Genomic DNA, 57,671 nt, shown 5'->3' on the forward strand with positions numbered 1-57,671 from the left:
ACGGTGTCAGGGCCGTCGCCGGCCTCGCTCACCCGCAGGCTCAGGTCGTCGGCGGTGGCGTTGCCCGTGTAGCCGTGGTCGGCGTCGCAGTTGGAGTCGCCGCAGGCGGCGGGCTCCAGGTCGATGCGCGAGACGGCGCCCCAGCCGATGGTGAGGACGACCTCGCGGGGCAGCGTGCCCGGCGTGTACGACTCGGGGTTGGCGACCACACGGCTGACGACGACCGACGAGATCCGGTCGAGCTTCACGGACTCGGTGGACGTCGTGGCGTACGGCGTCGGGGAGCTGGTGTCGGCGGCCTGCTCGTCGGTGTGGCTGACGATGAAGCGGTGCGGGGTCAGGACGAGGACGGTGACGTGGCGCCGGACCTCGTTCGCGTCGAAGGTGGTCTCCTGGTGGACCACGTACGACGCGACGGCCTCGCCGCCGACGGCGGCCTCCACCGCCTCGGCCACGAGGGCCGGGTAGTAGCCGCTGCGCTCGATCGCCGCGCGCAGCCCCTGGGTCGTCGTCCCGCTCTTTGCCATGGACTCCATCCTACGGGGCCGTGGGCCCCCTCCGGCCCCGTCAGTAACGGGGCAGGCTGCGCGGACCGAGGTCGGTCCGGGGCGGCGGAGGGGCCAGCCGGACGGTGGTGCCGAGGACGGAGAGCCCGCGCGGGGCGACCACCACCGGCTCCAGGGAGACCGCGACCACCTCGGGATGGTCGTCGACGAGCCGCGAGACCCGCAGCAGCAGCTCCTCCAGGGCGGGGGTGTCGACGGGTGCGGAGCCGCGCCAGCCGAAGAGCAGCGGCGCGGTCCGCAGGGAACGGACGAGTTCGGCGACGTCCCGGTCGGTGGCGGGGACCAGCCGGTGGGCCGTGTCGCCGAGCAGTTCGGAGGGCGCGCCCGCCAGGCCGAAGGAGAGGACGGCGCCGACGGCGGGGTCGATGGCGGAGCGGACGACGGTGTCGACCCCCCGGGGCACCATCGCCTGGACGACCGGCTGGAGCTCCTCCGGCTTGCCCAGGACCTCGGTGAGTTCGGCGTAGGCGGTGCGGAGCTGCTCCTCGGACGCCAGGTCGAGGCGGACGCCGCCGAGGTCGGGCCGGTGGCGCAGGTGCGGCGCGGTCGTCTTCAGGGCGACGGGGTAGCCGAGGCGCGCGGCGGCCGCGACGGCGGCGTCGGGGGTGGGCGCCGGCAGGGTCGGCCGCACGGCGACGCCGTACCGCGCGAGCAGCTCCCCGGCCTCGTCGGTGCCGAGGGTCACACCCCGGGAGTCGGAGTCGTCGGCGCGCTGGTCGCCGAGCACGCGCGCGATGAGCCCGGCGGCCCCCGCCTCGTCGATGTCCTCGTACTCGGGCACCCGGCCGGGTTCGGCCGCCTGGCGCCGCCACTGTCCGTACCGCACCGCCTCGGCCAGCGCCCGCACGGCGCGCTCGGCGGCGGGATAGGCCGGGATGGCGGCCGGGGCCGGAGGGGCGAGGGGCGTCTCCTCCGCACCGGCGGGCAGGTCCGAACGGGTGGCGGCCCCCGTACCGGAGGGCGTACTCGTGTGAGGTACGTCGCTTCCGGGGCGCGCAGCGGAGGGGCCGGCGGTCGCGGGTCCGGCGGCGGGTCCGGCTGCGGCCTCGGATCGCGTGGCGGCCGAAGGGGTCGCGTCCGGGGTGGTCGCCTCCGGTCGGGCGGCGGCGGGGCTCGCGCCGTCACGGCCGGGCGGGGCCGGGCGGGTGCTCGTGGCGACCGCGAGGGCCTCGGCGAGACCGCCCATCTCGACGTGGACGACGACGACGGGCTTGGTGGGCGCGGACGCCGAGGCCACGGCCTCGCGGAGGGCGGCCGCGAGGACCTCGCCGTCGCCGAACTCGGTGGCGCCGTTCTCGCCGACCCAGGGGATCGCGGTGACGACGACGGCGTCGGACGTCTCGTCGGCGAGCGCCGCCGCCAGGGCGTCGCGGAAGTCCGCCGGCTCCGCCGCCGTCGTCAGGTCGAGCGGGCGCAGCGGCCGCAGCCCCTCGGTCAGGCAGGCGTCGTAGGTGAGGAGGCCGAGCGACTCGGAGTTGCCGAGGATCGCGACGCGGGGCCCGGCGGGCAGCGGCTGGGCGGCGAGGAGGAGTCCGGCGTCGACGAGTTCGGTGACGGTGTCGACGCGGATGACGCCTGCCTGGCGGAGCAGCGCGGAGACCGTGGCGTGCGGGATGCGGGTGACCGGCACCCGGTGGCCGGGCGGGGCGCTGCCGCTGTGCCGGGCGCCCTTGACGACGACGACCGGCTTGACGGCGGCGGTCCGGCGGGCCAGCCGGGTGAACTTGCGGGGGTTGCCGATCGACTCCAGGTAGAGGAGGACGACGTCGGTGCCGGGGTCGTCGTACCAGTGCTGGAGGAAGTCGTTGCCGGAGACGTCGGCGCGGTTGCCGGCCGAGATGAAGGAGGAGAGGCCCGCGCCGCGCCGGTGGAGCCCGGCGAGGAGGGCGATGCCGATGGCGCCGGACTGGGTGAAGAGCCCGATGCGGCCGGCGGCGGGCATCTGCGGGGCGAGCGAGGCGTTGAGCCGGACGTCGGCCGCGGTGTTGATGATCCCGAAGGCGTTGGGGCCGATGATGCGCATCCCGTACGAGCGGGCCTGCCGCACGAGTCGGCGCTGGCGCTCCCGGCCGTCGGCGCCGCTCTCCGCGTATCCGGCGGACAGGACCACGATGCCCCGGACGCCGTGCTCGCCGCAGTCGGCGACGGCCTGCGGGACGCGTTCGGCCGGGACGGCGACGATCGCCAGGTCCACCGGTGCGCCGATGGCGCCGACGGACGGGTGGGCGGGGACCCCGTCGAGCTCGGCGGGGCTGTCGGTGAGCGCGGCGTTCACCGCGTACACGGGTCCGCTGAAGCCGGCCCCGATCAGGTTGCGGAGCACGGTCCGGCCGACGCCGCCGGGGGCCCGGCCGGCGCCGACCACGGCGACGGAGCGGGGGGTGAGGAGCCGCTGCACGGAGCGGGCCTCCGCGCGCTGCTCCCGCGCACGCTGGACGGCGAGGGAGCGGTCGGTGGGTTCGAGGTCGAGGTGGAGCCGGACGGAGCCGTCCTCGAAGCTGCGCTTCTGGGTGTAGCCGGCGTCCGTGAAGACCTTGATCATCTTGTTGTTGGCGGGGAGCACCTCGGCGGCGAAGCGCCGGATGTCCCGCTCGCGCGCCACGGCCGCGATGTGTTCGAGGAGGGCGGAGGCGACGCCGCGCCCCTGGTGGGCGTCCTGGACGAGGAAGGCGACCTCGGCCTCGTCGGCGGGCCGGGAGGCGGGCATCCCGCGGTCGTCGATGCGGTCGTAGCGCACGGTGGCGATGAACTCGCCGCCCACGGTCGCCGCGAGTCCCACCCGGTCCACGAAGTCGTGGTGGGTGAAGCGGTGGACGTCCTTGGCCGACAGGCGCGGGTAGGGGGCGAAGAAGCGGTAGTACTTCGACTCGTCCGAGACCTGCTCGTAGAAGCTGACGAGACGCTCGGCGTCGTCGGCGGTGATGGGTCTGATGCGCGCGGTGCCGCCGTCGCGGAGGACCACGTCCGCTTCCCAGTGGTCGGGGTAGGCGTGCTCCGGCGGGGCCGGTCGATCCGCCGCTTCCGACTGCTCCGACGCGCTCTGCATGGGGTCAGCCTACGGCCGCGACACGACCGCGGCACCGCTCGCGCGGCGGGTGTGCGCCGTGCAAGGTAGGGAGGGCCGAAGGGCGGTCCGATCCGGGCCGAAGGTCGGCGCGAGCACCACGCAGCACATGAGAGACTGGTCTAGACAACCCGCTTGAGACCCGAAGGGCAACACCATGGCTGAGCGCCGCGTCAACGTCGGCTGGGCCGAGGGCCTGCACGCCCGCCCCGCGTCCATCTTCGTCCGTGCCGCCACGGCTTCCGGCGTCCCGGTGACGATCGCCAAGGCCGACGGCTCCCCGGTGAACGCCGCGTCCATGCTCGCCGTGCTCGGCCTGGGCGCGCAGGGCGGCGAGGAGATCGTCCTGTCCTCCGACGCCGACGGCGCCGAGGTCGCGCTGGACCGTCTCGCGAAGCTGGTGGCCGAGGGCCTCGACGAGCTCCCCGAGACCGTCTGATCCGCTTCCCCGTGGAATCCCTTCGGATTCCGCACACGCAAAGCCGTGACTGCCGAAATCGAGGCGGTCACGGCTTTCGCTTTTCCCGGACGATCGATTTCGGGCAGCGCGAACAGCGCCCACCGAATTCCTGTTCTTTGTATACGGCCACTTCGTTAATTCCGGACGCTCGCCGTGTTGACGACATGTTGCGAAACCCTCACACGGTCGCGTCCCGATGTTTTCAGGCGGTGCAGCGACAGGGTGCGCTCCGCGTGGAGCGCGGTCAGCGCGCGGGCCCGCTCGGCGTCGCCGCGCGCCACCGCGTCCACGATCGCGCCGTGTTCGGACCAGACCTCGACCGGCTGGGCGGGCTGGTCCACCACGTACATCCAGGCGATCTTGTGGCGCAGCTGGGTGAGCAGCGCCGTCAGGGCCGGGCTGCCCGACGCCTGCGCGAGCGTCTCGTGGAACCAGCCGCCCAGCGAGCGCAGGTCCTCGCCCTGACCGCGCCTGGCACGCTCCTGCCCCAGCCTGACCAGGCCCCGCAGGACCTTGAGGTGGGCGTCGGTACGGCGCTGGGCGGCCCGCGCCGCCCCCAGGGGCTCCAGCAGCGACCGCATGTCGAGGAGGTCGGCCGCATCCTGCTCCGTCGGTTCGGCGACGTGCGCGCCCGCGTGCCGGCGGGTGAGGACGAAGCCCTCGGACTCCAGGGTGCGCAGGGCCTCGCGGACCGGGACGCGCGAGACCCCGTACCGGCGGGCGAGCTGTTCCTCGGTCAGCCGGCTGCCCCGCTCGTAGACACCGGAGACGATGTCGTCCCGGATCGCCGTGCATACCGACTGCGCGGGAATGCGCATATCCGACCTCCGCCTTGGTCCGCGCGAGACAATTCGAGCGGCGCCTGTTCTGCGCCTGATCTTCGACTCTATTGCAGCGCGCCCGAATTTCCGATGCCCCGAAGGAATCCTTGGCGAACGTCACCGGCTTCGGGACAGCGAAAAGCCCCGGCTCAGTACGAGCCGGGGCTTTTGCGACGCGATGCGCGGGCGGTGCGGGTCAGACCGCGACGCCGCGGGCGCGGAGGTACGCGATCGGGTTGATGTCGGAGCCGTAGTCCGCGCCCGTGCGCGCCTCGAAGTGGAGGTGCGGGCCGGTGGAGTTGCCGGTCGAGCCGGAGACGCCGATCGGCTGGCCGGGCTCGACGGTCTGGCCGACGTGGACCCCGATGGAGGAGAGGTGCCCGTACTGGGTGAACGTGCCGTCGTTCATCCTGATGACGATGTTGTTGCCGTACGCGCCGCCCCAGCCGGCCTCGACGACGGTGCCGGAGCCCACGGAGACGACCTGCGTGCCGTAGGCGGCGTGGAAGTCGACGCCGGAGTGGCTGCCGGAGGACCAGAGCGACCCGCCGGTCTTGTAGCCGGTGGAGATGTACGAGCCGGCGACGGGGAGCTGGAAGGAGGCCAGGCGGCGGCGCTCGGCCTCGCGGGCGGCGCGCTCGCGCTCCAGCCGGATCTCCTTGGCGCGGGCCTCGGCCTTGCGCTTCGCCTCGGCCTTGGCCTTCGCCTTGGCGATGGCCTCGACGGCCTCCCGCTCCTGGGCGGCGGCCTGGGCGTTGATCCGGTCCACGAGGGAGTCCTCGGTGATCACCTGGGTGAGGCCGGTGTCCTCGGGGGAGCGGTTGTCCGTGTCGGCGGCGAGCGCCGGGGAAGCGAGGGTTCCGATGACGCCGGTGGTGGCGAGGGTCGCGACGCCTGCGATGCCCACGCCGCGGCGTGCCATCCGGCTCGGACCACGATGCTTCCCGGTGGCACGGGTGAACGCCATGTAGGGGCTGGTCCTTTCCTTCCTTCTCGCCTACCGGGTTAGCTGACGGGTTCGGAGCAGGAAGGTCTCCTACGGGCCCCTCCGCACGAGACGAAGGCGTCCGATTCACCCCAGGGACTCGATGTGGGTCCCCGGCTCCCCAGGCTCGCGCCTGACGGGGACTCGGCGATGACTGTCCGATGCCGCGGCTGCGGCACGTGCAACTGACGAACAGCCGCACCGACGCTATGCGGATCGTCTTTCAATCACCAACCGGACAGGCTTTTTGTAAGACATGCCACAGGGCATACGATCACCGTTGCCCTCAATACGGACAAAGGGGAGGACCCCGGCGAACAGCTCGCCGGGGTCCTCCCGTTGCCTCACGAGGGCCGGAATCAGCCCGTCACGACGGTCACTTCGCCGATGCCGAGCTCCCGCACCGGCTCCGCGATCTGCGCCGCGTCGCCCACGAGCACCGTCACGAGCCGGTCCACGGGGAAGGCGCTGACGACGGCCGCGGTCGCCTCGACCGTGCCCGTCTCCGACAGCCGCGCGTACAACTGGGCCTGGAAGTCGTCCGGAAGGTGCTGCTCGACCTGGTCGGCGAGCGTCCCGGCGACGGAGGCGGCCGTCTCGTACTTGAGCGGCGCGACGCCCACCAGGTTCTGCACGGCCGTCTCGCGCTCCGCGTCCGTCAGCCCCTCGGCGGCGAGGGTGCGCAGCACCTGCCACAGGTCGGCGAGGGCCGGGCCGGTGTTGGGCGTGTCGACGGAGCCGCTGATGGCCAGCATCGAGGCGCCGTTGCCCCCGGCGTCCGAGCGGAGCACCTGCCCGAAGGCCCGCACGCCGTACGTGTAGCCCTTCTCCTCGCGCAGGACCCGGTCGAGCCGCGAGGTGAGGGTGCCGCCGAGGCAGTACGAGCCGAGGACCTGGGCCGGCCAGACCCGGTCGTGCCGGTCCGGACCGACCCGGCCGATGAGCAGCTGGGTCTGGACGGCGCCGGGACGGTCCACGATGACGACCCGTCCGGTGTCGTCGGCGGTGATCGGCGGCATCGGGAGCGGCTCGGCCGGCTCGCCGGTCCAGGCGCCCAGCGAGTCCGCGAGGACCTTGTCGAGGTCCACGTCCGTCAGGTCGCCGACGACCACCGCGGTGGCCGTGCCGGGCCGCACGTACGCCTCGAAGAAGGCGCGGACGGCGGCGGCGTCGATGGCGGCGACGGTCTCCTCGGTGCCCTGACGCGGCCGGGACATCCGGGACTCGGCCGGGAAGAGCTCCTTGGAGAGCTGCTTGGCGGCGCGGCGGCCCGGGTTGGCCGTCTCGTGCGGGATCTCGTCGAGACGGTTGCGCACCAGGCGCTCGATCTCGGTGTCCAGGAACGCCGGCGCGATCAGGGCCTCGGAGAGCAGCCCCAGGGCCTTGGGCAGCCGGGAGGCGGGCACCTCGAGGGAGACCCGCACACCCGGGTGGTCGGCGTGCGCGTCGAGCGTGGCGCCGCACCGCTCCAGCTCGGCCGCGAACTCCTCCGCGCTGTGCTGGTCGGTGCCCTCCGAGAGCGCCCTGGCCATGATGGTGGCGACACCGTCGAGACCGGCGGGCTCGGCGTCCAGCGGGGCCGGCAGGAAGATCTCCACCGCCACGACCTGCTGGCCGGGGCGGTGACTGGTCAGCAGCGTCAGACCGTTGTCCAGCGTCGTCCGGTCCGGGGCGGGAAAGGCCCAGGGCCTGGCGACACCCGGCGCCGGCTGCGGGTGGAAGTCCATGCTGGTCAAAGACACGGCAGCGTCGGTCACTGGTCCGCTCCCTCTTCCTCGTCGCTGTCGCTCTCGTCGGCGGCCACCGGCTCGTAGACCAGGACCGCGCGGTTGTCGGGGCGCAGCTTGGCCGCGGCGACCGCCTGCACCTCCTCGGCGGTGACGGCCAGGACCCGGTCCACGGCCGTCAGGGCGAGCTGCGGGTCGCCGAACAGCACGGCGAACCGGCACAGTTCGTCGGCGCGGCCCGCCACGGTGCCGAGCCGGTCCAGCCACTCGCGCTCCAACTGGGCCTGCGCGCGCTCCATCTCCTCGGGCGTCGGCCCCTCGGCGGCGAACCGGGCGAGCTCCTCGTCGACGGCCGCCTCGATCTGCGGGACCTCGACGCCTCCGGAGGTCTTCACGTCCAGCCAGCCGAGCGAGGGCGCGCCGGCGAGGCGCAGCAGGCCGAAGCCGGCGGCGACGGCCGTGCGGTCGCGGCGGACCAGCCGGTTGTGCAGGCGGGAGGACTCGCCGCCGCCCAGGACCGTCAGCGCCAGGTCGGCGGCGTCGCACTCGCGCGTACCGTCGTGCGGCAGCCGGTAGGCGGCCATCAGCGCGCGGGCCGGGACCTCCTCCTCGACGACCTCGCGCAGCTGCTCGCCGATGACGTCGGGGAGGGAGCCGTCGCGCGGCGGGCGCTTGCCGTCGTGCTGCGGGATGGAGCCGAAGTACTTCTCGATCCAGGCGAGCGTCTGCGCCGGGTCGATGTCGCCGACGACGGACAGCACCGCGTTGTTCGGGGCGTAGTACGTGCGGAAGAAGTTCCGCGCGTCCTCCAGCGTCGCCGCGTCCAGGTCGGCCATGGAGCCGATCGGCGTGTGGTGGTAGGGGTGACCCTCCGGGTAGGCCAGCGCCGTGAGCTTCTCGAAGGCCGTGCCGTACGGCACGTTGTCGTACCGCTGGCGGCGCTCGTTCTTGACGACGTCCCGCTGGTTCTCCATGGACTCGTCGTCCAGGGCGGCCAGCAGGGAGCCCATGCGGTCGGCCTCCAGCCAGAGCGCGAGCTCCAGCTGGTGGGTGGGCATGGTCTCGAAGTAGTTGGTGCGCTCGAAGCTCGTCGTGCCGTTGAGCGAGCCGCCCGCGCCCTGCACCAGCTCGAAGTGACCGTTCCCGTGGACCTGCTTCGAGCCCTGGAACATCAGGTGCTCGAAGAGGTGGGCGAGGCCCGTGCGGCCCTCGACCTCGTGGCGCGAGCCGACGTCGTACCAGAGGCAGACCGCCGCGACCGGGGTCAGGTGGTCCTCCGACAGCACCACACGCAGGCCGTTCGCCAACCGGTGCTCGGTCGCTGTCAGGCCGCCGGAGCCGGCCTCGGCCGTGGCCGTGTGACCCATGGGCATGTACGTCCCTTCGATCGCGATGTGAAAAAGTCCTGCCACTGTATGCAAGCGCGCCGACACCTGGCGAAGTTCCCGCCCGGTCCTGATGTCCCTCTTCCGGGTCGCGGTCGGCGTTGTCGGTGGCACGGTCCACAATGGTCCGCGTCAGATCAACCTTGTTGGTGAAGGAGCCGCAGCCGCGATGGCCCGCCGCAGCACGAAGACACCGCCGCCGGACGACGCGTTCGAGGAGCGAATCCTCGACATCGACGTCGTCGACGAGATGCAGGGCTCCTTCCTCGAGTACGCGTACTCGGTGATCTACTCGCGCGCGCTCCCGGACGCCCGCGACGGGATGAAGCCCGTCCAGCGCCGGATCGTCTACCAGATGGGCGAGATGGGCCTGCGCCCCGACCGCGGGTTCGTCAAGTGCGCCCGCGTCGTCGGCGAGGTGATGGGCAAGCTGCACCCGCACGGCGACGCGTCCATCTACGACGCCATGGTCCGCATGGCGCAGCCGTTCTCCATGCGGCTCCCGCTGGTCGACGGCCACGGCAACTTCGGTTCCCTGGGCAACGACGACCCGCCGGCCGCCATGCGGTACACCGAGTCGCGGATGGCCCCGGCCGCGCTGCTGATGACCGAGTCCATCGACGAGGACACGGTCGACTTCGCGCCGAACTACGACGGCCAGGAGCAGGAACCGGTCGCGCTCCCCGCCGCCTACCCGAACCTCCTGGTGAACGGCGCCTCCGGCATCGCGGTCGGCATGGCGACCAACATGCCGCCGCACAACCTCGGCGAGGTGATCGCGGCCGCGCGCCACCTGATCCGCCACCCGAGCGCCGACCTCGAGACCCTCATGCGGTTCGTGCCCGGCCCCGACCTGCCCACCGGCGGCCGGATCGTCGGCCTGTCCGGCATCAAGGACGCGTACGAGTCGGGCCGCGGCTCCTTCAAGATCCGCGCCACGGCGACCGTGGAGACGGTGACGGCCCGCCGCAAGGGCATCATCGTGACCGAGCTGCCCTTCACGGTCGGCCCCGAGAAGGTCATCTCCAAGATCAAGGACCTCGTCGGCTCCAAGAAGCTCCAGGGCATCGCGGACGTCAAGGACCTCACCGACCGCAGCCACGGCCTGCGCCTCGTCATCGAGGTCAAGAACGGCTTCGTGCCCGAGGCCGTCCTGGAGCAGCTCTACAAGCTGACGCCGATGGAGGAGTCCTTCGGCATCAACAACGTGGCGCTGGTCGACGGCCAGCCGCTCACCCTCGGCCTCAAGGAGCTCCTGGAGGTCTACCTCGACCACCGCTTCGAGGTCGTCCGGCGCCGCTCCGAGTTCCGCCGGACCAAGAAGAGCGACCGCCTCCACCTGGTGCTCGGCCTGCTCGTCGCGCTGCTCGACATCGACGAGGTCATCCGCCTCATCCGGGAGAGCGACAACTCCGCGCAGGCCAAGGAGCGCCTGATGGAGCGCTTCTCGCTGAGCGAGATCCAGACGCAGTACATCCTGGACACCCCGCTGCGCCGCCTCACCCGGTTCGACCGGATCGAGCTGGAGACCGAGCGCGACCGGCTCACCGGCGAGATCGACGAGCTGACCGGCATCCTCGACTCCGACGCCGAGCTGCGCAAGCTCGTCTCGGCGGAGCTGGCCGCGGTCGCCAAGAAGTTCGCCACCGACCGCCGCACCGTCCTGCTGGAGTCCGCCGGCGCGCCCGTCGCGGCGGTCTCGCTGGAGGTCGCGGACGACCCCTGCCGCGTCCTGCTGTCCTCGACCGGCCTGCTGGCCCGCACGGCGACGGCCGAGCTGCCCCCGGTCGACCCGGAGGCCGCACGCGCCAAGCACGACGTGATCCTGTCCGCGGTGGCGGCCACCCAGCGCGGTGACGTCGGAGCGGTGACGTCGGCCGGCCGGCTGCTGCGGATCGCGGTGATCGACCTGCCGCAGCTCCCGAACACCGCGAGCGCCCCGAACCTGGCGGGCGGTGCGCCGCTCTCCGAGTTCCTGTCCCTGGAGGCCGACGAGACGGTGGTCTGCCTGACCACGCTCGACGAGTCCTCGCCCGGCCTGGCCCTCGGCACGCTCCAGGGCGTGGTGAAGCGCGTGGTGCCGGACTACCCGGCCAACAAGGACGAGCTGGAGGTCATCACCCTCAAGGACGGTGACCGGATCGTCGGCGCGACCGAGCTGCGGACCGGGGAGGAGGACCTGGTCTTCATCACCTCCGACGCCCAGCTGCTGCGCTACCAGGCCGCGCAGGTACGGCCCCAGGGCCGTCCCGCGGGCGGCATGGCGGGCATCAAGCTGACGGCCGGCGCCGAGGTGCTCTCCTTCACCGCGGTCGATCCGGCGGCGGACGCCGTCGTGTTCACCGTCGCGGGCTCCACCGGCACCCTGGACTCCGCGGCGGGCACCTCGGCGAAGCTGACCCCCTTCGACCAGTACCCGCGCAAGGGCCGCGCCACCGGCGGCGTCCGCTGCCAGCGCTTCCTCAAGGGCGAGGACGTCCTGATCTTCGCCTGGGCGGGCACCACCCCGGCACGCGCCGCCCAGAAGACCGGTGCCCCGGTCACCCTCCCCGACCCCGACCCCCGCCGCGACGGCTCGGGAACCCCGCTCCCCCACCCGGTCGACGTGGTGGCGAGCCCGGCCTCCTGACCGGACCGACGACGCAAGGAGACCCCGCGCGACAGGCGCCCCGCCTCGCCGCCCGGGGTCTCCCCCCGTCCGGCCCCAGGCGCCGGCCCCGTCCCCCTCGGACCTCCTGCCCCGGCCATCCCGTCTCACGGGACCGTCGGACGGGCTTCCCGACCGCCGGGTAGCCTCGGCCCGGTGACCGGCCGGGGGCTGCTCCGGCACGTCTGACGCCCGAGTGAAGGACGGCCTCGTTGACGGACGAAGCATTCAGCATCGACAAGCGCCCGCTCCGCGACCTGCTCCGGCAGGTCGCTGAGGGAAGAGCGCAGCTCCCCGAGTTCCAGCGGGGCTGGGTGTGGCCCCATCCGAACATCACCGCGCTGCTCGCGTCCGTGTCGCAGGGGTTCCCGGTCGGCACGGTCATGACGCTGCAGTCCGGCGGGGACGTCAGGTTCAAGCACCGGCCCATCGAGGGCGCGGAGCCGCCCCGGGACACCGAGCCGGAGACCCTCGTCCTCGACGGCCAGCAGCGTCTCACCTCGCTCTTCCAGTCCATCAAGCTGGGCAAGCCGGTGGTGACCCAGGACCTGCGCAAGCACCGGGTGTCCGGCTGGTTCTACGTCGACATGCGCGCGGTCCTGGACGGGCAGACGGACCGCGAGGACGCGATCCGCTTCCTGCCGGAGGACAGGATCGTCAGGAACTTCCGCGGCGAGGTGCTCCAGGACTACTCCAGCCGCGAGAAGGAGTACGAGGCCCGGCTCTTTCCGCTGAGCGCCGTCCTCGACCCCTACGACTGGAGGATGGGCTTCCAGGAGTTCTGGTGGGACCGCGACAAGGAGAGCCTCCGTGACTGGGGACGGTTCGAGGAGGTCTTCGTCAGGAACTTCGACCGCTACCAGGTGCCCGTCATCTCCCTCGGCAAGAACACGGCCCGTCAGGCCGTCTGCCAGGTGTTCGAGAACGTCAACACCGGCGGCGTCTCCCTCACCGTCTTCGAGCTCCTCACCGCCACCTTCGCGGCGGACGAGTTCGACCTTCGGCAGCACTGGGAGAAGGAGGTCAAGGCGTCCTGGCAGGCACCGGAGTACCGCATCATCAGGGACGTGTCGAACACCGACTTCCTCCAGTCGGTGACCCTGCTCGCCACGGCCGCCCGGCGTGACGAAGCCGTGGCACGCGGGGTGGCGGAGGAGCGTCTTCCCCGCATCGGCTGCAAGCGCAAGGACATGCTGGAGCTGCGCCTGGACGAGTACGAGCGCTTCGCGCCACTGGTCGTCCAGGGGTTCAAGCGGGCGGCGAAGTTCCTGCACCAGCAGTTCGTCTTCGACACCAGGTTCCTGCCGTACGGCACCCAGCTCATCCCGCTCGCGGCGATCCTGGCGCTCGCGGGTGAGGACGCGCAGAGCGCCGGGGCCCAGCACAAGCTCGCCCGCTGGTACTGGTGCGGGGTCTTCGGGGAGCTGTACGGCGGCTCGACCGAGACCCGGTTCAGCCACGACCTGCCGGATGTCGTCGGCTGGATCAGGGGCACCCCGGGCGAACCCCGCACGATCGAGGCCGCGGAGTTCGCGCCCAGTCGCCTCCTGACGCTGCGGACCCGTAACAGCGCCGCGTACAAGGGCATCTACGCACTGCTGCTCAAGGCCGGCGCCATGGACTGGCGCACCGGCGAGAAGGCGGAGATCACCGGCTACTTCGACGAGTCGATCGACATCCACCACATCTTCCCGAAGGTGTGGTGCGAGGAGGCGGGCAAGGACCCCGGGCGCTACAACTCCATCATCAACAAGACCCCCCTGACCGCCCGCACGAACCGGATCATCGGGGGCAACGCGCCCTCCGACTACCTGGTGAAGCTCGCCAAGAGCGCGGAGTCGACGCCGGAGGTGGTCCACGGGCACATCCGGTCCCACCTGGTCGCGCCGGAACTCATGGCGCTCGACGACTTCCACGCCTTCTTCGCCGCGCGGAAGGCCGCCCTGCTCGCACAGGTGGCCTCCGAGATGGGCAAGGTCATCGTGGACGACGGTGCGGACGGCCCCGGCCCTGATGAGGCGGAGTCCGGGGAGCTCGCAGAGGTCCTCTGATCGTCGCGTGGCGGTCCGGTCAGGCCGGTTCCTCCTCAGACCGCTGCACGTACCGCAGGACGCCCCACATCCCGGTTTCGTCGGGGGTGTCCTGCGGGCCGTTCAGCTCGCAGGAGGCCAGTTCCTTGCGGAGGCCGGCCGCGTCGATGCCGGAGCCGATCAGGACGAGCTGGGTGAGCCGCTCCTCGCCCTCGGGCCACGGCTCGGGGTAGAAGCGCAGGAAGCGGCCCACCGCGTGGACGCCGTAGCGGTTCGCCGGGTCGGCGAGGCCGAAGTCGACGAAGCCCTTGATCCGGTAGAGACCCTCGGGGCGGGCGTCGAGGAAGGCCATCATGCGGCGGGGGTGGAGCGGGGTGGCGGCGGTCAGGGAGACGGTCTCGTAGGACGTGTGGGTGTGGGCCTGCGGGTCACCGTCGCAGTCCTCCTCCGCGTACAGGATGTCCTCGATCGACATCTGGCCCTCGATCTCCCCTTCGGGGACCACCCGGTCGAAGAGCAGCTCCGGGTCGATCCGCCCGTGCGTGGCGTCGACGACCACGGCCTTCCCGGCGAGACCGCCGACCGTCTCGTGGACGGCGAGCAGCTCGGCCCCGGAGACCCGGTCGGTCTTGTTCACGACCACGAGGTCGGCGATCGGCAGGTGCCGGTCGGTCTCGGGGTGCCGCGCCCGGGTCGCGGAGAACTCGGCCGCGTCGACGACCTGGACGAGCCCGCCGTACACGATCCGCTCGTTCTCGCTGGCGAGGACCATCCGCACCAGTTCCTGCGGCTCGGCCAGCCCGCTCGCCTCGATCACGATCACGTCGAGCCGCGACTCTGGGCGGGTGAGGACCTCCAGGTACTCGTCGAGTTCGCTCGCGTCGACGGCGCAGCACAGGCAGCCGTTGCCGAGGGAGACGGTGGAGCCGACCTGCCCTGCGATCCTCATCGCGTCGATGCCGATGTCGCCGAAGTCGTTGACCATGACACCGATACGGGTCCCCCGGGAGCTGCGCAGCAGATGGTTGAGCAGCGTGGTCTTCCCGGCGCCGAGGAACCCGGCCAGGACGACGACGGGGATCTGCTGCGTGGTCAAGGGACGTGCCTCCGGTTCCTGCGGGGTCCCACGGGTGTGGGTCCTCCAGAATAGGTTTCCGGACGGACGCCCGCGCCGACGCCATTTCCGGTCGCCGGGCGCGGCACCGTACCTTTTCCGGCATGAACCCCGCACAGACCAGCCCTCCGCGCCCCGTGGTGCGCCGTCGGCGGTTCGGGTGGCCGCAGCGGGTGTTCTCGCAGGTCCTGCTGATGCAGCTGGCCATCGCGACCGGTGTGACCGTCCTCGCGACGGGGCTGTTCCTGGCCCCGCTCAGCGCTCAGCTCGACGACCAGGCCATGCGGCAGGCCCTGGCCATCGCCGACACCGCCGCTTCGCCGCGCGTCGCCCGCGACCTGACCGGGAGTGCGCCCTCCGCTCGGGGCCCGGTCCAAACGGAGGCCGAACGGATCCGGGTCGCGACGGGCGCCGAGTACGTCGTGGTCATGGACACCCGGGGGGTGCGCTGGTCGCACACCGACCCCGCCCGGATCGGCAGGCTCGTCTCCACGGACCCGAGCGACGTCCTCGCCGGGCGCGAGGTGATGGAGATCGACGACGGCACCCTGGGCCGCTCGGCACGCGGCAAGGTGCCGCTGCGGGACGCGGACGGGCGGATCGTCGGCGCGGTGTCGGTCGGCATCGCGTACGACAGCGTCCGGGACCGGCTCCTCGCGGCGATCCCCGGGCTCCTCGCCTACGCCGGCGGCGCGCTCGCCGCGGGGGCCCTGGCCGCCTATCTGATCTCCCGGCGTCTCCAGCGCCAGACCCACGACCTGGCCTTCTCCGACATCTCCGCGCTGCTCGCCGAGCGCGAGGCGATGCTGCACGGCATCCGCGAGGGCGTCGTGGCCCTGGACCGCAACGGCTCCGTACGGCTCGTGAACGACGAGGCCCGGCGACTCCTCGGTCTCGGCCCGGAGGCCGACGGCAGACCGCTGGACGAGGTCCTCGGCGCGGGCCGGACGGCGGACGTCCTCGCCGGCCGGGTCACCGGCGACGACCTGCTCACCGTCCGGGGGCACCGGGTGCTGATCGCCAACCGGATGCCGACGGACGACGGCGGCGCCGTCGCGACGCTGCGCGACCGCACCGAGCTGGAACACCTCGGGCGCGAGCTGGACTCGACCCGCGGCCTGATCGACGCCCTCCGCGCGCAGGACCACGAACACGCCAACCGTCTGCACACCCTCCTGGGCCTCCTGGAGCTGGAGATGCACGAGGAGGCCGTCGAGTTCGTCACCGAGGTGGTCGGCGTGCACCGGGCCACCGCCGAGCAGGTCACCGAGAAGATCCACGACCCGCTGCTCGCCGCCCTCCTGGTCGGCAAGTCCACCGTTGCCGCCGAGCGCGGGGTCTCGCTGCGCCTCGCCCCCGACTCCTTGCTGCCCGACCGGCTCGTCGATCCGCGGGAGCTGGTCACCGTGGTCGGCAACCTCGTCGACAACGCCCTCGACGCCGTCGCCGGCACCGCCGGCGCCCGGGTGGGCGTCAGCCTCGGGGGCGAGGGGCGCACGGTCGTCCTGCGGGTCTCGGACAGCGGACCGGGCGTCCCCCGGGACCGCCGCGAGCTGATCTTCACCGAGGGCTGGACCACGAAGGCGCTCCCCGCGCACGGCAAGCGCGGACTGGGCCTCGCCCTGGTCCGCCGGCTCGCCGAACGCCGGGGCGGCACCGCCCGGGTCACCGACGGCCCCGACGGCGGCGCCGAGTTCACGGTCGTCCTCCCCGACGCCCTGACCGAGGAACCGGAGCGCCTCGCGACCCTCCCGGGCGCCATCGACCCCACCAACCCCGTCGCCCCCAAAGGGGTCGGGCTCCCCGGAGCCGCGGGACCGGAGACGGCGGAGGAAGCGCGATGATCGACGTGCTCGTGGTCGACGACGACGTCCGGGTCGCGCGGATCAACGCCGCCTACGTCGCCAAGATGCCGGACTTCCGGGTCGTCGCCACCGCCCACTCCACCGCCGAGGCGCTCGCCGCCCTGGACGGACACGCCGTCGATCTGATCCTCCTGGACCACTACCTGCCCGACGAGAACGGCCTCGCCGCCGTACGGGAACTCCGCGCCCGCGGCCACCAGTGCGACGTGATCATGGTGACTGCGGCCCGGGACGTGGCGACCGTGCAGGCCGCGATGCGCCACGGAGCCCTCCAGTACCTGGTGAAGCCGTTCAACTTCGCCGGACTGCGGGCCAAGCTGGAGGCGTACGCGACCCTCCGCCGCACCCTGGAGAGCGGCGGCGAGGCCGAACAGGCCGAGGTGGACCGGATCTTCGGCGTCCTCTCGGCCGGTGCCGTCGCCCCGGACCTGCCCAAGGGCCACTCCCCCACGACGGCCGAGCTGGTTCGGCAGGTCCTGCTCGCGGCCGACGGACCGCTCTCCGCACAGGAGATCGCCGAGCGGTCCGGCGTCAGCCGCCAGACCGCACAGCGCTATCTCAAGCTCCTCGAACGCACCGGCCGCGTCCGCCTCTCCCTCCGGTACGGCGAGACCGGGCGCCCCGAGCACCGATACGCCTGGGCCTCCTCGCACCCCGCCCCCTGAAGCCCCGGAACGGCCAGGCCCTGGGCACGGGGCCGTGTCAGACGGCTCCGGCGCCGGTGAGCGCCCGGACCTCGGTCTCGGCGTGCCGGGCCTCGTCGGACGGTTCCGACGAGGTCGCCGTGCCGATCCAGCCGGCGAGGAAGCCGAGCGGGATGGAGACCACACCCGGGTTCTGCAACGGGAACAGGTGGAAGTCGACGCCGGGGAAGAGCGCCTCCGGGCTGCCGGAGACGACGGGCGAGAGCAGGACCAGCACCACGGCCGGGATCAGACCGCCGTACACCGACCAGACCGCCCCCCGGGTGGTGAACCGCCGCCAGAAGAGCGAGAACAGCAGCACCGGCAGGTTGGCGGAGGCCGCGACCGCGAAGGCCAGACCGACGAGGAAGGCGACGTTGAGGTCGCGGGCCAGCAGCCCGAGCCCGATGGCCACCGCGCCGATCACCGCGGCGGCGACCCGCGCGACGGTCACCTCGCTGTACGGCTTCGCGTGCCGGCGGCGCAGCGAGCTGTACAGGTCGTGGGCCACGGACGCCGACGAGGCCAGGGTGATGCCCGCGACCACGGCGAGGATGGTGGCGAAGGCGACGGCGGCGACGATGGCGAAGAGCACCGTGCCGCCCGTGGAGCCCGCGCCGCCGCCGAGGTCGAGGGCGAGCAGCGGCACGGCCGTGTTCCCCGACGCGTTGGAGGAGCGGACCGCGTCCGGGCCGATCAGGGCTGCGGCGCCGAAGCCGAGCACGATGGTCATCAGGTAGAAGCTGCCGATGAGCCCGATGGACCAGACGACGGAGCGGCGGGCGGCCCGGGCCGTCGGGACCGTGTAGAAGCGCGAGAGGATGTGCGGCAGTCCGGCGGTGCCCAGGACCAGCGCGAGGCCGAGGCTGATGAAGTCGAGCCGGGACGTCCAGTCGCCGCCGTAACGCAGCCCCGGGGCGAGGAAGTCCATGCCGTGGCCGCTGCGCTGGGCCGCCGTGGAGAGCAGGCTGTTCACGTCTCCGTGGAAGCGGAAGAGGACGAGGACGGTCAGCGCGACGGTCCCCGACATGAGCAGCACCGCCTTGACGATCTGGATCCAGGTGGTGGCGCGCATGCCGCCGAGCGACACGTAGACCACCATCAGGGCGCCGACGCCGATCACCGTCCACGACCGGGCCGCCTCGCCGGTCCCTCCGAGCAGCAGCGCGACCAGGCTCCCGGCCCCCACCATCTGCGCCACGAGGTACAGCACGGAGACCGCCACCGAGGAGGTGCCCGCGGCGATCCGCACCGGCCGCTCGGCCATCCGCGCGGCGACGACGTCGGCCAGCGTGAACTTTCCGCAGTTGCGGACCAGTTCGGCGACCAGCAGCAGCACGACCAGCCAGGCGACGAGGAATCCGACGGAGTACAGCATGCCGTCGTAGCCGTAGAGCGCGATCAGCCCGGAGATGCCCAGGAAGGAGGCCGCGGACATGTAGTCGCCGGCGATCGCGAAGCCGTTCTCCAGGGGGGAGAACAACCGGCCCCCGGCGTAGAACTCCTCCGCCGAACCGTGCCGGTTCCGGCTCACCCAGGTCGTGATCCCCAGGGTGACCGCGACGAAGGCGCTGAACAGCAGGAGCGCGAGGGTCTGATGGTCTCCGGTCACGACTGCACCGCCCCTCGGGTCATCTCCTGGGTGTCCCAGCGCAGTTCCAGCGCCGCCCGGTCCCTGCGCAGCCGCGCGTGCCGCGCGTAGGCCCAGGTCAGCAGGAAGGTGGTGAGGAACTGTCCGAGCCCCGCGACCATCGCCACGTTCACCGCGCCGGCGACGGGCCGGGCCATGAACCCGGGCGCCGCGGTCGCCGCCACCACGTAGGCGAGGTACCAGAGGAGGAAGGCGAGAGCGGCCGGGAAGACGAACCGGCGGTAGCGGCTGCGCACTTCCTGGAAGGCGGGGCTCCGCTGCACTTCCAGATAGATCTCCGCCGCGCTGTGGACTCGCTGCCTCGGCACCGCGTCGGCGGGACTGCCACCGGACACCCCGGCCTCCGCGCGCTCACCTCCGTCGGTGCCCGTCGCCTCGTACCAGGGGTCGCCGACCGGCAACGCCGACGCGTCGCGCCCCTCCTGCTCGTCCACCTGCTCCACCGGTCAACTCTCCTTGTCAGCGAACCGTTTCGGCCGCGTGCCCAAGGATGGACAGAGCGGGAACATCCCGGACTCTTCTCCCCCCTCACTTCACCCCATCAGGTGACTCTGCGGCTCGGAGCCCTGACCAGACCGTGCTGATATGCGTATCGCACGGCCTGGGCACGGTCGCGTACCCCGGTCTTGGCGAAGAGATTGTTGATGTGCGTCTTCACCGTCGCCGTGGAGATCCGCAGCCGGCCGGCGATCTCGTGGTTGGACAGTCCGTCGGCGACGAGCACGAGCACCTCCGTCTCCCGCTCGGTCAGGCCGTCGGCCTCCAAAGCCGCCGAGACGGCCGCACCGCCCCAGCCCGCGGTACCTCTCGAACCCCCCGGAGTACGAGGGACACCGGGACCACCAGAGGCGCCCTGGCCGCCCGGCACGGACCGGCCCTCCGGCTGATCACCGGTTCCGCCGTCACCGGCCGGTGCCCCCGCACGTCCTTCCTCCTCCGGTCGCCCCATCAACTGCTCCAGCAGGCGCCGCTGGACGGAGGGCGAGAGCCCGGCCCGCCCGTCGACGACGTCCCGCACCGCCCTCGCGATGTCCTCCCCGCCGGCGTCCTTGGTCAGGTATCCGCGCGCGCCGGCCCGCAGCGCCGGGAAGAGCGAGTCGTCGTCGGCGTAGGTGGTGAGCACGACGACCTCGGTCCTGGGGAACCGCGCGCGGATCCGGCGGGTGGCCTCGACTCCGTCGCAGCGCGGCATCCGCAGGTCCATCAGCACCACGTCGGGCTCTTGGGTCCGGGTCAGCTCGATGGCCTCCTCGCCGTCCCGGGCCGATCCGACGACCTCGATCCCGGGCAGCAGCCCCAGCAGCATCACGATCCCCTCGCGCACGATGGCCTGGTCGTCGGCGACGACCACCCGCACCACCTGCGGTTCCTCGGCTCCGGGCGAGCCCTGCGGGCCGCTCACGCCGGCACCTGCAGTCGCACGGTGAACCCGGAACCCTCCGGCCCCGCCTCCAGACTCCCTCCGAGCAGTTCGGCCCGCTCCCGCATCCCGAGCAGCCCGTACCCGGAGCCGGAGGAGCCGAGCCCCTCGGCGGCCCCTGTGCCGCCGTCCTCACCCGGCGGCCCGGAATCGCGTATCTCCAAGGAGACCTCGTGCGTCCCGTAGGCGAACCGGATGCGCGTGCGGGCTCCGGGGGCGTGTTTGCGCACGTTGGTCAGGGCCTCCTGGGCGACCCGTCGTACCGCCTGGGACGCCTCGGCGGGCAGGTCCCGGCGCCGGCCGGTGACGGCGACCTCGGCCCGGTCCTCCCTCGCCAGCTCCCGCAGGTAGTCCTCGACGGGCGCCATGTCCCCCCGTAGCGCGGAGAGGGCGTGACGGGTCTCGGCGAGTCCTTCCCTGGCCATGGAGCGGGCCGAGGTCACGAGCCTGAGGATCTCTCCCCGGTCGGCGCCCGCCTCGATCTTGAGCCGGGCGACCTCCAGGTGCACCATCTGGGCGGAGAGGCTGTGGGCGAGCACATCGTGTATCTCGCGGGCGATCCTGGCGCGCTCGGCGAGCGCCGCCGAGGCGGCCTCGGCCTCCCTGGCCAGTCGTTCCTGGGCGAGGAGCTGGAACCCCGCACCACGGGCCTCGGCATCGAGCCGCAGTGAGTACCCCGCGAGCAGCACGGCCGCGGTGGTGACGGCGGCCCCGAACACGCCCGTCTCGTCGGCCTCGACGAAGCCGGGGACGAGCACGGCCACCGTGGCGAGTCCCAGGGGGAGCGGCAGTCTCTGCATCGCCATGACGCAGACGACGATCCACATCACGGTCGCCGCCGTCGCCGCCCCGACGGCATAGCCCCCGAGGCCGCACAGCGCCATCGCCCCGAGGAGCCCCAGCGAGGCCGCCGCCCGGTGGTCGAGGGTCGTGTGGTGGAACGCCAGGGCGGCGGCCACGCAGAGCCCGAATCCGAGCGGAGGCACCAGCGTGTACCCGCCGTCGAAGGCTCCCGAGGTGTAGCAGCCGGTCAGCACCCAGGCACTCAGGCCCGCGATCATGGTGTAGTCGAGGACCATGCGCCCCCGGGGCACCCCGACCCTCGTGAGCGCCTCGCGCGAGGGCCAGGTGCGCCAGGCTCCCACGCCGCCGGCATCGCTCTCCCCACGACCGCGGTCGCGCTTCCCGTCCATGACCGTCCCCCTCCGTCGTCTCGATCCTAGGGAGAGGCGACGGCCGCGTGATCGGCCTGTGGGTGGAGCCGTCGGGCTCCACCCACGGGTGGAGTGATCAGGCGTCGATGCGCGAGCGGTCGAGCGTCGCCGCCGAGCCGGTGATGAACTCCTTGCGAGGCGCCACGTCGTTGCCCATGAGGAGGTCGAAGACACCCTCCGCCGCGTCCAGGTCGCCGATGTTGATCCGGCGCAGGGTGCGGTGGCGCGGGTCCATCGTGGTCTCCGCGAGCTGGTCGGCGTCCATCTCGCCCAGACCCTTGTAGCGCTGGATGGAGTCCTTGTAGCGGACCCCCTTGCGCTGGAACTCCAGCAGCGTCTGCCGCAGCTCGTTGTCCGAGTACGTGTAGACGTACTTGTCCTGGCCCCTCTTCGGCTGGACCAGCTCGATCCGGTGCAGCGGCGGCACGGCGGCGAAGACCCGTCCGGCCTCCACCATGGGCCGCATGTAGCGCTGGAAGAGCGTCAGCAGCAGGCAGCGGATGTGCGCGCCGTCGACGTCGGCGTCGACGAGGAGGACGATCTTCCCGTACCGGGCGGCGTCGATGTCGAAGGTACGGCCGGAGCCCGCCCCTATGACCTGGATGATCGCCCCGCACTCGGCGTTCTTCAGCATGTCCGAGACGGACGACTTCTGGACGTTGAGGATCTTGCCCCGGATCGGCAGCAGCGCCTGGAACTCGCTGTTCCGGGCGAGCTTGGCCGTGCCGAGCGCTGAGTCCCCCTCGACGATGAAGAGCTCGCTGCGCTCCACGTCGTCGCTGCGGCAGTCGGCCAGCTTGGCCGGCAGCGAGGAGGACTCGAGCGCGGTCTTCCTGCGCTGGGCCTCCTTGTGCTGGCGGGCCGCGATGCGGGTGCGGGCCGCCGCGACGGCCTTCTCCAGGACGGCACGGGCCTGGGCCTTGTCGTCGCGACGCGTGGAGGTCAGGAAGGTCTTGAGCTCCTTGGCGACCACGTTCGCCACGATGCGGCGGGCGGCGGAGGTACCGAGGACCTCCTTCGTCTGCCCCTCGAACTGCGGCTCCGCGAGGCGGACCGTGACGACGGCCGTGAGCCCCTCCAGGGCGTCGTCCTTGACGATGTCGTCCTCGGCGACGCGCAGCATCTTGGCCGAGCGCAGCACCTCGTTCACCGTCTTGGTGACGGCCGTCTCGAAGCCCGAGACATGGGTGCCGCCCTTGGGGGTGGCGATGATGTTGACGAAGGACTTGACCGTGCTGTCGTAGCCCGTGCCCCAGCGCAGGGCGACGTCGACGGCGAGTTCGCGGGTGACCTCCGTCGGGGTCATGTGGCCCCGCTCGTCGAGGACCGGGACGGTCTCCTTGAAGGTGCCCTGGCCGGTGAGCCGCTGGATGTCGCAGACGGCCTTGTCCTGGGCGAGGTAGTCGCAGAATTCGCTGATGCCGCCGTCGAAGCGGAAGGTCTCCTCGCTCTTGCCGACACCCGCGAGGTCCCGCTCGTCGCGGACGACGATGGTCAGGCCGGGCACGAGGAAGGCGGTCTGCCGGGCGCGCTGGTGCAGCGTCTCCAGGGAGAGCTTGGCGTCCTTGAGGAAGATCTGCCGGTCCGCCCAGTAGCGGACGCGCGTGCCGGTGCGGTTCTTGGGGACCCGCTTGCCCTTCTGCAGGCCGTTGCCCGGGTCGAAGGGACTGTCGGGGCCCTGCTCGGTGAAGATGCCCGGGACGCCGCGGCGGAAGCTGATCGCGTGCGTGGCGCTGTTGCGGTCGACCTCGACGTCGAGGCGGGCCGACAGGGCGTTGACCACGGAGGCGCCGACGCCGTGCAGACCGCCGGAGGCGGCGTACGACCCGCCTCCGAACTTTCCGCCGGCGTGCAGCTTGGTCATGACGACCTCGACGCCGGAGAGCCCGGTCTTCGGCTCGACGTCGACGGGGATGCCGCGGCCGTTGTCACGGACCTCGACCGAGCCGTCGTCGTGGAGGATGACCTCGATGTGGTCGCAGTAGCCCCCGAGGGCCTCGTCGACCGAGTTGTCGATGATCTCCCAGATGCAGTGCATCAGGCCGCGGCTGTCGGTGGACCCGATGTACATGCCCGGGCGCTTGCGGACTGCTTCGAGCCCTTCGAGTACGAGCAGGTGCCGCGCGGTGTAGTTGGAAGCGTCACGGTCTGCGGTCAGCAGCGCACTGGACGGCACGGACGATTCGGCGGTCACGCGGTTCGCTCCTCGCTGAATTTGAAATGTGGCCCCGTGGGGTAAGGCCCGGCGTCGGTCACCGGTTCAGAGGGTACCGATGCCTGGTAGAGCCGTTGTCACGCCACCCACCCGGATTCCTCATGCTAGTCCAGAGTCGTATGGATGTTCGATCCCTCGATGGGGTGACGCGAACATCACGTTCCCTTCCAGGCATGAACCATTTAGGCTCCGGGCACGTCCTCATCAACAACCGGCAACCACGCCGGGGGGACCGACCCACACAAGCAACGCGAAATCCGTAGAGCAACGCAATACGGCTCATTCGCCGCCAACCGGCAGCAGACAGCCACCTTGGGAAGAAGTTTCAAGGAAAAGCCACGAGCGGGAACGTTTCCGGCCTGGTTGGATGTTGACCCTGGTACGACAGCTCGTCGAGCTAGAGAAGAGGCGACGTGACTACTGTTCTGACCCCCGCGAGCCCCCTGACGGCCGCTGACCGTTGCGACCGCTGCGGCGCCCAGGCATACCTGCGCGTCGTTCTGACCAGCGGAGGTGACTTGCTCTTCTGCGCCCACCACGGACGTAAGTTCGAGCCGGAACTCAAGAAGATCGCCGTTGAGATACAGGATGAGACGGACCGGCTGACGGACGTGCCGGCCCGCACGATGGGCGAAGACCACGCCTGACGCCATCCACGACGAGCTCAGGGCCGGTCGCTGACCCCGACCGGACGACGGGCGGCCACCCCCGCACAAGGGGGGTGGTCGCCCGTTCTCGTACCCGCACACCGGCCCCGGAACCCCGGGGTGTGCCGGGGCCGGGGAAGCGTCCCCGGCCCCGGCTCGGGCGTCCGGTCAGAAGTTCTCCGGCAGCACCGCCGCGACCCGGGTGTACACGCCCGGATTCTCCGCCTGCCCGCAGCCGCTCCCCCAGGACACCAGCCCGACGAGCAGCCCCTTGGCCACGAGGGGGCCTCCACTGTCGCCCTGGCACGCGTCGCGGCCGCCCTGGGGGTCGCCCGCGCACAGCATGGAGTCGCCCCGGTACCGGACGCCGAAGCCCGCCGGATAGGCCCGCTCGCAGGACGCGTCGGGAAGCACCTGGACGCGCGCGGTCCGCAGCGTCGTGGCGTAGCTCCCGTTGCCGGTCGTGTCGCCCCACCCGTAGACGTCCGCCTCCGCCCCGGGCGCGTACGCGGCGTCCCCGGTGCGGGCGACGCCGATCACGTACGACTGCGGCAGCGGGCTCGCCAGCGTGAGCACCGCGAGGTCCCCCGAGTTCGCGGTCGGGTCGTAGTCGGGGTTCACCCACGTGTCCGAGATCCGGACCTCCTGCCCGCCCTGGCCCAGCAGCGCGGCGCGGCCGGCGATGACGGAGAAGTCGCGCACCTCCCACGGCTCGCCGCCGAGCACCTCGCGGCCCAGGCAGTGGGCCGCCGTGAGCACCTTGGTCGGGGCGACGACGACGCCCCCGCAGAACTGTCCCGCGCGCGTACCCCCGAACCGGTCACGGCTCGACAGCGCCACCACCCAGGGCGCTTCCGTGATCTGGGCCGGGCGGCCGCCCACCACGACGCTGTCGGCCGCCACGGGGGCGGCGGTGAGGGCCTGCCCCGCCGCCGCGGCGGCCAGGCCCAGGACACCCGTCAACGCTCGGGCGAAGGAACCACGCATGGAGTCTCCTGACTCTCCGGTGATGTCGGTTCACCCAGCGTCCAGCACAGCTCCGCGCCCTGCACGCGCACGAGCCGGAAGGGCCCGGCTCCCCTCTCGGGGAAACCGGGCCCTTCCGTGTACCGCTCTGTGCCTCGTGAGGATCAGTCGAGGTAGTCGCGCAGCACCTGCGAGCGCGACGGGTGGCGGAGCTTCGACATCGTCTTCGACTCGATCTGACGGATCCGCTCTCGCGTCACGCCGTAGACCTTGCCGATCTCGTCCAGCGTCTTCGGCTGGCCGTCGGTCAGGCCGAAGCGCATCGAGACGACACCCGCCTCACGCTCGGAGAGCGTGTCGAGGACGGAGTGCAGCTGCTCCTGGAGGAGCGTGAAGCTCACCGCGTCGGCCGGGACGACCGCCTCGGAGTCCTCGATCAGGTCGCCGAACTCGCTGTCGCCGTCCTCACCCAGCGGGGTGTGGAGGGAGATCGGCTCACGGCCGTACTTTTGGACCTCGATGACCTTCTCGGGGGTCATGTCGAGTTCCTTGGCCAGCTCCTCCGGGGTGGGCTCGCGGCCCAGGTCCTGGAGCATCTGGCGCTGGACGCGCGCGAGCTTGTTGATGACCTCGACCATGTGCACCGGGATACGGATGGTGCGGGCCTGGTCGGCCATCGCGCGGGTGATCGCCTGACGGATCCACCAGGTGGCGTACGTGGAGAACTTGTAGCCCTTGGTGTAGTCGAACTTCTCGACCGCGCGGATCAGACCGAGGTTGCCCTCCTGGATCAGGTCCAGGAAGAGCATGCCGCGGCCGGTGTAGCGCTTGGCCAGGGAGACCACCAGACGGAGGTTGGCCTCCAGGAGGTGGTTCTTGGCGCGGCGGCCGTCCTCGGCGATGATCTCCAGCTCGCGCTTGAGCTTGGGAGCGAGCTTGTCCGAGTTGGCGAGCTTGTCCTCGGCGAACAGGCCGGCCTCGATGCGCTTGGCGAGCTCGACCTCCTGCTCGGCGTTGAGCAGCGGGACCTTGCCGATCTGCTTGAGGTAGTCCTTGACCGGGTCGGCGGTGGCGCCGGCGACGGCGACCTGCTGCGCCGGAGCGTCGTCCTCGTCCTCGTCGGACAGGACGAAGCCCTTGCTCTCGCCCTCGGTCTCCTCTTCCTCACCCTTGCCGGGCGCGACGTCCTCGAGGATCTCCTCGCCCTCGGCGAGCTCGTCGGAGTCCTTCTTGGACGCGGTCTTCTTGGCCGTCGTCTTCTTGGCGACGGCCTTCTTGGCCACCGTCTTCTTGGCGACGGCCTTCTTCGCCGCCGCCTTCGGGGCGGATCCGGCCTCGTCGGCCGGGTCGGCGCCCTCGGCCGAGGCGGCCGAGACGGTGGTCTTCGTCACGGTCGTCCTGGCGGTGACGGTCTTGGTGGCGGTGCGCTTGGCCGGGCTCTTCGCAGCGACGCTCTTGCGGGCGCGCTTCGGCGACTCCGCTGCACTGACCATCAGCGTCACACCCTCTTCCTCGAGGATCTGATTGAGGCTGCGCAGAACATTCTTCCACTGGGTTGGCGGAATCTGGTCAGCCTCGAAGGCCCGACGCACGTCATCGCCGGCGATCTGCCCATCAGCCTTTCCCCGCTCGATGAGCGCCATCACAGACTCGGACTCGGCGATCTCCGGCGGGAGCGTACGGGATGTGCTGGCCGACACGAACAACCTCTCGGAACGATGGAAACGGCTTCCGGCCCCGCTCGGGATCGAGCTGGAGCCGACGACCGTCGACGGGGAATGTGCCGACGGCGCGGGTTGGGCCGGGGAACTGCACAGCGCCTCCATGGGCTGCTGTATTCCTTCCTCGACCGTCACCTCTTAGGTCATCGCACGGCTCGGAGGAGTGTTACGCCCAATCTTCGTGGCCCGAGTCACACCTCATTTGCGGCGAAACACGCAGAGTGGTCGATCAGTGCACATTCGTGCCGCCGGAACCCGGGCGCCGCCCGGGGAACCCTTCCGGGCTCCCGGGTGGCGCTCGGACCCGGCGGCACGCGTCGCGTGCGCCTCCGCGCTCCCGGCCACGGCCCGCGGATCAGTGTTCGCGGGGGGCGGGGACGACGCTCACCTCGGGATGGACGGTCAGCAGCTGCCGCATGGCCGTCTCCGCGCCGTGGGCGTCCCCGGCGGCCAGCGCGTCCACGATACGGGCGTGGTGCGCGAGGCATGCCTCGCTCGGCCGGTCACAGCCGGTGGCGGGGCCGCCGGAGACCTGGAGGGCGGCGGACACGATGCCGGCGAGGTGCTCCAGCATCCGGTTCCCGGCGAGCTGGATCAGCAGGGAGTGGAACTCGGTGTCGGCGCGGGAGAAGGTGATGCCGTCCCCCTGCGCGAAGGCGTGGCCCATGATCTCGACCATGTCGGCAAGGCGCTGCTGCACGTCCTCGCGGCCGTGTCCGGCGGCCAGGCGGGCGGCCAGGGGCTCGATCGTCCAGCGCAGCTCGTTCAGCTCGCGGCGCTGGTCGTCGCGCTGCGGGCCGAAGGCGCGCCACTCGATGATGTCGGGGTCGAGGAGGTTCCAGTCGCTGACGGGCCGTACCCGGGTGCCGACGTTCGGGCGGGCACTGACGAGTCCCTTGGCCTCCAGCACGCGCAGCGACTCGCGCACGACGGTGCGCGAGACCTCGAACCGCTGGCCGATCTCCTCGGGGACGAGCGGACGGTCGGCGCCGAGATCGCCGGAGACGATCATCTGGCCCAGCTGCTGGACGAGCTGCCCGTGCAGCCCGCGCCCCCGGTTTCCGGCGGTCCGGCGACCCACCCGCCCGAGATCGGTGTCCACCCCCTCCCAGGAGGGCGGACCCACGCGGCCGGCGGCGGGCGCCTCCGCGTACGGGTAGCGGTCGAGATCACCCGGGGCGCCGAGGGCGGAGTCGACGGGGCGGGCGGCGGTCATCATGGTGTGCGCAAGGGTACTCACGCATTTTTTGTCGGCGTTGCCCTCGTGACCCTTGAGGTCTTTGGTGAAAAGCACACGAAAGGGTGATCGGCACCCCCTACACAATTGACGATTATTCGGACATAGTGCGCATATTTCAAGGAAGTTCACGGCGAAACGGAATCTTTCGATCCGCAGGTGATCACCAACGAGCCTGCCGACGAAGGCCCGTGAACACGTAGGCGCAGAGCAACCCGGTCAACGTCAGCGAGAGCGCCACCCCCGCGGGCTGCCCGAGCACCCGCAGGCTCCCCGCCAGCCAGTGCTCCAGCTCCGGGGACCAACGGGGTCCGACGAACTCGCGCAGCCGCGCCGGGAGTCCGGCGGCGGAGCGCACGGACGGCCCGGTGAGCACCGTCTGCAGCAGCGGGACGAAGGCCACCGGCACGGCGAGCACCGCGGCGACCCCGGCCGCCGCCGCCCGGAAGACCCCGGCGCCGAGCAGTCCGGCCCACGCGCATCCGACCAGCAGGCCGAGCCAACTCGCCGACAACGTGGGCCAGTTCCTCGGCACGGGAATCAACTCACCGCCATAGAACAGCCTCAGGACCGCCAGGTCGGCGAGCGCGACGAAGGCCCCGAGGGCGAGGGCCACGGTCGCCGCCACGGCGAGCTTCGCCAGCAGCAGGCCCGGCCTGCGGGGCACGGCGCCGCGCCCCGAGGTGAGCGCGGGATAGCGGTACTCCTCCCCGAAGGAGAAGGCCCCGAGCAGTCCGGCGCCGACCGCTGCGGGCGGCAGCGGCGAGATCTCCGGCCAGGCCGCCAGGACCGCGGGCAGCGCGGCGTGCCCACCACGCCCCAGGAGCAGGGCGAGGGTCACCGACACGAGCAGGACCGCCGCCAGCACGAGCGGCGTGCTCGGCACCCCCAGGAGGCGGTGGACCTCGTACCGGAGCGGGCGCAGCGGCGAGCGGGCGGGGCGACGGGGCGTCCGACGCCGCCGTCGGGTGAGGGCCCGCCCCTCGCGGGGTCCGGCCGCGTGCGCGACCGGGCCGTCGCCGGGACGCTCGGACGCCTGTGGCGGGTCGTCGGCCTCGGCCGGCCGGGGCGGGGAGGTGGTGTCGGTGTGCCCGGGGCCGTGCGGCGCGGGGCGGGCGTCGCCGGTCTCGGCGGCGAGGCGGTGGACGGGCACGCCGTGCCGGAACGCCGTGTCGCCGACGGCGGCGCAGTCGCTGCCGTAGACGGACAGGAGGTTGCCGCCCTCGGCGACCACCTCGACCGGGCGGCGGGCGGCCCTGGCCTCCTGGGTCACGACCGCTGCCAGCCGGGCGGCCTGCGGGGTGCGGACGGCGACCCGGGGACGCAGCCGGGTGCGGGCGAACTCGGCCGCCTCCTGGTCGGCGACGAGGCGTCCGGCGGCCAGGGTGACGACACGGTCGGCGTTGCGTGCGGCTTCCTTGGGGTCGTCCGTGGTGTAGAGCACGGTTCCGCCGCCGGACGCGTGCGCGCGCAGGAGCTCGTGCAGCCAGGCGCCCTCGGAGGCGGAGAGGCGGGCGCCCGGCTGGTCGAGCAGCAGTGTGTGGGGCGCGCCCAACAGAGCCGAGGCGAGGCCGAGTCGTCGGTCGGCGCCGACCGGAAGGGTGCCGATGCGTCGGCGTTCGAGTCCGGTGAGGCCCACGGTCCGCACCAGCTCCTCGGCTCGCGAGACGGGCACCCCGGTGGCGGCGCAGAGCATCCGGAGCTGACCCCGGAGCGTGCGGGAGGGGTGTCCGGGGATGTCGCCGAGGAGCACGCCGACCTCGCGGGGCGGGTGGGCGATGCGGTGCAGGGGTCGGCCGCGGAAGTAGGTGATGCCGCGGCCCGGCTCGAGTTCGAGCATGAGCCGGAGGGCGGTGGTCTTGCCGGCGCCCGGAGGGCCGAGGAGCGCGGTCACGGAGCCCGGCCGGGCCTCGAAGGTCAGATCGTCCACGGCGGGCGGGCGATCGCGGCGGGGCGTGCTGGTCAGTCCGATTGCCTGGAGCATCGCTTCTCTCGCGGTAGGTGACACCGCTCCGCGGCAGGGCGGCGCTACCGCAGCAAGATAACGCTACATTTCGGACTTTCCTCGCAGGGTTGACGCTGCGGGACGCCGGATGTCCGCGCCCGTCAGACCTCGGGCCGCAGCATCGGCGGGTTGAGAAGGGTCGCCCCACCTGCCGTGAAGAGCTGGGCGGGGCGTCCGCCCTGACGGGTCGTGGTGCCACCGGTCGGAACCAGGAAGCCGGGCGTGCCGGTCACCTTGCGGTGGAAGTTGCGCGGGTCGAGGGCCACGCCCCAGACGGCCTCGTACACCCGGCGCAGCTCTCCCACCGTGAACTCCGGCGGGCAGAAGGCCGTGGCCAGTGATGAGTACTCGATCTTGGAACGGGCGCGCTCCACGCCGTCGGAGAGGATCCGGGCGTGATCGAAGGCGAGGGTGCCCGAGCCCTCGACCCCGCCGCCGGCCGCCGCGTCCTCGCCGAGCAGCTCCTCGACAGGAGCCCAGCGGGCGCTGTTGGCGTCACCGCCGGCGCGCGGCGCCGGAAGGTCGGGGGCCAGGGCCAGGTGCGCGACGCTGACCACACGCATACGCGGGTCGCGATCGGGCGCCCCGTAGGTCGCCAGCTGTTCCAGATGCGCCCCGTTGGTCGGCACGGGCTGCGGGGCGGTCGGGTCGTGGGCGCACAGGCCCGTCTCCTCGACGAGCTCGCGCGCGGCGGCGGCGCCGAGGTCCTCCTCCTCCCGGACGAAACCGCCGGGAAGCGCCCAGCGGCCCCGGTACGGCGTCTCGCCCCGCCGTACGACCAGCGTGCAGAGCGCGTGGCGCCGCACGGTGAGCACGACCAGATCGACGGTGACGGCGAAAGGCGGGAAGGCCGACGGGTCGTAGGGAGGCATGCCGCGATCATAGTCGTCTTCCTGACGATAAACACGCCCTCCGGAAGCATCGGCGACGACTTCCTCGCCCCGCCGCGGGACTTCCCTCGTGTCTGCGCCCGGCATCCCGTCACACCCCCAGTTGAAGGCCCTCTGCGGCCTCCTCGACCATACCGAGACCGAGTCTGCCGACCCGTACGGCGAAGGGTTCGCCCGCGACCACGAGCCCCGAGAACCGGATGCCCCCGAGCGGGGCCGACGGCAGCGGGTGCACCGACACCGATCTGCCCGGCACGTCGGGACGGATCCCGGCGAGGGCGAGGAGCGCGTGGACCGCTCCGGCGGCCGCGGTCGCCGCCGGCCGGCACGCGGCAGGGTGGGGCACCGGGCGCCCGCCCGCCGTCCGCTGCTCCCCCGCGTACATCTCGGGGAGCCGGTGGGCGAAGGTCTCGGCCGCGTCCAGCAGCCCACGCAGCAGGACGGCCGCCTCCCGTTCGTGGCCGCCTGCGGCGAGACCGGCCACGGCGACGGCCGTCTCGTGCACCCGGACCGCACCCGCACGGTGGCCGAAGGTGTTGTATCCGGGCTCCTTCGTACCGAGACCGCGCAGTCCCCAGCCGGAGTCGAGGGCCGGGGCTCCGAGCAGTCGCGCCACCTGGTCGGTCTGCGTCTTGTCGAGCAGGCCCTGCGCGTACCGCCCGCCGCCCAGGAGTCCGGTGTCGAGCAGGTGGGCGGCCCAGCCTCCCAGCTCGGACCGGGTCCGGCCGTCGGGCGTGCGGGCGAGGGCGGGGCGGCCTCCCGCCCGGTCCTCGATCCAGAACTCCCGCCGGAAGCGCTCGCGCAGGGTCCGCGCGGTGTCGCGCAGCGCGTCTCCGCCGGACCTTCCGCAGCCGTCGAGCAGGTCGGCGCCGAGCAGGGCCGCCCGGTGCGCGTGTGCCTGGGTCTCGGCCCGCCAGGGTCCGGCGGGCCCCGGGTCCGGCACGTATCCGGTGCCGGCGACGGCCCGGCGCAGCCAGCCGAGGCAGCGCTCCGCCGCGGGGAGCAGTTCGTCCAGGTCCTTGGCGGGCAGTCCCCAGCGCCGGGCCTCGGCGAGGACGGCCGGGAAGGCGAGGGTGGCCTCGACACCCGTGCAGCGGGGCGGGAGGTGGGGGCCTGCGTCCCTGAGCGGTCCGGGGATGCGGCCGGAGTCGGCTTCCCCACCGGAAAGTTGCGTGCGGCCGAGGGCGCGGAGGGTGGTGGCGGCGAGCCGGGTCCCGAGCGGCAGGGCCATGCGGGCCGCCCAGAGCGCCTCGGCGGTGACCGGTCCGCAGCGCCACGGGACACCTGCGGCGAGGTGGACATCCGCGGGGTGCGCCGGGTCGCGCTGGAGGAGGGCGCGGAGGTCGTCGACGGACGAGCGGAGCAGTTCTCCGGGGCGCGGGTCGTCGCCTTCGGCGCGGGCGTCGGAGAGCAGGTGACCGCCGGGACGCCCGGCCCCTCCGCCGGGCGAGCCCCCGGCCGCTCGGCCGGCCGCCTCGCCGCGCACCCGCAGGTGGATCGTGAAGGTGGCGCCGGGCGCCAGATCCGCCTCCCAGCGCAGGACTCCCGCGGCCGCCAGGGAGTCCGTCGGCGGCGGGTCGGCCGTGACGGCTGCGGATCGCCCGTCGGGGGCCGTCCAGCGGAGTCCGGTGCCGTGGACGCTGGCGGCGAGCTCGGGGGTCGGCCGGCCCGACGCCACCGTGCCCAGGTCCGCGAGATCCGTGCCCAGAGCGATTTCGACGGGGAGTCTGAGGGCTCGACCGGCGGCGCTGCGCAGGGTGATCCGCTCGGTTCCGTCGGCGCTCCGGGTGCGTTCGACGGCGAGGGCTGGATCGGGTCCCGGCTCCCCCGGCACCCGGAGGGCGCCGAGGAAGACCGCCTTGTCCGCGGCCGCCATGCGGCCCTGGAGGGCGACGGGCTCGCGTCCCGCCACCCGCAGGAGGCTCCGGGAGAGGAGCCGTCGGCCGGCGGCGTACACGCCTTCGGGTCCCTCGCCGGTGAGCTGGCCGTGCTCGGCGCAGACGGCGAGGGCGGGCAGGGCGACGCAGAGGAGGGCGCCGTGGACCGAGGGAAGCTCCGAGGGGCCCGGCGCCCGTGGGAGGGCGATGCCGGCCCCGAGCGTGTAGCCGGAGAGGGAGGTGTGAGCGGGCGGGTGGGGACCGGGCGGGCGGTGCCCGGTCGACGGAGCCGCCGGGTGGGCGGGCGGGGGGCCGCTGGGGCGGCCGGGGGCCGGGGCGGGGCTGGGGGCCATGGCGGGTGCGGGGTGCTCTCTGTGCGAACCGGGCGGCCTGCGGGGTGTCGGCGGCACGGTTCGTACGACTCCGCCAGAGAGCTGAACGCGCTCGCGGGCGGCTGGGTCACGGTCGTCATCGGCCACTCCTGGTGCCGCGCCGGCCGCCGCGCTGCGGAGCCCCGTTCCCGGGCCTCGCAGTGGCGGGTCCGCTGGGCCGCACTCCGGCCGAGGGTCCGCCGGGGCGCCGGCCGGGCTTCCTGAGGCTCTGGCGGGTCCCCTGAGGGCGTCCGGCCCGGGTCCGGACGCGGCGGGCGGCCGCCGGCTCGGCCTGCACCGAGGCGATCCGGGTGTCCCTTTCGGCCCTGAGGCAGGAGCGCAGGGACTCGGGGTCGATGCCCTCGTTGCACGCCTGGTGGAGCAGTCGGGCGAAGGTGTATTCGGGGTCGGCGTCGAGCGCGAGCCCGAGGGCGACGCGGGCGGTCGGCTCGTCACCCGTGGACCAGGCCGTCCAGCCCGCGAGGCTGAGGGGCGCGGCGGCGTGTTCCTGGTAGGGGGCGACGCAGCGCCGGGCCAGTACGCGCCAGAGCCGCAGGGCGGCGGTGCCCTCCCAGCCCTCCATCCATTCGGCGGCCCGATCCCGGGTGACGCGGTCCTGGAGGCCGATGATCAGGGCGGCCGCCTCGTCGGTGCCGATGAGGGCGTCGTCGGCCGCGTCGGCCTGCGCGGTGCCGCCGGCGGGCATCGGCGGCCGCGCCGGGCTCGTGGTGCCGTCCGGGCGCGGGGTCTTCGGTTCGACGAACCGGCGGAGGGTCTCGCGAGCGAGCCGCAGCGTCGTCTCGCGCACTTCCTCGCGCCCCTTGTCCTCGGCTCCTTCGAGGATGCGCGGGACGATGGCGGCGGCGGCCGCGTCCAGGGCGGAACGCTGCGGTTCCTCCCCGGGCCTGCCGGCCGGCTTCATGCGGGCCTCCATGTCCCGCAGGGAGCCGCGCACCTGCACCCCGGCGTAGGCGGCCGTCGCGGCCATCACCGACGTACCACTGAGGGCGAGTGGGGTGCCGTCCGGCGGGCAGCACCGGGCGTCGGGGCAGCAGTACGAGAAGTAGAGCCCGTCGGAGATGCACAGGGCCTCGTAGACGGGGATGTCGAGGGCGCCGCAGGCGGTCCTGAGGCGCTGGGCGAGGGGTCGCAGGCGTTCCATGACCCTGCGGCCGGTCTCGCCCGCTCCGGGGTCCTGGCAGAGGAAGACCACGATGCCGTCCGGCCGGGTGCCACTGCGGCTGCCTCCCTCGACGAGGCATTCGGCCAGGTGGTCGGCGGTGGACGCCCATTCGCGGGGTGAGCTCGGAATGCCGAGCCTGACCCGGCCGCCGAAGCGGCCGTGCTCGCCGTGCAGGGCGACCAGGACGACGGAGTCGGTGGGGTGGAAGCCCAGCATGAACGGAAGGGCGTCGGCCAGTTCCGCCGGGCCGCGCAGGGTGATCTGCTGGGTACGGGAGAGTCCGCTGGTTTCGTGGTGATTCGCGTTCATGGTCAGGACGGTCTCGTGATCTCCCGAAATCCGAAACCCCTGTGGATAACTCCCGAAACGGGGCATCGGTCGCCCTCGGGAGTTGTCCACAGGTTCGTCGGCTCATTCGCGCGATGTCCGAGGCATCGGGTTGCATGGAGGCATGACCCACGCAGACTCCCCGGAAGATCGCGCCGCCCTTCGGACCGCCGCCGACACCGTCCTCGCCCGTCTCGTCTCGGACCCGACGGGCAAGGCAAGACTGCGCGAGGACCAGTGGCGGGCCATCGAGGCCCTGGTCGCCGACCGGCGCCGGGCCCTGGTGGTGCAGCGGACCGGCTGGGGCAAGTCCGCCGTCTACTTCGTGGCGACGTCCCTGCTGCGCGAGCGCGGCAGCGGCCCGACCGTGATCGTCTCCCCGCTGCTGGCACTCATGCGCAACCAGGTGGAGGCGGCCGCCCGGGCGGGCATCCGCGCCCGGACGATCAACTCGTCGAACACGGAGGAGTGGGACACGGTCCAGGAGGAGGTGGCCGCCGGCGAGGTGGACGTGCTCCTGGTGAGCCCCGAGCGGCTCAACAACCCCGACTTCCGCGACCAGGTGCTCCCCCGGCTGGCGGCCGCCACCGGTCTGCTCGTGGTCGACGAGGCGCACTGCATCTCCGACTGGGGGCACGACTTCCGCCCCGACTACCGCCGGCTGCGCACCATGCTGGCCGACCTGCCCTCCGGCGTCCCGGTGCTCGCGACGACGGCGACGGCGAACGCCCGGGTGACGGCGGACGTCGCGGAGCAGCTGGGAACGGGGGCGGGCACGGACGCGCTGGTGCTGCGCGGCGCGCTCGACCGGGAAAGCCTGAGCCTGGGCGTCGTCAGGCTGCCCGACGCGGCCCACCGGCTCGCCTGGCTCGCCGACCACCTCGGCGAGCTCCCCGGGTCGGGAATCATCTACACGCTGACCGTCGCCGCCGCCGACGAGGTGACGGCGTACCTGCGCCAGTGCGGCCACACGGTCTCGTCGTACACCGGCCGGACGGAGAACGCCGACCGGCAGCAGGCCGAGGACGACCTGCAGGCCAACCGGGTCAAGGCCCTGGTGGCGACCTCGGCCCTCGGCATGGGCTTCGACAAGCCGGACCTGGGTTTCGTGGTGCACCTCGGGTCGCCGTCCTCGCCGATCGCCTACTACCAGCAGGTCGGCCGTGCCGGCCGCGGCGTGGAGCACGCGGAGGTGCTGCTGCTTCCCGGGCAGGAGGACGAGGCGATCTGGCGCTACTTCGCCTCGGTGGCGTTCCCGCCGGAGGAACAGGTGCGGCGGACGATCGACGTCCTCGCCCAGGCGGGCCGGCCGCTCTCGCTGCCCGCCCTGGAGCCGCTGGTCGAGCTGCGCAGGACCCGGCTGGAGACGATGCTCAAGGTGCTCGACGTGGACGGCGCCGTGCGTCGCGTCAAGGGTGGCTGGGAGAGCACGGGCCGACCCTGGGTGTACGACACGGAGCGGTACGCGTGGGTGGCGCGTCAGCGCGAGGCCGAGCAGCAGGCGATGCGGGACTACGCGTCGTCCGCCGGCTGCCGGATGGAGTTCCTGCGGCGCCAGCTGGACGACGAGGAGGCCGCACCGTGCGGCCGCTGTGACAACTGCGCGGGCAGCCGCTTCGACCCCAAGGTGTCCGACGCCGCTCTGGACGCGGCCAAGGGCGAGTTGGGGCGGCCCGGAGTGGAGGTCGAGCCCCGGAAGATGTGGCCGACCGGGCTCGCCGCGGTCGGGGTCGATCTGAAGGGCCGGATCCCGGCCGGTGAGCAGGCGTTCGGCGGACGGGCCCTCGGCCGGCTCTCGGACATCGGCTGGGGCAACCGGCTGCGTCCGCTGCTGGCCGACGGGACTCCGGACGGCCCCGTGCCGGACGACGTCGTGCAGGCGGTGGTGCACGTGCTCGCCGACTGGGCGAAGGGACCGGGTGGTTGGGCCTCCGGGGCGTCGGACGCGCCGGCCCGGCCCGCCGGAGTGGTCACCGTCGCCTCCCATCGCAAGCCGCGGCTGGTCGGTTCCCTCGGAGAGCGCATCGCGGAGATCGGCAGGATGCCGTTGCTGGGGACCGTGGAGTACACCCCGGAGGCCGAGGAGCTCCGGCTGTCGCGGACGAACAGCGCCCAGCGGGTCGTCGGACTGCAGCGGACCCTCACGGTTTCGGCCGACTTGGCGGGGCGTCTGGCCGGTGCGGGAGGGCCCGTCCTGCTCGTTGACGACCTGTCGGACAGCGGATGGACGCTGGCGGTGGCGGCGCGGCTCCTGCGGCGGGCCGGAGCGGAAGGGGTGTTTCCGCTGGTGCTCGCCGTCCAGGGGTGAAACAGGAGAGCAAACAGGGAGTGAACAATGGGCAACTGGGCAGGGATATGAGTGTCATACCGACGCATTCCCGTCAGCGGCCTCAATTGCTCGTTGCCGCCCGCGCACGGGCCCGCAAGAATTGGGACACCGCCCCACTCGGCCCGTCAGCGGTCCGGAAGGACTGTGCCGTGGTGCGCCCTCACCCGACCTTGCCCGCCTAGCGGGCGCGTATCCGAAGGGAGGACCGTGACCCTCGGATTCGCTCCGCCCACAGCCACCTCGCTCAGATCGCCGTCCGAATCCGCCAGCCGCCTCGCTCGGATGCTCGAACCCGCCGAGTGGGCCGCGGCCGGAATCCCCTTGCTGAGCAATCCGCGTGAGGTCGTCAGCGGCCTGCACTCCCGCCACGCGCCCAAGCCCGCGACGGCGGTCCTGGCGATCCTGGACCACGAGGAACGTCTCACCGCCAGCGCCTCCTTCGTCCGTCGCCCCGTCCCCGCGGACGGCTGGGAGTTCCGCAACGCGCTCCTCGCCCATCTGCGGCGGGTCATTCCGCACGACCTCCGCAGACGCACCCCGGTCCGGACGGCGGTCCTGCTGTACTGCCGCGAGGGCGACGAGCGCTGGACGGAGGAGGACGGAGCCTGGATGTGGGGGCTCCGGGACGCCTGCACGCTCCACGGACTCCGCTGCGGCGCGTACATCACGCTGACCCGGGGCGGATGGCAGGTGCTCGGCGAGGGCCGGGGCGGGCGCCGGCCGAGCTCCGACTCGGCCCCGCTGCCGCTCGGCGACGGGCCGGCCGAACTCGGCCTGCTCACCCCGCGAACCGCGAGCGGGGCGACCGAACCATTGCGCCGGGCCGCCGCGCGCTGATCGCGCGTACGACACACACGTACGGCACGACGGCCTTCGCCGGGCCGGGTCCGGTCGGACCCGATCCGGTCGGTCGTCGGTTCCTCCCGCCGGGGAGGTCCGCTCGGGTCCGGCACGGCGAAGGACGGACAGTCAGACGCCGGCGCCCGCTCCGAGGACCGAGGTGACGCGCTGCGCGTCACCGCAGACGACGAGCAGCACGCCCGCGCGCTGCATGGCCGACGGCAGCGCCCGGGCGGCCGTCTCGTCGTCACCGCCGTTGAGGGCGACGATCACCACGGGGCGGGCTGCGGCCCGCTCCACGGCGGAGGCGTCCGCGAAGAACACGTCGCCGCCGGTGTCCTGCTGGGCCCAGTAGGCGGCCTCGCCGAAGGACAGCTCGTGCGCAGCCCACGGGTGCTGGTCGCCAGTGGTGAGCACCAGGACGTCGCCGGGTGCCCGGCCGCTCTCCAGGAGCATGTCCAGCGCCTCTTCGGCGGCGTCGAGCGCGCCGTCGACGGGGGCCGGGATCAGCTGGAGCTGCGGCGTGGATCGCTGGTCGGAACGATTCTCCGGCCGCTTGGCCGGAGACGGACCGGGGCGCGGCGCCGGGGCCGCGGCACCGGCCGGGCCGGGGCCAGGGCGTCCGGGACGCGGGGTGGCCGCGGAACGCGGGCCGGGTACGGGGCGAGGGGTCGACGCGGGGCGGCCGGCGGCCGCGGTGGCGCGGGGACCCTGGGCGCTCTCGTGAATCTGAGGCTCCTGGGAAGGAAGGGGTGGATGGAGGTCGAACACCGCTGCGCGGAGCACCGGCGGGTGGGCACGCATGTGCACCCCGGGCGCGTGAGGGGCCACCCTGCGGCGGGCCTCCGCGACCGGAAGATCAGAAGTCGAAGCCGAGTTGGCCCCCGCTCTCCAGCGCGGCCGCCTCCGCGGAGAGGCGGACCTTCTTGAGGTGTCGCCACCGGGGCAGCGCGTCCAGGTACGACCAGGAGAGTCGGTGGTGCGGGGTGGGCCCCAGCTCTTCGAGCGCCGCCTTGTGGACCGGGGAAGGGTAGCCCGCGTTGGCGTCGAAGCCGTAGGCCGCGTAGGCCCCGCCGTCCAGCTCCGCCATGAGGGTGTCGCGGCGGACCTTGGCGATGACCGAGGCGGCGGCGACGGCGATGCAGGACTGGTCGCCCTTGATCACCGTACGGACCTGCCAGGGGCTGCCGAGGTAGTCGTGCTTGCCGTCGAGGATCACCGCGTCGGGGCGGACGGGAAGCCCTTCGAGCGCCCGGACGGCCGCGAGGCGCAGGGCCGCGGTCATCCCGAGTTCGTCGATCTCCTGGGGAGACGCGTCGCCCAGCGCGTACGCCGTGACCCACCGCTCCAGTTCGGCGGCGAGCGCGGTCCGTCGTCTGGGGGTGAGGAGCTTGGAGTCGGTGAGGCCCTCGGGGGCGCGACGCAGACCGGTGACGGCCGCGCACACCGTGACGGGGCCGGCCCACGCCCCGCGCCCGACTTCGTCGACTCCGGCGACGATCTTGGCGCCGCTGGTGGCGCGGAGCGATCGCTCGACAGTGTGGGTGGGAGGTTCGTACGGCATGGCGCCTGTCAGGTTACGCCGCCCGATGCCGCGCGCGATACCCGGATTCCCCCTGGACGTCCGTGAGGCGCTCCCGGACTGCCCCGGGGCGCCTTCCCGGACACGTCAGACACGCACCAGCGGCACCATGATCCGGTCGATCACGTCGGCGATCTCCTCGTCCTGCCATTCGCTTCCGTACACCTTGGAGCGGTACATCATCATCGCGGGGATCACGTCGAGGACCAGACCGTCCACCGCGTCTGGCCGCACCTCACCCCGCGTGATTCCGCGCCGCAGCACGGCCGTGAAGAGTCGGGTGGAGGGCTCGACCACCCCGGTGACGATCAGCTCGTGGAACCGCTCCGCAGCATCGGCATCGCATTCGTGAAGCACCGCGCGCAGGGCGAAGCCGGGCTTGGAGTACATGACGTCGCGGACCCGGAGGCAGAGCTCGTACAGGTCCTCGCGCACGCTCCCGCGGTCCGGGGCGTCGTCGAGGGTGGGCAGTCCGGCACGGAGGGCTTCGACGACGAGGTCCTCCTTCGAGGGCCAGCGGCGGTAGACCGCGGCCTTGCCGGTCTGCGCGCCGACCGCGACGCCCTCCATCGTCAGGCCGTTCCAGCCGACGCTGCCGAGCTGGTCGAGCGTCGCCTCCAGAATGGCCCGTTCGAGCACGGGACCGCGGCGTCGCGGCGACGCCCCTCCCGGCCGGGCGGCGGCCGTGGAGCGCGAAGTAACCATCAGGAGCTCTCCGTTGTGGCGTTGCGGATCGTCGGCAGCGCACAGTGAACGGTTGCGTTCACTGCGGGGGACTCACTACCGTGGTCGACAGTGAACGGGTGCGTTCACTAATTCTTCCGTGGGGGCTCCATAGTGACAACTTCTCCGCTGGACACCCAGACCAAGGACGGCCCCGCTCGCACCGGGGGCCGCCCTGGCATCGCGCTCGCCGTGATCGCCGCCTGCCAGCTGATGGTCGTCCTCGACGCGACCATCGTGAACATCGCCCTGCCGCACATCCAGGACGCGCTCTCCTTCTCCACCACCGACCTCTCGTGGGTGCTCAGCGCCTACACCCTCACCTTCGGCGGCCTGCTGCTGCTCGGCGGACGCGCGGGCGACATCCTGGGCCGCCGCCGGGTGTTCCTCGCCGGCATCCTGCTCTTCACCTTCGCCTCCCTGCTCGGCGGCTTCGCCCAGGAGCCCTGGCAGCTGCTCGCCGCACGGGCCCTGCAGGGCGTGGGCGGCGCCATCGCCTCGCCCACCTCGCTCGCGCTGATCACCACCACGTTCGCCGAAGGCCCGGAGCGCAACCGGGCGTTCGGCGTGTTCGCCGCCGTCTCGGCGGGAGGCGGCGCCGTCGGCCTCCTGGCCGGCGGGATGCTGACCGAGTGGCTGGACTGGCGCTGGGTCCTCTTCGTCAACGTCCCGATCGGCCTGGCGATCGCCTTCCTCACCCCGCGCTACATCGCGGAGTCCGAGCGCCATCCGGGCCGCTTCGACATCGCGGGCGCCGCGACCTCGACGCTGGGCATGGCGGCGCTGGTGTACGGGTTCATCCGGGCGTCCGAGGAGGGCTGGAAGGACGCGGTGACCATCGGTTCCTTCGTGGCCGCGGTGGTCCTGCTCGTGGCCTTCGCCCTTGTGGAGTCGCGGGCGAAGGAACCGATCACTCCGCTCAGGATGTTCGCGGACCGCAACCGCTCGGGCACGTACGTCATCATGCTCAGCCTGGCCGCCGCCATGTTCGGCATGTTCTTCTTCATCGTGCTGTGGGTGCAGGACGTCCTCGGCTACACCCCCATCGAGTCCGGGCTCGCCTTCCTTCCCGTGACGGTCGCGATCGCCCTCGGCGCGGGACTCGCGCAGCGCTTCCTCCCGGCCCTCGGCCCGAAGCCCTTCATGGTGGCCGGCTCGGCGATCACCGCGGCCGGCCTGTTCTGGCAGATGTTCATCACGCCGGACAGCACCTACGCGGACGGCGTCCTCGGCCCGATGCTCCTCTTCGGCTTCGGCATGGGGCTCAACTTCGTGACCCTGACGCTCACGGCCGTCTCGGGCGTGGCCCAGCACGAGGCGGGCGCCGCGTCCGGCCTGCTCAACGCCACGCAGCAGGTCGGCGGATCGCTCGGCCTGTCCATCCTCGTCACGGTCTTCGGCACGGCGAGCCGGGAGGAGGGCGCACGCCAGGTACCGGCCTTCCTCGCCGAGTCGACGCCGGAGCAGAAGGCGGCGTTCGCGAAGACCAAGGAGCTGCCCGCGCCCTGGGGCCACGAGGTGCTGACCTCGGGCATCGCCTCGGCCTTCATGGCGGCCGCGGTGATGGCGCTGATCGCTCTGGTCACGGCGGTGCTGGTGATCCGCGTCCGCAAGAGCGACCTGGAGGCCCTCAGCGGCCGCGCGGAGGCCGCCGGACCGGTGGCCTGAGCACCGCCCGGCGCCCGCCGCCTGCACCCGGCCGCACGGGCCGACGGAACGGCCGGGGACGCACCGCTCGACGACGAGGTCCCTCGCACCCCGGGGAGGGGTTCGAGGGACCTCGTGCACGTCCGCGCGTCCGGCGGACCCGTACGGTCGCACCGGACGGCAGGGGTCAGGCGGAGGCGCCGTCCGGAACCCATTCCGGGAGCTCCTCGGTCTGCCGCAGCCAGTCGGCCGGCGGAGCTCCCGCCGCGGTGACGGCCACCACGCCGCCGGCGATGGCGCACGTCGTGTCGACGTCGCCGCCGACCTGCGCGGTCGTCCAGAACACCCGCTCGAAGTCGCCGAGACCCCGGGCCGCCGACCACAGGGCGAACGGCACCGTGTCGTGTGCGCTCGTGCGGCGGCCGCTGCCGAGCACGGCGGCGACCGTGCCCGCGTCGCCGTAGTCGAGCATGTCGCGGGCCCGCCGGAGGCCCGCTCCGACCGCGCTGCGCGGGACCAGCGCGATGACGCCGTCGAGCAGGGCCTCGGGCGTGGGCGGTCCGGCGGGGTCGGCGGCGAGCGCGGCCGCGGCGGCGACGGCCATGGCGCCGACGACGGCCTCACGGTGCTGGTGCGTCGTGTATGCGGAGATCTCGGCCTGGTGCGTCGCCTGCTCGGGGTCGTCCGCGTACCAGGCGCCGAGCGGGGCGATCCGCATGGCGGCGCCGTTGCCCCACGAACCCTGGCCCTTGAAGAGGGCGGCGGCCAGCTCCCGCCAGTCTCCGCCCTCCCTGATGAGCCGGAGCATCCGGTTGACGGCGGGACCGTACCCCCGGTCGAAGTCGTGGTGCCGGGCGAAGGACAGGGCCAGGGCGTCCTGGTCGATCCTGTCGTGGTGCACGAGTACGGCCAGGACGGAGCAGGCCATCTCGGTGTCGTCGGTCCACTGCCAGGGGCCGGGAGGCAGCTCGCGCCGCTTCAGCAGGGGGTAGTGGGCGGGAACGAAGAACTGGGAGCCCAGGGCGTCTCCCACGGACAGCCCGCGCAGGCTGGCCAGGGCGCGTTCGAAGCGCCGGTCGAGTGAGGAGTCAGCGGTCATCGCTCTGCCACTCTATCCGGTGTGGCCGTACGGTTCCGGGGTACGCCAGCGCTCGAACGGCCTGTCCAGCCGGTACCTGCCGTCCTCCCCGAGCAGCAGGGTGCGCGTTTCGGCGTTGCCCGGGTTCGACAGCGACTCGAAGTCGGCCACCGTCCAGTGGAACCAGCGCATGCAGAACAGCCGCATGGTCAGCCCGTGGGTGACGAGCAGGACGTTCGGCGGGTGGTCCGGCGCCTCGAAGCTGCGGTACAGGCTCTCCAGGAACGCCCCGACCCGGTCGTAGACGTCCGCGCCCGACTCGCCCTGCGCGAAGCGGTAGAAGAAGTGCCCGTACGCGTCCCGGTACGCCTTCTGCAGCCGCACGTCCTCCCGCTCCTGCCAGTTGCCCCAGTCCTGCTCCCGCAGCCGGGGCTCCTCCCGTACGCGGACCTGCCCCGGGGGCAGCCGGAAGGCACGGAGGGTCTGGTGGGTGCGGCGGTACGGCGAGACGTAGACGCTGACCGGCTCGTCGCCGAAGAGCTTCCGGAGCCGCTCCCCCGTCTCCTCCGCCTGCCGCAGACCCGTCTCGGTGAGCCGCAGCGCATGGTCCGGCTCCCGTTCGTACACCGTGTCGTCGGCATTGCCCTCGGACTCTCCGTGCCGTACGAGAACGATGCGCCGCGGTCGTGCCATACCCCGACCCTAGATCGCGGGCCGGGGACAGGCTCGGCCGGGCCCCGCGCCCGGACTCCATACGGTGGACGGGAGCGCCGGTGTCCGCGCGGGCGCGCACCGGGGCGGATCAGATCCCCGCGGCCGCCGGATCGGACGGTCCGCCGCCGGATCGGACCGGCCGCCCCCTGCCCGGGTTCAGACCGTCCACGCCGGTTCGAGCTGCACCACGTCGCCGGAGAGCGCCGCCACGTCGGCGGCCGTGCGGGCCCGCAGGCCGAGCCGCTCGATGCGCTCGGCGCGGTACTTTCCGTGCTCGGCGGCGGAGTGCCAGAGCGAGAACACCAGGAACTCGCTGCCGGGCGCCTCGCCGAAGAGGCCCCGCAGCATGCCGGGGGATCCGGCCATCGCCGGGTTCCACACCTTCTCCTGCATGAGCGCGAAGTGCTCGGCGCGGTCCTCGTGGACACGGCAGTGCGCGACCCGGGCCACGTCGGCGTCGGAGAAACGCGGCTCGAACCCCGTCTTCACGTCGAAGCGGTGGTCGAACAGCTTGACCTGGACGTCCTTGAACGTGCCGGCCTGCGAGGCGGCCAGCCGGTCGTGGGACCGCGCCATGAAGGAGTCGTAGAAGGCCCGGCTCTCCCAGAACGCGAAGACGTGGACGACGTCCGGTCGAGCCCGGCTCCACCCGCCGCCCTGCCCCCGGAACCCCGGCTCACCGAGCAGCCCCGCCCATTTCCGCTGTCCCCGCTCGAACCCTCGACGGTCCACCACGGTGCAGCGAATCCACTTGACCAGCACCGCGCCATCGTACGGCGCGGACGAGCGCCCCGGCAGACCCTCTCAGGCGCTGGACGGGTGCAGACGCTCCAGTCCCGCGCGCTCCTCGGCGTCCAGCTCGATCCCGAAGTCGGCCTCCAGGACGGTGATCAAGTCGTCCACGGCCACCACCCGTTCCTCGGCGGCTCCGTCCGGCCGCAGGGTCGTGAGCGTGTCCCGCACCAGGGCCCTGCGCGTGTCCGTCCCGGGCTGCTGGGCCACGACCTGGCCGAGGAAGCGCGACAGGGGGTGACTGGAGCTGTAGTGGTTCAGGACCGTGAAGTCGCCGGGGTAGAGGGCCTGGGGCGCGAAGGCGTACAGGTCGGTCCACCCCTGCGGCCGCAGGGCGCGCAGCACGTGGACTCCCTCGTCCTCGACGCCGATCCCGAACGTCCAGCCGTCCTGCTCGACGCGGGCGCCGTCGCGCAGCGGCACCGGTTCGAGCGGCCCCTGCCAGCCGAACCCCACGTCGGCGAGCCACGGTTCGCCCTCCACCGAGACGACGAGCAGCGCGTGCGTGACGGGGGTCAGTGCCGGGCCACGCGAGCGGTTGCGGGCGCCTCGGCCGGCCACGGTGAAACCGATCCGTTCGAGGGCCGCCGCGAACAGCGAGTTGTGCTCGTAGCAGTAGCCTCCCCTGCGCCGGTCGACGAGCTTGGCCTGGAGGCTCTTCAGGTCCAGCGGGACCTCCCGGCCGAGGGCGACGTCGAGGTTCTCGAACGGAACGGCCAGGACGTGCGCCCGGTGAAGGGCCGTCAGGGTCGCCAGATCGGGACGGAGTTCTCCGCCGCGACCGGCGTCGTATCCGATTCGAGCCAGATATGCGTCGAGATCCAGCTCGTCACCACTCCACAAGGCGCTCTCCCCCTCCACCGCCGGTCCCTCTGTCGTAGCCCCATGACACCATGAGCAATCAGCCCACGACCAAGGGCATTTCGAGGACTGGACGGTACGCGGCGAGGCGTGCGCGGGGGCGCACAGGAAGAGGGGACGCACCATGAGCGGACTGAACAAGGGAGTGGGCCGGGTCGAGGTCACGCTCAGGTGGGACCCCGCTCCGGCCGGTGCGCCCTCCCACGACCTGGACCTCGTCGCAGGCGTCTTCTCGGCGGCCGATGCACACGGGGCTCCGGTCTACCTGGTGCACTTCGGCAGCCGCTCCCCCGACGGGACGATCACGCTCCACCGCGACAGCCGTACGGGGCAGGGCTTCGGTGACGACGAGTCCATGACGCTGGAGCTGGACCGGCTGGCCCCGGAGTACGGGCGCGTGGTCGTGGGCGTGGCGATACAGCAGAGCGGCGGGCGCGTCGCCTTCGGCGGCATAGCGAACCCGGGCATACGGATCCGCGAGGGGTACGACGACCTCCTGGAGCATGACTTCGCGGACGTTCCCGACGCACTGTCGGCCACGGTCGTGGAGTTCACCCGTGACAGGTCAGGCTGGTCGTACCGCGCGCTCAGCCGGGGTTTCGACGCCGATCCGCAGGCGTTCGCCACGCTGCTGGGCACCGCGCGCTCCTGACCCCTCCCCCGTACCGACCCCTCGGTCCGTCGCGGGTGGGCGCCGGCCGACGGCCGGCGCCCCCGGGATCACGCCCCCGGACCTGCGGCCTCCGCCCGCGGGGTGTCGTCGTCGCGGTAGGCCAAAAGGTCGAGTTCCGGCGCGACGGAGTCCGCGAGGTACGTGCACCGGGGGGTCCGGTCGGGATTCAGGCGCGGCAGCGCAGCATCTCCAGCGGAGGGTTGGCGAGGAGGTCCGCCCAGAACTCGGCCCCGAACTCGTGCAGACCGGCGTCGGACACCTCCAGCGGGACCCATGTCAGCTCGCGGAATCCGGCCGCCCGCAGGCAGGTCTCGTAGACCTCGCGGCGGGGGAAGGTGCTGGCGATCGTGACCGGCGGGTCGAGCAGTGCCGTGGTCCGGACCCGCGGTCCGGCCTCGGCCTTCTCGCCGGTCAGTTCGGTGACGAAGCCGTACTTGGCGAGGGAGGGACCGCCGAAGTCGTAGTCGGGTGACTGCTGGAAGAGGAAGAGCTCGGCGCCGGGCGCCAGGTTCCGGTGCGCGTTGCGGCACATGCGCTCCATGGCGGCGACGCCGTCCGCGTAGTTGAGCAGCTGGACCGCCACCCCGATGTCGAAGCGCTTCCCGAGGGGGCGCAGTTCGGCCGCGTCGCCCACCTCGTACCGCACTCCCAGCGGTTCGCGCTCCTCCAGCGACCGCGCCACGGCGACCATCTCGCCGGAGATGTCGATCCCGAGCACGTCGGCGGCGCCGCGCCGGCGGAACTCCCGGCTGTAGAACCCGGTGCCGCAGGCCAGGTCGAGCACCGACCTGCCGCGTACGTCGCCCACCATGGCCAGGAAGCTCGGCACCTCCCCGTACCGCACCACCGGCAGGGCCTTGAAGCCCTCGAACACCTCACCGATCTCGTCATACTGCTGCACGGTCATCGTGCCGCCTCCCCTGTACGCCGTCGGATCCACGGCCTCGGCTCACGCCCCGGCATCCGCCCGGCGCGCGCCTCGGCCTCCGGCATGCAGTCTTCCCGCCCCCTGACGGACCGTCGTACTGGCGGAAGCCACGAAGATCCCGGCCCGCCCCCGGCCGTGTGTACGGGCACCGCGCCCGGCCCCGCGACCGGACCCACCGCCTCGGGCACGCCGAAGGGGACCGGCACGAGGCCGGTCCCCTTCGTGGACCACGGGTCAGCCGTCGCGGCGGACTACGTCACGGACGCGCCGCCGCCCGGGCGTCAGCTGCAGCCGCTGGTCGAGCCGCAGCCCTCGCAGATGTAGCAGGAGCCGGCGCGCTGCATCTTCGTCCCGCAGGAGAAGCAGAGCGGGGCGTCCGCGCTGATGCCGAGCTGCATCTCGACGAGCTCGGCCGAGGTGTGGGCCTGCTTGGGCGCCGGGATCTCGGTCTTCGGGACCGGGGCCACGACGGCCTTCAGCTCCTGGGCGCGGGGCGCGGACTGGGCGAGCGCCTCGACGTCGACCTCGTCCTCGGCCTGCTCGTACGAGCCGGTGTCGAGGTGCCGCTGGCGCTCCTCGGCCGAGTGGATGCCGAGGGCGGAGCGGGTCTCGAAGGGCAGGAAGTCCAGCGCCAGGCGGCGGAAGATGTAGTCGACGATCGACTGCGCCATCCGCACGTCCGGGTCGTCCGTCATGCCGGCCGGCTCGAAGCGCATGTTGGTGAACTTCGAGACGTACGTCTCCAGCGGGACGCCGTACTGCAGACCGACGGAGACGGCGATGGAGAAGGCGTCCATCATGCCGGCGAGGGTCGAACCCTGCTTGGACATCTTCAGGAAGACCTCGCCGAGACCGTCGTCCGGGTAGGAGTTGGCGGTCATGTAGCCCTCGGCGCCACCGACGGTGAAGGAGGTGGTGATCCCCGGGCGGCCCTTGGGCAGGCGCTTGCGGACCGGACGGTACTCGACGACCTTCTCGACGGCCTCGCGGATCGTCGCCTCGGACTTCGCGGTGACCTCGGCCTTCTCCTCCTCCTTCTTCTTGGCGGAGAGCGGCTGGCCGACCTTGCAGTTGTCGCGGTAGATCGCGAGCGCCTTGACGCCCATCTTCCACGCCTCGAAGTAGACCTCTTCGACGTCCTCGACCGTGGCCGTCTCCGGCAGGTTCACGGTCTTGGAGAGGGCGCCGGAGATCCACGGCTGGATGGCGGCCATCATGCGGACGTGGCCCATCGCGGAGATGGAGCGCTCGCCCATGGCGCAGTCGAAGACCTCGTAGTGCTCGGTCTTCAGGCCGGGGGCGTCGACGACATTGCCGTGCTCGGCGATGTGGGCGACGACCGCCTCGATCTGCTCCTCGTGGTAGCCCAGGCGGCGCAGGGCCTGCGGCACGGTGCCGTTGACGATCTGCATCGAGCCGCCGCCGACGAGCTTCTTGAACTTGACCAGGGCGAGGTCGGGCTCGAGGCCGGTGGTGTCGCAGGACATCGCGAGACCGATGGTGCCGGTCGGGGCGATGACCGACGCCTGCGCGTTGCGGAAGCCGTTCTTGGCGCCGAGGCGGATCACGTCCTGCCACGCCTCCGTGGCGGCGGCCCAGATCGGCGAGTCGAGGTCGTCGAAGCGGACGGCCTTGGTGTTCTCGTCGGCGTGCTGGCCCATGACGCGCTGGTGCGGCTCGGCGTTGAGGGCGTAGCCGTCGTAGGCGCCGACGACCGCGGCGAGCTCGGCGGAACGCTTGTACGAGGTGCCGGTCATCAGCGAGGTGATGGCACCCGCGAGGGCGCGGCCGCCGTCGGAGTCGTACGCGTGGCCGGTCGCCATCAGCAGGGCGCCGAGGTTGGCGTAGCCGATGCCGAGCTGGCGGTAGGCGCGGGTGTTCTCGCCGATCTTCTGGGTGGGGAAGTCGGCGAAGCAGATGGAGATGTCCATCGCGGTGATGACGAGCTCGACGACCTTGGCGAAGCGCTCGACGTCGAAGGACTGGTCGCCCTTGCCGTCGTCCTTGAGGAACTTCATCAGGTTCAGCGAGGCGAGGTTGCAGGACGTGTTGTCCAGGTGCATGTACTCGCTGCACGGGTTCGAGCCGTTGATGCGGCCGGACTCGGGGCAGGTGTGCCAGTGGTTGATCGTGTCGTCGTACTGGATGCCCGGGTCGGCACAGGCCCACGCGGCCTCGGCCATCTTGCGGAAGAGCGACTTGGCGTCGACCTCCTCGATGACCTCGCCGGTCATGCGGGAGGTGAGACCGAACTTCCCGCCGGACTCGACGGCCTTCATGAACGTGTCGTTCACGCGGACGGAGTTGTTGGCGTTCTGGTACTGGACGGACGTGATGTCGTCGCCGCCCAGGTCCATGTCGAAGCCCGCGTCGCGCAGCGCGCGGATCTTCTCCTCCTCCTTGACCTTGGTCTCGATGAAGTCCTCGATGTCGGGGTGGTCGACGTCGAGGATGACCATCTTGGCCGCGCGGCGGGTGGCGCCGCCCGACTTGATCGTTCCCGCGGAGGCGTCGGCGCCGCGCATGAAGGAGACCGGGCCGGAGGCGTTGCCGCCGGAGGAGAGCAGCTCCTTGGAGGAGCGGATGCGGGAGAGGTTCAGGCCGGCGCCGGAGCCGCCCTTGAAGATCATGCCCTCTTCCTTGTACCAGTCGAGGATCGACTCCATGGAGTCGTCGACGGACAGGATGAAGCAGGCGGAGACCTGCTGGGGCTGGGGCGTGCCGACGTTGAACCAGACCGGCGAGTTGAAGCTGAAGATCTGGTGCAGGAGGGCGTAGGCCAGCTCGTGCTCGAAGATCTCGGCGTCGGCGGGCGAGGCGAAGTAGCCGTACTCCTCGCCGGCCTTCGTGTAGGTCTTCACGATCCGGTCGATGAGCTGCTTGAGACCGGTCTCGCGCTGCGGGGTGCCGACGGCCCCGCGGAAGTACTTGCTGGTGACGATGTTGACCGCGTTCACCGACCAGAAGTCGGGGAACTCGACGCCACGCTGCTCGAAGTTGATCGAGCCGTCGCGCCAGTTGGTCATGACGACGTCACGGCGCTCCCAGGCCACCTCGTCGTACGGATGCACGCCGGGGGTGGTGTGGATGCGCTCGATACGCAGGCCCTTGCTCGCCGACTTGGCTCCCTTGGTGCGGGAACCACGTGCCGGGCCGCTCGCCGTCTCTGTCATGCCGCCTCCCATATACGGGCAAAACACACTTTGGCGCCCAGATACTCCCAGGGCACCGTCTTCTGTACGTCGTTCTGTACTGCTGCCACGAGGACCTCGGGGGTCGCTCGGGGCACGTCTGCCGGGCCGCGCGGCGGCCGGTCGCCGGGCCTGGGGCGGCCCGGACCGCCGATCTAGTCGGCGGCGGTGGCGGGAACGGGGACCTCGGGGGTCGCACCGGTCCCGCTGGTCTCAGCGGGAGGCCGCACGCGGAGCTCCGCGATGGCGGCCTCGAAGTCTTCGAGGCTGTCGAAAGCCTTGTACACGGACGCGAAGCGCAGGTACGCGACGAGGTCGAGCTCCTGCAAGGGGCCGAGGATGGCCAGACCCACGTCGTGGGTGGTCAGCTCGGCGCTCCCGGTGGCGCGCACCGCCTCCTCGACCCACTGGCCGAGCTTGGCGAGGGCGTCCTCGGTGACCGGTCGCCCCTGGCACGCCTTGCGGACGCCGGAGATGACCTTGGTACGACTGAAGGGCTCGGTGACGCCGGAGCGCTTGACCACCATGAGCGAACACGTCTCCACCGTCGTGAAACGACGGGAGCAGTCGGGGCACTGGCGACGGCGACGGATCGACGTCCCGTCGTCGGTGGTGCGACTGTCGACGACACGGCTGTCGGGGTGCCTGCAGAAGGGGCAGTGCATTGGTTCCGACCCTCCCTCACGGCACGACTGATGAGCCTCGCCGGCCCGTCAAGGCCCTTCGAAGCGACCACCAGCATAGGCGATGCGGGCGCCCCCGGCAGACCGGGGACCACAACCCCTGGGTGGCCGGTGCCATCCAACCACTAGATCTTGGGTTGTGGGCCATTCCATGCCCTGCGCGTGTCGCAACCCGTCCGCTGCCGGGATTCCGGCACCCCGGATGCGACACTGGGAGGCGCGACGGACACCGCGGAACGGCGGCGCCGCCACCGCCGCGACCCTTCGCGACCGCGGCGTGAGAGTGCTCATACACCCCTATGTGTAGAGGCGTAAGGCAATCTGCGATTTTTCACTCGAACGTGTGTTTGGCGCAACCTTTCGAAAGCTACTACCGTTGTGCCAGCCAGGGAGACCATTCGAGAGGGGCCGACGACGTGACCACCACCGCAGACAGTGCCACCATCACCGCCCAGGACCGCTCCCAGGGCCGACTCGAGCCGGTGCACGCCATGAACGAGACAGGCATGAACGGCGAGGAGCCCGGGCGACCCGCCCGCGCCCTCCCCGGGCGACCTCCAGGCATCCGAGCCGACAGCTCCGGTCTCACCGACCGGCAGCGCAGGGTCATCGAAGTCATCCGCGACTCGGTCCAGCGCCGCGGCTACCCGCCGTCGATGCGCGAGATCGGGCAGGCGGTGGGCCTCTCCAGCACCTCCTCGGTCGCGCACCAGCTCATGGCGCTGGAGCGCAAGGGCTTCCTCCGCCGCGACCCGCACCGCCCCCGGGCGTACGAGGTCCGCGGCTCGGACCAGCCCAGCACCCAGCAGACGGACACCACCGGCAAGCCCGCCGCGTCGTACGTCCCGCTGGTCGGCCGGATCGCGGCCGGCGGCCCGATCCTGGCGGAGGAGTCCGTCGAGGACGTCTTCCCGCTCCCCCGGCAGCTGGTCGGTGACGGCGAGCTGTTCGTCCTGAAGGTCGTCGGCGACTCGATGATCGAGGCCGCCATCTGTGACGGCGACTGGGTCACCGTCCGCCGCCAGCCCGTCGCGGAGAACGGCGACATCGTCGCCGCGATGCTCGACGGCGAGGCCACCGTCAAGCGCTTCAAGCGGGAGGACGGCCACGTCTGGCTGCTCCCGCACAACGCCGCGTACCAGCCCATCCCCGGCGACGAGGCCACCATCCTCGGCAAGGTCGTGGCGGTGCTCCGGCGGGTGTGACACACCGCGCCGGTTCTCTGGACCGGGCCCCGGGACCTACTGCGCCGGTCCCGGGGCCCTGCTCTGTCCGGAGCCCCGGAGCCCGCCGCGCCGATCAGTCGGTCGCCGCCTTCGAGGCCGCGTCGATCGCCGCCAGGGACTTCCGCACCTGGTTACGGTCCGTGGTGTACCAGAAGTCGGGCAGCGACGCCTTCAGATAGCTGCCGTACCGGGCCGTGGCGAGACGGGGGTCGAGCACGGCCACCACACCCCGGTCCCCCGTGGCGCGGACCAGCCGGCCGGCACCCTGCGCCATCAGGAGGGCGGCATGGGTGGCGGCGACGGCCATGAAGCCGTTGCCCCCGGCCTCCTCGACGGCCTTCTGGCGCGCGCTCATCAGCGGGTCGTCCGGCCGCGGGAACGGGATCTTGTCCATGACGACCAGCTGACAGCTGGGCCCCGGGACGTCCACACCCTGCCAGAGCGACAGCGTGCCGAAGAGACAGGTCTTCGGGTCGGCGGCGAAGTTCTTGATCAGCTCGCCCAGGGTGTCCTCGCCCTGGAGCAGGATCGGCAGCTCCGGGATCCGCGACCGCAGCTCCTCCGCGGCCTGCTGCGCGGCGCGCATGGAGGAGAAGAGACCGAGGGTCCGCCCACCGGCCGCCTGGATCAGCTCGGTGAGCTCGTCGAGCATGTCGCCCCGCTCGCCGTCCCGCGCCGGGCGGGACAGGTGCTTGGCGACGTAGAGGATGCCCTGCCTGGGGTAGTCGAACGGCGAACCGACGTCGATGCCCTTCCAGACGGGCAGGTCGTCCCCCTTGGTGCCCTCCGGGGCGAGGCCGAGCGAGGCCCCGACGCCGTTGAAGTCGCCGCCGAGCTTGAGCGTCGCCGAGGCCAGGACCACGGACCGCTCGGTGAAGAGCTTCTCGCGGAGCAGGCCCGAGACGGTGAGCGGGGCGACCCGCAGCGACGCGCCGAAGCGGTCGTGCCGCTCGTACCAGACGACGTCGTACTCCGAGCCCTGGGTGATGCGCTCCGCCACACCGTGGACGGTCTCCACCGAGGCCATCGCCTGCTTCCGCACGGCGTCCTCGTCCTGCACGGACCGGTCGCGGGTGGAGCCGAGCGCAGAGATCACGGCGCGGGCGGCGTCGCGCAGCGCCATCAGCGCGTACGACAGGTCCTCCGGGATCTCCTCCAGACGGCCCGGCAGGGCCAGCTCCATGACCCGCTCGAAGCCCTCCGCCGCGGTCTGCAGCTGGTCGGCGACCTTCTCGTCGACGAGCTTGGCCGACCGGCGGACGGCCCGGTTGACCTGGCCCGGGGTGAGCTCCCCGGTGGCCACGCCGGTGACCCGGGAGACCAGCTCGTGGGCCTCGTCGACGATCAGCACCTCGTGCTGCGGGAGCACCGGGGCGCCCTCGATGGCGTCGATCGCCAGCAGGGCGTGGTTGGTGACGACGACGTCGGCGAGCTTGGCGCGCTCGCGCGCCGCCTCGGCGAAGCACTCCGGCCCGTAGGCGCACTTGCTCGCGCCGAGGCACTCCCGCGAGGAGACCGACACCTGGGCCCACGCCTTGTCGGACACGCCGGGCGTCAGGTCGTCCCGGTCGCCGGTCTCCGTCTCGTCCGACCAGTCCCGCAGCCGCAGCAGGTCCTGCCCCAGCTTGCTGCTGGGCGCGGCCGCCTCGAAGGGGTCGAAGAGGCCCTCCTCCTCGTCCTGCGGGACCCCTTCGTGGAGCCGGTGCAGGCAGAGGTAGTTCGACCGGCCCTTGAGCATGGCGAACTGGGGACGGCGGCGCAGCTGCGGGTGCAGCGCGTCGACCGTGCGCGGAAGGTCGCGCTCGACGAGCTGGCGCTGGAGCGCCAGGGTGGCCGTGGCCACCACGACCCGCTCCCCCTGGGCCAGGGCCGGCACGAGGTAGCCGAGCGACTTTCCGGTGCCGGTGCCGGCCTGGACGAGGAGGTGGGAGTTGTCGTCGATGGCCTCGGCCACGGCCGTGGCCATGGTCACCTGGCCGGGGCGCTCCGTGCCGCCGACGGCGGAGACGGCGGCGTGCAGGAGGTCGGGGAGGGATGGCTTCGTCATAGCCCCTCCAGCCTACGGGTCGCCACTGACAGCCCGGCCACGCGCGCGCGTCACGCGAGCGGGTTGGGGACGGTGCCGTGGACGGCGGCGTGAGGCCGTTCGGGCCGGTCGCGGTAGCCGTCCAGGTGCAGACGGTTGCGGTTCAGGCAGAGCCGCTCGATGCGCGGGGTGAGGAGATCGAAGAGCTCGAACCGTTCCTTCAGCTCGGGGAAGCGCGCCTGGTGGCGGAGGATCTCCGCGCGGACGAGGGCCCAGAAGTCCGCTTCGGACACGCCGAGTTGCTCCTCGCAGAGCGGTGCGAGATAGCGGAAGACACCGACGAAGAGCCCCGAATGGATGAACTGGACGAGGAAGTCGGGCTCCTCGGTGAGGAGGACGGCACGCACGTCGTCCGGCATCGCCTCGTGCTCGGGCAGCGGCTGGGCGCTGACGTTCACGTCGTCGACGAAGTCCTTGATCGCGAGGCGTACGGGGACGTCGTCGCCGTCGTAGACGACGATGGCGTTCTCGCCGTGCGGGGAGAAGACCGTGCCGTAGCGGTAGAGGAAGTGCAGCAGCGGCGGCAGCAGCGCGGCGAAGAGGCGCCGGAGCCACACCGCGGGCTCCAGCCCCGAGCGCTCCACGAGCTCGGCGACGAACGCCCGGCCCTCCGGGTCCGTGTGGAGCAGTGAGGCGAGGGTGCGGGCGCGCTCGCCCGGGGGCAGGCGCAGCGGCTCGCGCCAGATCGCGCCGAGCAGTTCCTTGTACTGGTACGGGACTTCCGGCAGCCGGTCGTACAGCGGGTGCTCGACGGTGACGGAGGCGACCTCGCCGAGGAGGACCACGCCGCACTCGTCGCGCAGGAACGGGTCGGCTTCGCGCAGGCCGTGGACCCAGGCGGTCACGGCCGGCGCGGCGAGGGTCCGCTCGGTGGGCAGCCCGCGCCACACGAGGGTGTTGAGAACCGACAGCGGCAGCTTGACGGTGTGCCGGTCGGGGTGCGTGACGTTGAGGAAGGTGCGGACGGACTGCTGCGGCAGCCGGAGGTCGGTGTCGGCGGAGAGCGGGACGACGGTCCCGGCGGCGACGGCCGGTGCGTACAGCGGGAGCAGGACCTCGTCCCACTGCCAGGGGTGGACGGGCAGCAGGAGGTACCCGTCGGGTTCGTGGCCGCGGGCGGTGAGTTCGGCGCGGAAGGAGGCGTGGACCTCGGGGTCAAGCTCCTGGGCGTAGAGGCGGTCGGGGGTGTCGAGGCCGCGGACGCCCCGGTAGGCGGCGAGGCGGTTGCTGACGGCGATCCACGGCAGCCGGGTGGCGCGCCGGGCCTCGGGTGCCCAGCGGGCGGCGTCGGTGGCCGAGAAGCCGATGCGGCCCTTGTTGAGGACCAGCCAGGGGTGACCGGTCTGATGGCCTTCGAGCTCGGCGTACGGGAGGTCGGCGAGCCGGCCGGCGGAGAGGGCCGTGCGGTCGAGGCGCACGTCCGCGGCGAGGGTGGCGGAGAGCTCGCGGATGAGGTGGCCCAGCGTGGCGCCGTCGAGCCGGAGGAGGCCGCGGGCGCGGACCAGGAAGTCGAAGGGGTCGGTCAGGGGCCGGCCCTCGTGGGTGATCGAGTCGGCGGCCACCTGCCAGCTGCCGTAGGAGCCCCGGCGGGCACGGAAGGCGAGCGTGGTGCCGTCGTCGAGACGCAGCGTGTGGCCGTCGGGGGTGCCGTCCCCGGCGGGGACGGGCTCCACGATCTCCTCGTAGGCGAACTCCGACAGGGCCTTGGCCAGCAGTCGCGAGGAGGCACGGGTCCAGGCGGCGGCGGTCAGCTCCGGCGGCGCGAGGAGCGCGGGGGCGGGGTCGGCCTTGAGGTCCTTCGTGGACGCGGGGGCTGGCGTATGCGTGGGGGCTGTCGTGGCCTCGGGGTCGGCCGCGGTCGTGTTGGCGGCGGTCGTCGTGAGGTCTGCCGGGGGCGCGGGGGCTGCCGTGGGCGCGGGGTCCGGCTCGGGAGCGCGGAGCCGGGCGGGCGTGGAGTCCGGGGCCGTCGTGGGAGACGGGACGCGAGCGGGGTCGGGGGAGGCCGGGGCGGGAGGGATGGGCTGAGCGGAGTCGTGGGGTGCAGGGGACTTCGACACGAGGACTCCTCGGAGTGGGAACCGCTGTGGGCCGAGCGGTGTATGAAAGGTAGAGAGGTGATCACAGAACGTGACGGAGCGCGCGGTCACGGATCATGAGCGCCGCTCGTTTGTCGGGGAGGTCGACTTCCGCCGCGTAGCGGAAGCCACCGCCGAGGAAGGCGGAGACGGAGGGGGTGTTGCGGATGTCGGGTTCGGCGACGACTCGGGTGCAGCGGGGACGGTGGTCGAGGACGAGGTCGGCGACGGCCCGCAGGAGCGTAGTGCCGACGCCGCGGCCGCGGTCGGTGACTCCTCCGATCAGCAGATGGATACCGGTGTCGTGGGGGCGCGCCGGGTAGTGCCGGGCGAGCGGGTCGAGGTCGGCGCGGTAGATCTCGAAGTAGCTCATGGGGGTGCCGTCGAGCAGGCCGAGGCAGGGGACGCTCCGGCCGTCGCCCTCCAGCTGGGAGCGGAGGTGGTCGGCGGTCACCGCCTCGTCCCCGGCGAGCTCCCAGAAGGCGGCGACGGCGGGGTCGTTCATCCAGCCGGTGAGGAGCGGCAGATCCCGTTCGAGTCGGACGGGGACGAGGCGGAAGGAGCCGACCGTGGTCGTCACGGGGGCCCAGTCGGCGACGGAGTCGAGCAGGTCGCCGTCGAGGAGGGCGACGAGGTCGTCGAGCCTCAGGTCGAGGGTGTCGTCCCCGGGCGGGTCGACCGGTGGGCGGGTGGGTGACACGGTGTCGCTCTCCTCTCGGCGGTGTGATCGGGACGTGGTCGGTCAGGGGGTGGGCCGGGCCGTCCGGCCCGGCCGATCGCCTCGGACGGGCCGCGGACCGCTTCTCGGGCGGGGAGCGGTCGTCGTGCCGGGTGTCGGCCTCGGGCGCCGTGGCGGTGAGTGGTCTCAGGTACGGAGGGGGTTGGTGACGGTGACGTAGACGGACTGGGTGTCGACCGGGCCGACGAGTTCGTCCAGGCCGTGCAGGCGGGTGAGGAGGTTGGCCTTGCTGCGCAGGGTGGATGCCTCCAGGAGCCGGTGCGGCAGCGGCGAGCCGAGGCCGGTGGCGGAGGCGAGGAAGCTGCGGAAGGCGGCGAGCAGGACCCGCTCGTCGGCGAGGCGCTGGGACCCGAAGGCGCCGATCAGGCCGAGGACGTTGTTGATGCCGAGGTAGTAGGCGAAGCGTTCGTCCGTGACCTGGTCGGAGACGAAG

44 protein-coding genes and 1 riboswitch (2 of these 45 running past the window's edge) are annotated in these 57,671 nt (G+C 72.3%); of the genes, 11 read left to right on the forward strand and 33 right to left on the reverse strand.

The features are described from left to right. Positions 1-527, reverse strand: partial view of a DUF5998 family protein gene (locus tag AB0424_RS15485; protein WP_366305555.1) — the 5' portion only. 70 nt of this gene lie to the left of the window's left edge; the window shows 527 of its 597 coding nt (coding positions 1-527); the start codon lies at positions 525-527; its stop codon lies beyond the left edge, outside the window. A gap of 40 nt (positions 528-567) precedes the next feature. Continuing rightward, positions 568-3,612 carry a GNAT family N-acetyltransferase gene (locus tag AB0424_RS15490; protein ID WP_366305557.1) on the reverse strand — a complete coding sequence of 1,015 codons (3,045 nt, stop codon included), beginning with the start codon at positions 3,610-3,612 and terminating at the stop codon, positions 568-570. Positions 3,613-3,787: 175 nt separating this feature from the next. Between AB0424_RS15490 and AB0424_RS15495 the strand changes: the two genes are divergently transcribed. Further along, positions 3,788-4,069: an HPr family phosphocarrier protein gene (locus tag AB0424_RS15495; protein WP_366305558.1), complete on the forward strand. Its 282-nt coding sequence runs from the start codon at positions 3,788-3,790 to the stop codon at positions 4,067-4,069. Between the two features lie 155 nt (positions 4,070-4,224). On the opposite strand, the gene AB0424_RS15500 is transcribed toward AB0424_RS15495, so the two are convergent. From AB0424_RS15500 to AB0424_RS15515, 4 genes are all read right to left on the reverse strand, one after another. Continuing rightward, the gene (locus AB0424_RS15500) at positions 4,225-4,908 is read right to left on the reverse strand and encodes a GntR family transcriptional regulator (protein ID WP_366305559.1); all 684 of its coding nucleotides are present in this window, start codon (positions 4,906-4,908) and stop codon (positions 4,225-4,227) included. Between the two features lie 199 nt (positions 4,909-5,107). Further along, positions 5,108-5,878, reverse strand: coding sequence for a M23 family metallopeptidase (locus AB0424_RS15505; protein WP_366305561.1), 771 nt, complete (start codon positions 5,876-5,878; stop codon positions 5,108-5,110). Between the two features lie 12 nt (positions 5,879-5,890). Continuing rightward, positions 5,891-6,056, reverse strand: a riboswitch (cyclic di-AMP (ydaO/yuaA leader). Positions 6,057-6,255: 199 nt separating this feature from the next. Then, complete coding sequence (locus AB0424_RS15510) at positions 6,256-7,653, reverse strand: pitrilysin family protein (RefSeq protein WP_366305563.1); 1,398 nt, start codon at positions 7,651-7,653, stop codon at positions 6,256-6,258. Continuing rightward, on the reverse strand, positions 7,650-8,990 hold the full coding sequence (locus AB0424_RS15515) for a pitrilysin family protein (protein WP_366305767.1): 1,341 nt from the start codon (positions 8,988-8,990) through the stop codon (positions 7,650-7,652). The genes AB0424_RS15510 and AB0424_RS15515 overlap by 4 nt, the downstream gene beginning before the upstream one ends. A 187-nt stretch (positions 8,991-9,177) precedes the next feature. On the opposite strand from AB0424_RS15515, the gene AB0424_RS15520 reads away from it, so the two are divergent. Further along, positions 9,178-11,637, forward strand: a complete 2,460-nt coding sequence (locus AB0424_RS15520) for a DNA topoisomerase IV subunit A (protein ID WP_366305565.1) — start codon at positions 9,178-9,180, stop codon at positions 11,635-11,637. A gap of 230 nt (positions 11,638-11,867) precedes the next feature. Next, the gene (locus AB0424_RS15525; protein ID WP_366305566.1) at positions 11,868-13,706 is read left to right on the forward strand and encodes a DUF262 domain-containing protein; all 1,839 of its coding nucleotides are present in this window, start codon (positions 11,868-11,870) and stop codon (positions 13,704-13,706) included. A 19-nt stretch (positions 13,707-13,725) separates the two neighbouring features. Here AB0424_RS15525 and AB0424_RS15530 read toward each other — a convergent pair whose 3' ends face one another. Further along, positions 13,726-14,781: a GTP-binding protein gene (locus AB0424_RS15530; protein WP_366305568.1), complete on the reverse strand. Its 1,056-nt coding sequence runs from the start codon at positions 14,779-14,781 to the stop codon at positions 13,726-13,728. A gap of 122 nt (positions 14,782-14,903) precedes the next feature. Here AB0424_RS15530 and AB0424_RS15535 point away from each other — a divergent pair, with 122 nt between their 5' ends. Beyond that, positions 14,904-16,643, forward strand: coding sequence for a sensor histidine kinase (locus AB0424_RS15535; protein ID WP_366305570.1), 1,740 nt, complete (start codon positions 14,904-14,906; stop codon positions 16,641-16,643). Further along, a complete protein-coding gene (locus AB0424_RS15540) occupies positions 16,640-17,329 on the forward strand; it encodes a response regulator (RefSeq protein ID WP_366305571.1) in 690 nt (229 codons plus the stop codon). The genes AB0424_RS15535 and AB0424_RS15540 overlap by 4 nt, the downstream gene beginning before the upstream one ends. Positions 17,330-17,366: 37 nt before the next feature. Here AB0424_RS15540 and AB0424_RS15545 read toward each other — a convergent pair whose 3' ends face one another. The 5 genes from AB0424_RS15545 to AB0424_RS15565 all read right to left on the reverse strand — a co-directional run bounded on the left by AB0424_RS15545 (position 17,367) and on the right by AB0424_RS15565 (position 23,826). Continuing rightward, a complete protein-coding gene (locus AB0424_RS15545) occupies positions 17,367-18,959 on the reverse strand; it encodes a cation acetate symporter (protein WP_366305573.1) in 1,593 nt (530 codons plus the stop codon). Continuing rightward, positions 18,956-19,441 carry a DUF485 domain-containing protein gene (locus AB0424_RS15550; RefSeq protein WP_366305575.1) on the reverse strand — a complete coding sequence of 162 codons (486 nt, stop codon included), beginning with the start codon at positions 19,439-19,441 and terminating at the stop codon, positions 18,956-18,958. The genes AB0424_RS15545 and AB0424_RS15550 overlap by 4 nt, the downstream gene beginning before the upstream one ends. Positions 19,442-19,539: 98 nt before the next feature. Beyond that, positions 19,540-20,358, reverse strand: coding sequence for a response regulator transcription factor (locus AB0424_RS15555; protein ID WP_366305769.1), 819 nt, complete (start codon positions 20,356-20,358; stop codon positions 19,540-19,542). Between the two features lie 38 nt (positions 20,359-20,396). Further along, the gene (locus AB0424_RS15560; RefSeq protein WP_366305577.1) at positions 20,397-21,611 is read right to left on the reverse strand and encodes a histidine kinase; all 1,215 of its coding nucleotides are present in this window, start codon (positions 21,609-21,611) and stop codon (positions 20,397-20,399) included. 97 nt (positions 21,612-21,708) lie between these two features. Beyond that, entirely contained in the window at positions 21,709-23,826 is a 2,118-nt protein-coding gene (locus tag AB0424_RS15565; protein ID WP_366305579.1) for a DNA topoisomerase IV subunit B, read from the reverse strand. A 434-nt stretch (positions 23,827-24,260) separates the two neighbouring features. On the opposite strand from AB0424_RS15565, the gene AB0424_RS15570 reads away from it, so the two are divergent. Continuing rightward, positions 24,261-24,494, forward strand: a complete 234-nt coding sequence (locus AB0424_RS15570) for a hypothetical protein (RefSeq protein ID WP_030687247.1) — start codon at positions 24,261-24,263, stop codon at positions 24,492-24,494. A 168-nt stretch (positions 24,495-24,662) separates the two neighbouring features. On the opposite strand, the gene AB0424_RS15575 is transcribed toward AB0424_RS15570, so the two are convergent. The 7 genes from AB0424_RS15575 to AB0424_RS15605 all read right to left on the reverse strand — a co-directional run bounded on the left by AB0424_RS15575 (position 24,663) and on the right by AB0424_RS15605 (position 35,053). After that, positions 24,663-25,481 (reverse strand): serine protease, encoded by an 819-nt coding sequence (locus AB0424_RS15575; RefSeq protein WP_366305581.1) that lies wholly within the window; start codon positions 25,479-25,481, stop codon positions 24,663-24,665. A 143-nt stretch (positions 25,482-25,624) separates the two neighbouring features. Then, a complete protein-coding gene (locus AB0424_RS15580; protein ID WP_366305583.1) occupies positions 25,625-27,160 on the reverse strand; it encodes an RNA polymerase sigma factor in 1,536 nt (511 codons plus the stop codon). Positions 27,161-27,536: 376 nt separating this feature from the next. Further along, positions 27,537-28,421: a FadR/GntR family transcriptional regulator gene (locus AB0424_RS15585; RefSeq protein WP_366305585.1), complete on the reverse strand. Its 885-nt coding sequence runs from the start codon at positions 28,419-28,421 to the stop codon at positions 27,537-27,539. Between the two features lie 160 nt (positions 28,422-28,581). Next, positions 28,582-30,402 (reverse strand): ABC transporter ATP-binding protein, encoded by a 1,821-nt coding sequence (locus AB0424_RS15590; protein WP_366305586.1) that lies wholly within the window; start codon positions 30,400-30,402, stop codon positions 28,582-28,584. Between the two features lie 122 nt (positions 30,403-30,524). Next, the gene (locus tag AB0424_RS15595) at positions 30,525-31,295 is read right to left on the reverse strand and encodes an NUDIX hydrolase (RefSeq protein WP_366305588.1); all 771 of its coding nucleotides are present in this window, start codon (positions 31,293-31,295) and stop codon (positions 30,525-30,527) included. 109 nt (positions 31,296-31,404) lie between these two features. After that, positions 31,405-33,543, reverse strand: a complete 2,139-nt coding sequence (locus tag AB0424_RS15600; protein ID WP_366305590.1) for a glycogen debranching N-terminal domain-containing protein — start codon at positions 33,541-33,543, stop codon at positions 31,405-31,407. Between the two features lie 115 nt (positions 33,544-33,658). Beyond that, positions 33,659-35,053 carry a DUF4192 domain-containing protein gene (locus AB0424_RS15605; protein ID WP_366305592.1) on the reverse strand — a complete coding sequence of 465 codons (1,395 nt, stop codon included), beginning with the start codon at positions 35,051-35,053 and terminating at the stop codon, positions 33,659-33,661. 142 nt (positions 35,054-35,195) lie between these two features. Here AB0424_RS15605 and AB0424_RS15610 point away from each other — a divergent pair, with 142 nt between their 5' ends. Both AB0424_RS15610 and AB0424_RS15615 read left to right on the forward strand, forming a co-directional pair. After that, a complete protein-coding gene (locus tag AB0424_RS15610) occupies positions 35,196-37,379 on the forward strand; it encodes a RecQ family ATP-dependent DNA helicase (protein ID WP_366305594.1) in 2,184 nt (727 codons plus the stop codon). A 228-nt stretch (positions 37,380-37,607) separates the two neighbouring features. Continuing rightward, a complete protein-coding gene (locus AB0424_RS15615) occupies positions 37,608-38,237 on the forward strand; it encodes a hypothetical protein (RefSeq protein ID WP_366305596.1) in 630 nt (209 codons plus the stop codon). A gap of 132 nt (positions 38,238-38,369) precedes the next feature. Here the strand turns inward: AB0424_RS15615 and AB0424_RS15620 are convergent, their stop codons facing one another. The 3 genes from AB0424_RS15620 to AB0424_RS15630 form a co-directional block, all read right to left on the reverse strand. Next, on the reverse strand, positions 38,370-39,044 hold the full coding sequence (locus AB0424_RS15620; RefSeq protein ID WP_366305598.1) for a hypothetical protein: 675 nt from the start codon (positions 39,042-39,044) through the stop codon (positions 38,370-38,372). A gap of 55 nt (positions 39,045-39,099) precedes the next feature. Further along, positions 39,100-39,804, reverse strand: coding sequence for a ribonuclease HII (locus tag AB0424_RS15625; RefSeq protein WP_366305600.1), 705 nt, complete (start codon positions 39,802-39,804; stop codon positions 39,100-39,102). A 105-nt stretch (positions 39,805-39,909) separates the two neighbouring features. Further along, a complete protein-coding gene (locus tag AB0424_RS15630; RefSeq protein WP_366305601.1) occupies positions 39,910-40,527 on the reverse strand; it encodes a TetR/AcrR family transcriptional regulator in 618 nt (205 codons plus the stop codon). A gap of 132 nt (positions 40,528-40,659) precedes the next feature. On the opposite strand from AB0424_RS15630, the gene AB0424_RS15635 reads away from it, so the two are divergent. Continuing rightward, positions 40,660-42,213: an MFS transporter gene (locus AB0424_RS15635; RefSeq protein ID WP_366305603.1), complete on the forward strand. Its 1,554-nt coding sequence runs from the start codon at positions 40,660-40,662 to the stop codon at positions 42,211-42,213. 166 nt (positions 42,214-42,379) lie between these two features. Here the strand turns inward: AB0424_RS15635 and AB0424_RS15640 are convergent, their stop codons facing one another. The 4 genes from AB0424_RS15640 to AB0424_RS15655 form a co-directional block, all read right to left on the reverse strand. Then, positions 42,380-43,291 (reverse strand): ADP-ribosylglycohydrolase family protein, encoded by a 912-nt coding sequence (locus AB0424_RS15640; RefSeq protein ID WP_366305605.1) that lies wholly within the window; start codon positions 43,289-43,291, stop codon positions 42,380-42,382. A gap of 12 nt (positions 43,292-43,303) precedes the next feature. Continuing rightward, entirely contained in the window at positions 43,304-43,963 is a 660-nt protein-coding gene (locus tag AB0424_RS15645; protein ID WP_366305607.1) for a histidine phosphatase family protein, read from the reverse strand. Between the two features lie 177 nt (positions 43,964-44,140). Then, positions 44,141-44,746 carry a YdbC family protein gene (locus AB0424_RS15650; RefSeq protein WP_366305609.1) on the reverse strand — a complete coding sequence of 202 codons (606 nt, stop codon included), beginning with the start codon at positions 44,744-44,746 and terminating at the stop codon, positions 44,141-44,143. A 42-nt stretch (positions 44,747-44,788) separates the two neighbouring features. After that, positions 44,789-45,619, reverse strand: a complete 831-nt coding sequence (locus AB0424_RS15655) for an arylamine N-acetyltransferase (RefSeq protein ID WP_366305611.1) — start codon at positions 45,617-45,619, stop codon at positions 44,789-44,791. A 142-nt stretch (positions 45,620-45,761) separates the two neighbouring features. Between AB0424_RS15655 and AB0424_RS15660 the strand changes: the two genes are divergently transcribed. Beyond that, positions 45,762-46,289, forward strand: a complete 528-nt coding sequence (locus tag AB0424_RS15660) for a TerD family protein (protein ID WP_366305613.1) — start codon at positions 45,762-45,764, stop codon at positions 46,287-46,289. A 187-nt stretch (positions 46,290-46,476) separates the two neighbouring features. Here AB0424_RS15660 and AB0424_RS15665 read toward each other — a convergent pair whose 3' ends face one another. The 3 genes from AB0424_RS15665 to nrdR form a co-directional block, all read right to left on the reverse strand. Further along, positions 46,477-47,217: a class I SAM-dependent methyltransferase gene (locus AB0424_RS15665; RefSeq protein WP_366305614.1), complete on the reverse strand. Its 741-nt coding sequence runs from the start codon at positions 47,215-47,217 to the stop codon at positions 46,477-46,479. Positions 47,218-47,519: 302 nt separating this feature from the next. Further along, positions 47,520-50,411 carry a vitamin B12-dependent ribonucleotide reductase gene (locus tag AB0424_RS15670; RefSeq protein WP_366305616.1) on the reverse strand — a complete coding sequence of 964 codons (2,892 nt, stop codon included), beginning with the start codon at positions 50,409-50,411 and terminating at the stop codon, positions 47,520-47,522. Between the two features lie 173 nt (positions 50,412-50,584). Next, on the reverse strand, positions 50,585-51,094 hold the full coding sequence (gene nrdR, locus AB0424_RS15675) for a transcriptional regulator NrdR (RefSeq protein ID WP_366305618.1): 510 nt from the start codon (positions 51,092-51,094) through the stop codon (positions 50,585-50,587). A gap of 434 nt (positions 51,095-51,528) precedes the next feature. On the opposite strand from nrdR, the gene lexA reads away from it, so the two are divergent. Then, entirely contained in the window at positions 51,529-52,317 is a 789-nt protein-coding gene (gene lexA, locus AB0424_RS15680) for a transcriptional repressor LexA (protein ID WP_366305620.1), read from the forward strand. Between the two features lie 94 nt (positions 52,318-52,411). On the opposite strand, the gene AB0424_RS15685 is transcribed toward lexA, so the two are convergent. From AB0424_RS15685 to AB0424_RS15700, 4 genes are all read right to left on the reverse strand, one after another. Further along, the gene (locus tag AB0424_RS15685) at positions 52,412-54,385 is read right to left on the reverse strand and encodes an ATP-dependent DNA helicase (RefSeq protein WP_366305622.1); all 1,974 of its coding nucleotides are present in this window, start codon (positions 54,383-54,385) and stop codon (positions 52,412-52,414) included. A 50-nt stretch (positions 54,386-54,435) separates the two neighbouring features. Then, the gene (locus AB0424_RS15690; protein ID WP_366305771.1) at positions 54,436-56,175 is read right to left on the reverse strand and encodes an IucA/IucC family siderophore biosynthesis protein; all 1,740 of its coding nucleotides are present in this window, start codon (positions 56,173-56,175) and stop codon (positions 54,436-54,438) included. Positions 56,176-56,542: 367 nt separating this feature from the next. Then, on the reverse strand, positions 56,543-57,199 hold the full coding sequence (locus tag AB0424_RS15695; RefSeq protein ID WP_366305624.1) for a GNAT family N-acetyltransferase: 657 nt from the start codon (positions 57,197-57,199) through the stop codon (positions 56,543-56,545). Between the two features lie 165 nt (positions 57,200-57,364). Beyond that, a protein-coding gene (locus tag AB0424_RS15700; RefSeq protein WP_366305626.1) for an IucA/IucC family protein crosses the window boundary here: on the reverse strand, positions 57,365-57,671 show its final stretch. It continues 1,592 nt past the right edge of the window; the window shows 307 of its 1,899 coding nt (coding positions 1,593-1,899); its start codon lies beyond the right edge, outside the window — the gene reads right to left on this strand; the stop codon is at positions 57,365-57,367.

This window comes from Streptomyces sp. NPDC051180, from assembly GCF_040689545.1.
GTDB lineage: Bacteria > Actinomycetota > Actinomycetes > Streptomycetales > Streptomycetaceae > Streptomyces.

Bases quoted from the DNA above. Each gene is read 5' to 3' on its own strand.
- AB0424_RS15490 (WP_366305557.1), bottom strand. From the start codon at position 3,612: ATGCAGAGCGCGTCGGAGCAGTCGGAAGCGGCGGATCGACCGGCCCCG.
- AB0424_RS15495 (WP_366305558.1), top strand. From the start codon at position 3,788: ATGGCTGAGCGCCGCGTCAACGTCGGCTGGGCCGAGGGCCTGCACGCC.
- AB0424_RS15500 (WP_366305559.1), bottom strand. From the start codon at position 4,908: ATGCGCATTCCCGCGCAGTCGGTATGCACGGCGATCCGGGACGACATC.
- AB0424_RS15505 (WP_366305561.1), bottom strand. From the start codon at position 5,878: ATGGCGTTCACCCGTGCCACCGGGAAGCATCGTGGTCCGAGCCGGATG.
- AB0424_RS15515 (WP_366305767.1), bottom strand. From the start codon at position 8,990: ATGGGTCACACGGCCACGGCCGAGGCCGGCTCCGGCGGCCTGACAGCG.
- AB0424_RS15520 (WP_366305565.1), top strand. From the start codon at position 9,178: ATGGCCCGCCGCAGCACGAAGACACCGCCGCCGGACGACGCGTTCGAG.
- AB0424_RS15535 (WP_366305570.1), top strand. From the start codon at position 14,904: ATGAACCCCGCACAGACCAGCCCTCCGCGCCCCGTGGTGCGCCGTCGG.
- AB0424_RS15540 (WP_366305571.1), top strand. From the start codon at position 16,640: ATGATCGACGTGCTCGTGGTCGACGACGACGTCCGGGTCGCGCGGATC.
- AB0424_RS15560 (WP_366305577.1), bottom strand. From the start codon at position 21,611: ATGGACGGGAAGCGCGACCGCGGTCGTGGGGAGAGCGATGCCGGCGGC.
- AB0424_RS15575 (WP_366305581.1), bottom strand. From the start codon at position 25,481: ATGCGTGGTTCCTTCGCCCGAGCGTTGACGGGTGTCCTGGGCCTGGCC.
- AB0424_RS15590 (WP_366305586.1), bottom strand. From the start codon at position 30,402: ATGCTCCAGGCAATCGGACTGACCAGCACGCCCCGCCGCGATCGCCCG.
- AB0424_RS15595 (WP_366305588.1), bottom strand. From the start codon at position 31,295: ATGCCTCCCTACGACCCGTCGGCCTTCCCGCCTTTCGCCGTCACCGTC.
- AB0424_RS15600 (WP_366305590.1), bottom strand. From the start codon at position 33,543: ATGGCCCCCAGCCCCGCCCCGGCCCCCGGCCGCCCCAGCGGCCCCCCG.
- AB0424_RS15605 (WP_366305592.1), bottom strand. From the start codon at position 35,053: ATGAACGCGAATCACCACGAAACCAGCGGACTCTCCCGTACCCAGCAG.
- AB0424_RS15610 (WP_366305594.1), top strand. From the start codon at position 35,196: ATGACCCACGCAGACTCCCCGGAAGATCGCGCCGCCCTTCGGACCGCC.
- AB0424_RS15620 (WP_366305598.1), bottom strand. From the start codon at position 39,044: ATGCGTGCCCACCCGCCGGTGCTCCGCGCAGCGGTGTTCGACCTCCAT.
- AB0424_RS15625 (WP_366305600.1), bottom strand. From the start codon at position 39,804: ATGCCGTACGAACCTCCCACCCACACTGTCGAGCGATCGCTCCGCGCC.
- AB0424_RS15630 (WP_366305601.1), bottom strand. From the start codon at position 40,527: ATGGTTACTTCGCGCTCCACGGCCGCCGCCCGGCCGGGAGGGGCGTCG.
- AB0424_RS15640 (WP_366305605.1), bottom strand. From the start codon at position 43,291: ATGACCGCTGACTCCTCACTCGACCGGCGCTTCGAACGCGCCCTGGCC.
- AB0424_RS15645 (WP_366305607.1), bottom strand. From the start codon at position 43,963: ATGGCACGACCGCGGCGCATCGTTCTCGTACGGCACGGAGAGTCCGAG.
- AB0424_RS15660 (WP_366305613.1), top strand. From the start codon at position 45,762: ATGAGCGGACTGAACAAGGGAGTGGGCCGGGTCGAGGTCACGCTCAGG.
- AB0424_RS15665 (WP_366305614.1), bottom strand. From the start codon at position 47,217: ATGACCGTGCAGCAGTATGACGAGATCGGTGAGGTGTTCGAGGGCTTC.
- AB0424_RS15670 (WP_366305616.1), bottom strand. From the start codon at position 50,411: ATGACAGAGACGGCGAGCGGCCCGGCACGTGGTTCCCGCACCAAGGGA.
- nrdR (WP_366305618.1), bottom strand. From the start codon at position 51,094: ATGCACTGCCCCTTCTGCAGGCACCCCGACAGCCGTGTCGTCGACAGT.
- AB0424_RS15685 (WP_366305622.1), bottom strand. From the start codon at position 54,385: ATGACGAAGCCATCCCTCCCCGACCTCCTGCACGCCGCCGTCTCCGCC.